This window comes from Methylomagnum ishizawai, assembly GCF_900155475.1.
GTDB lineage: Bacteria > Pseudomonadota > Gammaproteobacteria > Methylococcales > Methylococcaceae > Methylomagnum > Methylomagnum ishizawai_A.
Map to the genome: position 1 here is coordinate 3213724 of NZ_FXAM01000001.1, position 54695 is coordinate 3268418.

Annotated in this window: 63 protein-coding genes (2 of these 63 only partly in view); 15 read left to right on the forward strand and 48 right to left on the reverse strand. The window is 65.3% G+C overall.

Features of this window, described 5'->3' with window-relative positions; genetic code table 11:
• On the forward strand, positions 1 to 3677 hold the 3' portion of the coding sequence (locus B9N93_RS26725) for a calcium-binding protein (protein WP_085214736.1). It extends 997 nt beyond the left edge of the window; only the last 3677 of its 4674 coding nucleotides appear in the window; its start codon lies beyond the left edge, outside the window; its stop codon occupies positions 3675 to 3677.
• A gap of 90 nt (positions 3678 to 3767) precedes the next feature.
• Here the strand turns inward: B9N93_RS26725 and B9N93_RS25545 are convergent, their stop codons facing one another.
• The 13 genes from B9N93_RS25545 to B9N93_RS14300 are packed head-to-tail and all read right to left on the reverse strand — an operon-like array spanning position 3768 to position 15825.
• Entirely contained in the window at positions 3768 to 4214 is a 447-nt protein-coding gene (locus tag B9N93_RS25545) for a ribosomal RNA small subunit methyltransferase A (protein ID WP_176225261.1), read from the reverse strand.
• Positions 4205 to 4612: a hypothetical protein gene (locus B9N93_RS25550; RefSeq protein ID WP_176225262.1), complete on the reverse strand. Its 408-nt coding sequence runs from the start codon at positions 4610 to 4612 to the stop codon at positions 4205 to 4207. Before B9N93_RS25550 ends, B9N93_RS25545 begins: the two co-directional genes overlap by 10 nt.
• On the reverse strand, positions 4609 to 6366 hold the full coding sequence (locus B9N93_RS14255) for a hypothetical protein (protein WP_085214740.1): 1758 nt from the start codon (positions 6364 to 6366) through the stop codon (positions 4609 to 4611). The genes B9N93_RS25550 and B9N93_RS14255 overlap by 4 nt, the downstream gene beginning before the upstream one ends.
• Entirely contained in the window at positions 6363 to 7118 is a 756-nt protein-coding gene (locus tag B9N93_RS14260; RefSeq protein ID WP_085214742.1) for a hypothetical protein, read from the reverse strand. Before B9N93_RS14260 ends, B9N93_RS14255 begins: the two co-directional genes overlap by 4 nt.
• An 18-nt stretch (positions 7119 to 7136) precedes the next feature.
• The gene (locus B9N93_RS14265; RefSeq protein ID WP_085214744.1) at positions 7137 to 8231 is read right to left on the reverse strand and encodes a hypothetical protein; all 1095 of its coding nucleotides are present in this window, start codon (positions 8229 to 8231) and stop codon (positions 7137 to 7139) included.
• On the reverse strand, positions 8232 to 9062 hold the full coding sequence (locus B9N93_RS14270; protein ID WP_085214746.1) for a hypothetical protein: 831 nt from the start codon (positions 9060 to 9062) through the stop codon (positions 8232 to 8234).
• Positions 9063 to 10193 carry a baseplate J/gp47 family protein gene (locus B9N93_RS14275; protein ID WP_085214749.1) on the reverse strand — a complete coding sequence of 377 codons (1131 nt, stop codon included), beginning with the start codon at positions 10191 to 10193 and terminating at the stop codon, positions 9063 to 9065.
• A gap of 4 nt (positions 10194 to 10197) precedes the next feature.
• A complete protein-coding gene (locus B9N93_RS14280) occupies positions 10198 to 10566 on the reverse strand; it encodes a GPW/gp25 family protein (RefSeq protein ID WP_085214751.1) in 369 nt (122 codons plus the stop codon).
• Complete coding sequence (locus B9N93_RS14285) at positions 10563 to 11123, reverse strand: phage baseplate assembly protein V (protein ID WP_085214753.1); 561 nt, start codon at positions 11121 to 11123, stop codon at positions 10563 to 10565. Before B9N93_RS14285 ends, B9N93_RS14280 begins: the two co-directional genes overlap by 4 nt.
• Entirely contained in the window at positions 11116 to 11292 is a 177-nt protein-coding gene (locus tag B9N93_RS25555; RefSeq protein ID WP_176225263.1) for a hypothetical protein, read from the reverse strand. Before B9N93_RS25555 ends, B9N93_RS14285 begins: the two co-directional genes overlap by 8 nt.
• The gene (locus tag B9N93_RS14290; protein ID WP_085214755.1) at positions 11289 to 12410 is read right to left on the reverse strand and encodes a phage late control D family protein; all 1122 of its coding nucleotides are present in this window, start codon (positions 12408 to 12410) and stop codon (positions 11289 to 11291) included. Before B9N93_RS14290 ends, B9N93_RS25555 begins: the two co-directional genes overlap by 4 nt.
• Complete coding sequence (locus B9N93_RS14295; RefSeq protein WP_085214757.1) at positions 12407 to 13366, reverse strand: hypothetical protein; 960 nt, start codon at positions 13364 to 13366, stop codon at positions 12407 to 12409. Before B9N93_RS14295 ends, B9N93_RS14290 begins: the two co-directional genes overlap by 4 nt.
• On the reverse strand, positions 13363 to 15825 hold the full coding sequence (locus B9N93_RS14300; RefSeq protein WP_085214759.1) for a hypothetical protein: 2463 nt from the start codon (positions 15823 to 15825) through the stop codon (positions 13363 to 13365). Before B9N93_RS14300 ends, B9N93_RS14295 begins: the two co-directional genes overlap by 4 nt.
• Before the next feature lie 108 nt (positions 15826 to 15933).
• Here B9N93_RS14300 and B9N93_RS14305 point away from each other — a divergent pair, with 108 nt between their 5' ends.
• Positions 15934 to 16224 (forward strand): CCDC90 family protein, encoded by a 291-nt coding sequence (locus B9N93_RS14305; RefSeq protein ID WP_085214761.1) that lies wholly within the window; start codon positions 15934 to 15936, stop codon positions 16222 to 16224.
• A gap of 30 nt (positions 16225 to 16254) precedes the next feature.
• On the opposite strand, the gene B9N93_RS14310 is transcribed toward B9N93_RS14305, so the two are convergent.
• From B9N93_RS14310 to B9N93_RS14450, 31 genes are all read right to left on the reverse strand, one after another.
• Positions 16255 to 16512: a hypothetical protein gene (locus B9N93_RS14310; RefSeq protein ID WP_085214763.1), complete on the reverse strand. Its 258-nt coding sequence runs from the start codon at positions 16510 to 16512 to the stop codon at positions 16255 to 16257.
• Positions 16513 to 16522: 10 nt separating this feature from the next.
• Positions 16523 to 17011 (reverse strand): phage virion morphogenesis protein, encoded by a 489-nt coding sequence (locus B9N93_RS14315; RefSeq protein ID WP_085214765.1) that lies wholly within the window; start codon positions 17009 to 17011, stop codon positions 16523 to 16525.
• Positions 17008 to 17166 (reverse strand): hypothetical protein, encoded by a 159-nt coding sequence (locus B9N93_RS25560; protein ID WP_176225264.1) that lies wholly within the window; start codon positions 17164 to 17166, stop codon positions 17008 to 17010. The genes B9N93_RS14315 and B9N93_RS25560 overlap by 4 nt, the downstream gene beginning before the upstream one ends.
• A gap of 8 nt (positions 17167 to 17174) precedes the next feature.
• Positions 17175 to 17564 (reverse strand): hypothetical protein, encoded by a 390-nt coding sequence (locus tag B9N93_RS14320; RefSeq protein ID WP_085214767.1) that lies wholly within the window; start codon positions 17562 to 17564, stop codon positions 17175 to 17177.
• A 3-nt stretch (positions 17565 to 17567) separates the two neighbouring features.
• Positions 17568 to 18002 (reverse strand): hypothetical protein, encoded by a 435-nt coding sequence (locus tag B9N93_RS14325; RefSeq protein WP_085214768.1) that lies wholly within the window; start codon positions 18000 to 18002, stop codon positions 17568 to 17570.
• A gap of 12 nt (positions 18003 to 18014) precedes the next feature.
• Positions 18015 to 20249, reverse strand: coding sequence for a hypothetical protein (locus B9N93_RS14330; RefSeq protein ID WP_085214770.1), 2235 nt, complete (start codon positions 20247 to 20249; stop codon positions 18015 to 18017).
• Positions 20250 to 20258: 9 nt separating this feature from the next.
• The gene (locus tag B9N93_RS14335; RefSeq protein ID WP_085214772.1) at positions 20259 to 21191 is read right to left on the reverse strand and encodes a hypothetical protein; all 933 of its coding nucleotides are present in this window, start codon (positions 21189 to 21191) and stop codon (positions 20259 to 20261) included.
• 5 nt (positions 21192 to 21196) lie between these two features.
• Positions 21197 to 21550: a hypothetical protein gene (locus B9N93_RS14340; RefSeq protein WP_085214774.1), complete on the reverse strand. Its 354-nt coding sequence runs from the start codon at positions 21548 to 21550 to the stop codon at positions 21197 to 21199.
• Positions 21551 to 21555: 5 nt separating this feature from the next.
• The gene (locus tag B9N93_RS14345) at positions 21556 to 22197 is read right to left on the reverse strand and encodes a hypothetical protein (protein ID WP_125468991.1); all 642 of its coding nucleotides are present in this window, start codon (positions 22195 to 22197) and stop codon (positions 21556 to 21558) included.
• Complete coding sequence (locus B9N93_RS14350; protein ID WP_085214778.1) at positions 22194 to 22622, reverse strand: hypothetical protein; 429 nt, start codon at positions 22620 to 22622, stop codon at positions 22194 to 22196. Before B9N93_RS14350 ends, B9N93_RS14345 begins: the two co-directional genes overlap by 4 nt.
• Position 22623: 1 nt before the next feature.
• The gene (locus tag B9N93_RS14355) at positions 22624 to 22971 is read right to left on the reverse strand and encodes a hypothetical protein (RefSeq protein WP_085214780.1); all 348 of its coding nucleotides are present in this window, start codon (positions 22969 to 22971) and stop codon (positions 22624 to 22626) included.
• A complete protein-coding gene (locus tag B9N93_RS14360; RefSeq protein ID WP_085214782.1) occupies positions 22968 to 23351 on the reverse strand; it encodes a DUF4054 domain-containing protein in 384 nt (127 codons plus the stop codon). The genes B9N93_RS14355 and B9N93_RS14360 overlap by 4 nt, the downstream gene beginning before the upstream one ends.
• Before the next feature lie 2 nt (positions 23352 to 23353).
• Complete coding sequence (locus tag B9N93_RS14365; protein ID WP_085214784.1) at positions 23354 to 23626, reverse strand: hypothetical protein; 273 nt, start codon at positions 23624 to 23626, stop codon at positions 23354 to 23356.
• Positions 23627 to 23628: 2 nt separating this feature from the next.
• Positions 23629 to 24666: a DUF2184 domain-containing protein gene (locus tag B9N93_RS14370; protein WP_085214786.1), complete on the reverse strand. Its 1038-nt coding sequence runs from the start codon at positions 24664 to 24666 to the stop codon at positions 23629 to 23631.
• Positions 24667 to 24684: 18 nt separating this feature from the next.
• Positions 24685 to 25737 carry a structural cement protein Gp24 gene (locus B9N93_RS14375; RefSeq protein ID WP_085214788.1) on the reverse strand — a complete coding sequence of 351 codons (1053 nt, stop codon included), beginning with the start codon at positions 25735 to 25737 and terminating at the stop codon, positions 24685 to 24687.
• Positions 25738 to 25749: 12 nt separating this feature from the next.
• Positions 25750 to 26979, reverse strand: coding sequence for a DUF2213 domain-containing protein (locus B9N93_RS14380; RefSeq protein WP_085214790.1), 1230 nt, complete (start codon positions 26977 to 26979; stop codon positions 25750 to 25752).
• Positions 26980 to 27073: 94 nt separating this feature from the next.
• Positions 27074 to 27271: a helix-turn-helix domain-containing protein gene (locus B9N93_RS26865; RefSeq protein WP_085214792.1), complete on the reverse strand. Its 198-nt coding sequence runs from the start codon at positions 27269 to 27271 to the stop codon at positions 27074 to 27076.
• Between the two features lie 11 nt (positions 27272 to 27282).
• Positions 27283 to 29061, reverse strand: a complete 1779-nt coding sequence (locus B9N93_RS14390) for a DUF1073 domain-containing protein (protein ID WP_085214794.1) — start codon at positions 29059 to 29061, stop codon at positions 27283 to 27285.
• 9 nt (positions 29062 to 29070) lie between these two features.
• Positions 29071 to 30546, reverse strand: a complete 1476-nt coding sequence (terL, locus tag B9N93_RS14395) for a phage terminase large subunit (RefSeq protein ID WP_176225265.1) — start codon at positions 30544 to 30546, stop codon at positions 29071 to 29073.
• On the reverse strand, positions 30543 to 31262 hold the full coding sequence (locus tag B9N93_RS25565; protein WP_176225266.1) for a hypothetical protein: 720 nt from the start codon (positions 31260 to 31262) through the stop codon (positions 30543 to 30545). The genes terL and B9N93_RS25565 overlap by 4 nt, the downstream gene beginning before the upstream one ends.
• A 2-nt stretch (positions 31263 to 31264) precedes the next feature.
• A complete protein-coding gene (locus tag B9N93_RS14400) occupies positions 31265 to 31462 on the reverse strand; it encodes a hypothetical protein (RefSeq protein WP_085214798.1) in 198 nt (65 codons plus the stop codon).
• 91 nt (positions 31463 to 31553) lie between these two features.
• On the reverse strand, positions 31554 to 32390 hold the full coding sequence (locus B9N93_RS14405; protein ID WP_085214801.1) for a BRO-N domain-containing protein: 837 nt from the start codon (positions 32388 to 32390) through the stop codon (positions 31554 to 31556).
• Between the two features lie 245 nt (positions 32391 to 32635).
• Positions 32636 to 32860 (reverse strand): hypothetical protein, encoded by a 225-nt coding sequence (locus tag B9N93_RS14410; RefSeq protein ID WP_085214803.1) that lies wholly within the window; start codon positions 32858 to 32860, stop codon positions 32636 to 32638.
• 94 nt (positions 32861 to 32954) lie between these two features.
• Positions 32955 to 36611 carry a CHAT domain-containing protein gene (locus B9N93_RS14415; protein ID WP_085216285.1) on the reverse strand — a complete coding sequence of 1219 codons (3657 nt, stop codon included), beginning with the start codon at positions 36609 to 36611 and terminating at the stop codon, positions 32955 to 32957.
• A 99-nt stretch (positions 36612 to 36710) separates the two neighbouring features.
• The gene (locus tag B9N93_RS25570) at positions 36711 to 36977 is read right to left on the reverse strand and encodes a helix-turn-helix domain-containing protein (protein WP_085214805.1); all 267 of its coding nucleotides are present in this window, start codon (positions 36975 to 36977) and stop codon (positions 36711 to 36713) included.
• A 70-nt stretch (positions 36978 to 37047) separates the two neighbouring features.
• Entirely contained in the window at positions 37048 to 37449 is a 402-nt protein-coding gene (locus B9N93_RS14425; protein WP_085214807.1) for a VRR-NUC domain-containing protein, read from the reverse strand.
• The gene (locus B9N93_RS14430) at positions 37449 to 38177 is read right to left on the reverse strand and encodes a peptidoglycan-binding protein (RefSeq protein ID WP_217807304.1); all 729 of its coding nucleotides are present in this window, start codon (positions 38175 to 38177) and stop codon (positions 37449 to 37451) included. Before B9N93_RS14430 ends, B9N93_RS14425 begins: the two co-directional genes overlap by 1 nt.
• 19 nt (positions 38178 to 38196) lie before the next feature.
• A complete protein-coding gene (locus B9N93_RS26995; RefSeq protein WP_085214812.1) occupies positions 38197 to 39378 on the reverse strand; it encodes a DNA cytosine methyltransferase in 1182 nt (393 codons plus the stop codon).
• Positions 39378 to 39827, reverse strand: a complete 450-nt coding sequence (locus tag B9N93_RS14440) for a recombination protein NinB (RefSeq protein WP_085214813.1) — start codon at positions 39825 to 39827, stop codon at positions 39378 to 39380. Before B9N93_RS14440 ends, B9N93_RS26995 begins: the two co-directional genes overlap by 1 nt.
• Before the next feature lie 2 nt (positions 39828 to 39829).
• Complete coding sequence (locus B9N93_RS14445) at positions 39830 to 41155, reverse strand: DnaB-like helicase C-terminal domain-containing protein (RefSeq protein WP_085214815.1); 1326 nt, start codon at positions 41153 to 41155, stop codon at positions 39830 to 39832.
• Between the two features lie 3 nt (positions 41156 to 41158).
• The gene (locus B9N93_RS14450; protein WP_085214817.1) at positions 41159 to 41503 is read right to left on the reverse strand and encodes a hypothetical protein; all 345 of its coding nucleotides are present in this window, start codon (positions 41501 to 41503) and stop codon (positions 41159 to 41161) included.
• A gap of 59 nt (positions 41504 to 41562) precedes the next feature.
• On the opposite strand from B9N93_RS14450, the gene B9N93_RS14455 reads away from it, so the two are divergent.
• Entirely contained in the window at positions 41563 to 43218 is a 1656-nt protein-coding gene (locus B9N93_RS14455; RefSeq protein ID WP_085214819.1) for an IS1634 family transposase, read from the forward strand.
• On the opposite strand, the gene B9N93_RS24785 is transcribed toward B9N93_RS14455, so the two are convergent.
• From B9N93_RS24785 to B9N93_RS14470, 4 genes are all read right to left on the reverse strand, one after another.
• Positions 43145 to 43645 (reverse strand): hypothetical protein, encoded by a 501-nt coding sequence (locus tag B9N93_RS24785; RefSeq protein ID WP_125468994.1) that lies wholly within the window; start codon positions 43643 to 43645, stop codon positions 43145 to 43147. The two genes, B9N93_RS14455 and B9N93_RS24785, sit on opposite strands and share 74 nt — an antisense overlap.
• Entirely contained in the window at positions 43642 to 43890 is a 249-nt protein-coding gene (locus B9N93_RS14460) for a hypothetical protein (RefSeq protein ID WP_085214821.1), read from the reverse strand. The genes B9N93_RS24785 and B9N93_RS14460 overlap by 4 nt, the downstream gene beginning before the upstream one ends.
• Positions 43891 to 44149: 259 nt before the next feature.
• Complete coding sequence (locus B9N93_RS14465; protein WP_085214823.1) at positions 44150 to 44332, reverse strand: hypothetical protein; 183 nt, start codon at positions 44330 to 44332, stop codon at positions 44150 to 44152.
• Between the two features lie 81 nt (positions 44333 to 44413).
• Positions 44414 to 44776 (reverse strand): transcriptional regulator, encoded by a 363-nt coding sequence (locus tag B9N93_RS14470; RefSeq protein WP_085214825.1) that lies wholly within the window; start codon positions 44774 to 44776, stop codon positions 44414 to 44416.
• Positions 44777 to 44861: 85 nt separating this feature from the next.
• On the opposite strand from B9N93_RS14470, the gene B9N93_RS14475 reads away from it, so the two are divergent.
• From B9N93_RS14475 to B9N93_RS14530, 12 genes are all read left to right on the forward strand, one after another.
• Positions 44862 to 45233 carry a helix-turn-helix domain-containing protein gene (locus tag B9N93_RS14475; protein ID WP_085214827.1) on the forward strand — a complete coding sequence of 124 codons (372 nt, stop codon included), beginning with the start codon at positions 44862 to 44864 and terminating at the stop codon, positions 45231 to 45233.
• 506 nt (positions 45234 to 45739) lie between these two features.
• The gene (locus B9N93_RS24790) at positions 45740 to 45994 is read left to right on the forward strand and encodes a hypothetical protein (RefSeq protein ID WP_125468995.1); all 255 of its coding nucleotides are present in this window, start codon (positions 45740 to 45742) and stop codon (positions 45992 to 45994) included.
• A gap of 627 nt (positions 45995 to 46621) precedes the next feature.
• Positions 46622 to 46900: a hypothetical protein gene (locus B9N93_RS24795; protein WP_125468996.1), complete on the forward strand. Its 279-nt coding sequence runs from the start codon at positions 46622 to 46624 to the stop codon at positions 46898 to 46900.
• A 396-nt stretch (positions 46901 to 47296) separates the two neighbouring features.
• Positions 47297 to 49006, forward strand: coding sequence for a hypothetical protein (locus tag B9N93_RS14485; protein ID WP_085214831.1), 1710 nt, complete (start codon positions 47297 to 47299; stop codon positions 49004 to 49006).
• Between the two features lie 83 nt (positions 49007 to 49089).
• Positions 49090 to 49506 (forward strand): hypothetical protein, encoded by a 417-nt coding sequence (locus B9N93_RS14490; protein ID WP_125468997.1) that lies wholly within the window; start codon positions 49090 to 49092, stop codon positions 49504 to 49506.
• A complete protein-coding gene (locus B9N93_RS14495) occupies positions 49503 to 49703 on the forward strand; it encodes a hypothetical protein (RefSeq protein WP_085214835.1) in 201 nt (66 codons plus the stop codon). Before B9N93_RS14490 ends, B9N93_RS14495 begins: the two co-directional genes overlap by 4 nt.
• 496 nt (positions 49704 to 50199) lie before the next feature.
• A complete protein-coding gene (locus tag B9N93_RS14505; protein ID WP_085214839.1) occupies positions 50200 to 50694 on the forward strand; it encodes a siphovirus Gp157 family protein in 495 nt (164 codons plus the stop codon).
• Positions 50695 to 50753: 59 nt separating this feature from the next.
• A complete protein-coding gene (locus B9N93_RS14510) occupies positions 50754 to 51722 on the forward strand; it encodes an ATP-binding protein (RefSeq protein ID WP_085214841.1) in 969 nt (322 codons plus the stop codon).
• Positions 51719 to 52171, forward strand: coding sequence for a zinc-finger-containing protein (locus B9N93_RS14515; RefSeq protein WP_085214843.1), 453 nt, complete (start codon positions 51719 to 51721; stop codon positions 52169 to 52171). Before B9N93_RS14510 ends, B9N93_RS14515 begins: the two co-directional genes overlap by 4 nt.
• A complete protein-coding gene (locus B9N93_RS14520) occupies positions 52168 to 52770 on the forward strand; it encodes a hypothetical protein (protein ID WP_085214845.1) in 603 nt (200 codons plus the stop codon). Before B9N93_RS14515 ends, B9N93_RS14520 begins: the two co-directional genes overlap by 4 nt.
• Positions 52771 to 53073: 303 nt before the next feature.
• Positions 53074 to 53739: a Rha family transcriptional regulator gene (locus tag B9N93_RS14525; RefSeq protein ID WP_125468998.1), complete on the forward strand. Its 666-nt coding sequence runs from the start codon at positions 53074 to 53076 to the stop codon at positions 53737 to 53739.
• Between the two features lie 48 nt (positions 53740 to 53787).
• Positions 53788 to 54695: the 5' portion of a hypothetical protein gene (locus B9N93_RS14530; RefSeq protein ID WP_085214850.1), read on the forward strand. The gene runs 376 nt beyond the window's last position; 908 of the gene's 1284 nt are visible here — the first part of the coding sequence; its start codon is at positions 53788 to 53790; the stop codon falls past the right edge of the window.

Below are 54695 nucleotides of genomic sequence, written 5' to 3' on the forward strand. Positions count from 1 at the left end.
ACCTGGAAGGCAACCGGGGTAACGATATCTTGAATGGCGGCAAGGGAGCCGACAAGCTATTCGGCGGCACGGGAAATGACACCCTCAATGGCGGCGACGGCAAAGACTATCTCGAAGGCGGTTCCGGCGACGATACCCACCTCCTGCAATCCACCGGCGGCATCGACACCCTCCTCGACCACAGCGGCACCAACCAAATCCAAATCGACGGCTCGCCGGTCTCCGGCGCGTTCAAGCCCGCCATCGATGGCGGGCAAATCTACTACAGCGCCGACAAGAACTACGAACTGCGGGAGATGCTGGACGGCGACTGGCGCTTGTCGGTGCGCGACGTCAACACCGGCGAATACAAAGGCGTGGCCGATATCGACGGCTGGCAAAACGGCGAATTCGGCCTGAGCCTGGGAACGGCGGACCCGGTGGTGCCCCCCCGCGTGTCGCTGAGCTTCCCCAACGGCACGGCCTACTACCGCATGGACGGCTCCGACGCCCCCAGAGGCGTGCAATTCGACGGGGGCACCAAGAGCGATTTCTTCTATGGCAGCAAATACGACGACATCATCACCACCGGCGGCGGCCTGAGCAACCAGGTCGCCAACGCCTATGACGGCAACGACAAGGTGCAGGGCGGCGACAGCCAGGACTATATCCGCACCGGCCTCCCTACCAGTTCCAACCCCACCGCCACCGACAACGACCAGGCCTACGGCGGCGCGAAATCCGACGTGTTGCTCGGCGGCTATGGCAGCGACCAACTGTGGGGCGACACTGGCGATGGCAACTGGCTGATCGCCGCAGCCGACAGCGGCGACCGTGGCGACTGGCTTGGCGGGGAAAACGGCGACGACTCCCTCTATGGTAGCCGCAACCGCGATGTCGAGTTCGGCGGGGCCGGGGAAGACCTCGTCAGGGGCGGGGCCGGCGACGACCTGTTGCTGGGGGATGCCCAATACACGCCTGCATTACCCTTTGTCACGCCCCTTCTGGGCCTATCCTACCGCTGGGACGCGACCAAGGCCGCCATGGTGGGCATATCCGGTACTGTAACGCCGGTGTCGGGCAACGTCTTCAATTGGACCTGGAGCGTCGCGGGCGACGACTACACCCTGACGACGCCAGCCGGGTTTATCTCCGAAACCCGGCTGGCCCCGAACGGCGGCGGAGACATCCTGGACGGCGGCCTTGGCAACGACTGGATGGCCGGACAGACCGGCGACGACTATTTGAACGGCGGCGACGGCGACGACATCCTTTATGGCGACGATGTGGACGGCCAGATATCCACGTCCGACCAGGGCGGCGACACCCTGCTGGGCGGGGCGGGCAACGACCGTTTGTTCGGCGGCGGCGGGGACGACACTCTGACCGGCGGCGCTGGCGACGACACGATCTACGGCGGCAGCGGCAAGGACACCATCTATTACAACAAGGGCGACGGCCACGACACGGTCTACGACCCCGACAAGGACACCGTGGTGATCTTCGGCCCCGGCACCAGCGCCAAGGACATAACCCTGAGGCTGGGTTCGCTGGCGCTCGACCTCGGCGGCGGCGACGAACTCCACATCGAAGGATTCGACCCCAACGACGTCTTCAACGGTTCCAGCGTCGGCCTGTTCGGCTTCGCCGACGGCACCCAGTTCACCCTGGGCGAACTCCTGGCCAAGGGCTTCGACCTCGCGGGCACAGGGACCGACGACCTGCTGACGGGAACCAACACGGTGGACCGCATCCAGGGATTGGCCGGCAACGACACGCTGGCGGGTGGCGACGGCAACGATAGCCTGGATGGCGGCACGGGCGACGACAACCTGAGCGGCGGCGGCGGCGACGATACCTACCTGTTCGTGGCGGGGTCCGGGAACGATACCCTCAACGAACGCGGCGGTGGCGGCAGCGGTGGTGGCACCGACCAGGTGATTTTCGCCGATGTAAAACTGGTCGGCCTGAATGGCATCACCCGCGTGGGCAGCAACTTGGTGATTGGCTATGGCACAAACGACCAGCTGACCGTACAAAACCAACTCTCATCCGATACCAGCTATCGGATCGAAACCTTCCAATTCGCGGGCGGCGGCGCACTGAGCCGGTTTTTCATTGGCAACAGCGCCAGTAACACCCTCACCGGCACCAGCGGCAACGATGCCCTCAACGGCTTGGGAGGCGCGGATACCCTGAGGGGTGCTGGAGGCGACGACCTCTATTTCATCGATAATGTCGGCGATGCCGTCAATGAAAACGCGGGCGAAGGCATCGACACCGTATTGAGCGCCATCGACTACACCCTACCCGCCAATGTCGAAAACCTCGCCCTCCTGGCCGGTGCGGTCACGGCCACGGGCAACAGTCTCGCCAACGCCCTCACCGGCAATAGTCTCGACAACAGCCTTGACGGCGGCACCGGCGCGGATACCCTCGCGGGCGGTATGGGCGACGATACTTACCTCGTGGACGACACGGGTGATGCCGTGGCCGAAAACCCCGGCGAAGGCATCGACACCGTGCTGGGTTCCATCGGCTACGCCCTGCCCGATGACGTGGAAAATCTCACACTCACCGGCGGCACCGATCTCACGGGCACCGGTAACAGTCTCGCCAATCAAATTATCGGCAACACCGGTAAGAATACCCTCGCGGGCGGTGTCGGCAACGATACCCTCGACGGTGGCAAAGGTGCGGATAGCCTCGCGGGTGGGCTGGACGACGATCTCTACTACGTGGACAACACCGGCGACCTCGTTACCGAGGCCATCGGCGCTGGGCTCGACACCGTCAAAAGCACAATTGGCTACATTCTCCCCGCCAACGTCGAGAATCTCACCCTCATCGGCGGGCTCGCCAATAGCGGGACCGGCAACAGTCTCGCCAATCTCCTCACCGGCAACAGCGCCAACAATACCCTGACCAGTAGCCAGGGTAACGACACCCTGGACGGCAAGGGCGGGGCCGACCTCCTCGTCGGCGGCGCTAATAGCGATAGCTACATCGTGGACAACAGCGGCGACGTGGTGTCGGAATTGTCCAATCAAGGCACCGATACCGTGACCAGCGGCGTTACCTACGCCCTCCCGGCCAACGTCGAAAAACTGGTCTTGTCCGGTACCGCTGCTATCGATGGTGGCGGCAACGACCTCGCTAACACCCTCACCGGCAACAGCGCCGCTAACATCCTCACGGGCGGCGCGGGCGACGACCGGCTGGACGGCGGGGCGGGCGCGGACAGCCTCGCGGGTGGAAGCGGGGCCGACAGCTTCGTGTTCGGCAATGCCAACGGCGGCGCGGATACGGTGTTGGACTTCCTCTCCGGCACCGACCATATCCTGTTCCTGGACAAGGCCAGCGGCCAGAGGATCGGCGACGGCGACCACGCCATCGATGGCGGTGCCGTGCTTGCGGGACCGGGTGGCTTTGCCAAGACGGCGGAGTTGGTGATTGTCACCCAGGATATCGCCGGGATCATCACCGTCGATTCGGCGGCGGCGGTGATAGGCTCGGGCGGAACTGCCTACAAGATTGGCGATATACGCCTGTTCGCCGTGGACAACGGCAGCGACAGCGCCTTGTTCCTGTTCAAGTCGGCAAGCGCGGATGCCCTGGTCAGTTCCACCGAACTAACCCTGGTCGGTACTTTGCAGGGTACAGCCTCCACCACGCTGGCGGATTACGCCTTCGCCTAGACCTAAGGCCTTCGCGCCATCCGGCCCGGATGAAAAAAGCCCGGAAGCTTCAAACCTTCCGGGCTTTTCCTTATCCACCGATAACCCGCCCTATCGCGATTTCTCCGCCCACCGCCGCGCCATCCGCGCATACTCCTCCAAGCCCAAAGTCTCCGCCCGCACATTGGGATCGATCCCCATGGCCTCGATTTCACGCTCCTCGAACAAGGTCTTGACCAAGTTCCGCAAGGTCTTGCGGCGCTGGGAAAACGCGGCGGCGACCACCTTGCCCAGCACCACGGGGTCCACCTCGACCGGCGGCGTCGCGTGGGGCACCAACCGCACGATGGCCGACACCACCTTGGGCCGGGGATGGAAGCTTTCCGGGTAGACCTCGAACAGCTTCTCGGCTCGGCAGTGATAACCGGCCATGATATTCAAGCCCGCGTAGACGCAATTTCCGCCGCATAAGAGCCTGCCCACCACCTCCGCAATCGCGGCGGGCCGGGAACCCAAAACACCGCCCCCGACCTCCCCAACCTCGACGTTCAGAACCAATTGATCTGCAACAGGCCGGTCAGGACGGTGGACAACCCGCTGGCGGTCGAGGTGATCGTCAAGAACGTCACGCCGGGGTATTGCCCGCCATTGGCGGGCCAGGGGCCGCTGGGCGCGGACACGGTGGGGTCGTCGAAGGCGAAGGGCGGCGGGAAGCTCCACAGGAACTCCAGCGTCCCGCCGGCGGGATCGTAGGAACCGCTGGCGTCGATGCCGACCACCGCCGAAGCTGCGGATATGGACACGTTGACCACCCAGCCGCCCTCCCCATCCGGGAACACGCTCGACCACGAGTCGGGGCTGAAATAATCGGCGAACTGGAACACCGGGACCGGCGCCCCTTCGCCACCGCCGCTCCCGTGCGGCGCAATCCCGGTGATGACGCGATGTCCCATCATGGCAAGACGGCCTCCGCCTTGATCGCGCCCCGGACCGAGGTCACGCCCGCATCGGGCGTGGCCGGGGCGAATATCCAAATCTCGTCGCCCGTCCAGCCGTCCACGTCGCCGTCCAGGAGAAGCGTGGCCGTGCCATCGGTGTGCAGGGTGGCCGTGCCCGCGACCAGCACCCCGCCGTCGCGGACCTGCTGGACGGCCAGCACGTAATCCCCCGCCGCCCCGTCCACCCGGAATATCGACCCGTCCAGGTCGAAGGGCAGCCACACGGGCCGGACCAGGATAATGGCGACCAGCCGCGCGGAGGCGGCGGGCGACCCCTCGAAGCAAAACGGCAGGTCGTAGCCCGCCAGCGCCGCGACCTGGGCGGCGGTGGCGAAGTCGTCGGCGTCGTGGGTCGCTGCGCTGCCCAGGCCGGTAATATCCCCCACGGCCAGGCCGAGCAGGGTTTTCAGCGCCGCCACATTGGCCAACCCGGCCAAGGTCCGCCCGAAGGCGGTGAGGTCGGTGGTGGCGAAGGAATCCACCCCATCGGCATAGACCAACCTATCCGCCGCCGTCACGAGGGCGGCCAGCGCGGTCAGGGTGGCGTCCAGCGGCTGCTTGTTCGCCACCACCGCCGTCAGCGCGGCGACGGCGCTTTCGTCGTTGGCAAGCTGCGTGGCGATTTCGTCGAGGGTGTCGAGCGCTCCCGGTGCCCCCGCCACCAGCGCGTCGATGGCGGCCTTCACGGCGGCCATGGTGGCGACTTGATTGGTGTTGGTGCCCAGGGCCGCCGTGGGCGCGGTCGGGATGCCGGTCAACGCGGGGGAGGCCAGGGGCGCTTTGGTCGCCACGATGGCGTCGGCATAGACGCGATCCCCATGGGGGTCGGTGGCCGTGATATGGGCCGTGATCGCCGCCGCCGGAGCGTCCCCCGCCGCCACGTCGCCCGATCCGGTGCCCACGTTACGGGTGGCGGCGGTGCCCAGGCCGGACACGTCCGCAGCGGCGATGTCCGACACCGAAGGTGCGCCGGATGTGAATTTGAGCCATCCCGTCCCGGACAACCCGGCGAGGGCCGTCAATAAGGTATTGAGCGGCTGGAACACCCCGGTACAGGCCGCGATGGCCCGCGCCGCCGTGAAATAGAGGTGGGTCGAACCCTCCGGCAGTTGGTCCGTGTTCGCCGCGCCGGTGCCGTCCGAACTGGTCAGCACCCACGCGCCGTCGCTCACGTCCCACGAATAGATGTGCAGTGCCCCGCCGACCCCGCTGTCCACCTGGGCATAGTCACCCGCCGCGCCCGTGGGGTGGGCCGCCTGCAGGGCGGACAACGCGGCGTACAGCCCCTTGAAACGGTCGTTATAAGCCGATGCGTCCAGCTTCAAATCCAGCGCCGCTTGCGTCGCCGTCGAAACCGGCTTGTCCAGGTCCGAGGTGTTGTCCACCTCGCCCAGACCCAGGTTGCCCCGCGCTTCCGCCGGGTCGGTGATTTCGTTCAGGTTGTGCGCTCCGAACATGTCGCCGCCGCCGCCGCCGGGGCCAGCCTCCCACGAGGTCAGATCGCTGGCGAGGCGATAGTAGGCCCGGTCCGCCTCGTGCCAGATCAACATACCGGCGCTACGGCGCGGGGCCGGAATCGCATCCCGCGCCGTGTCGTCGGCCACCGCCCGGTAGCCGCCTTTGCCGTAAATATCGACGTGGCTGGGGAAGGTGTCCGCCGTATCGCCCGGCACGATGGGCGCGGCGACGTTGGTGCCCTGGATCGCCGTCATTGGACCACCACCTGCTGGCCGCCGGATTGGAGGAACTGGCTGCGGTACACGTCGAAGTTGGCGGTGTACCCGCTGGGGTTGGTGTAGCCCACCGTGGTCTTGACCCAGGCGGTGTTGAGCAAGCCGTTGACCAGGAAAACCGGGGTGCCGAAGCTCGACGGCCAGGCGAAATAGAGGTACTGGCCGGACGGCGAGAAACTCCGGCTCTGTGTCCGCCCCGCCGCGAATTCGGCCCCGGCCAGGGCGTCGATCAAGGCCGCGTCCGGCACGGCCTGGGCCGACACGCCCCAGCGCCGCCGGTGGCGGAACAGCACCGGGGTCGCGGCGCTGGCGGTATGGGTGCCGTCGTCCACGGCCAGGGTGAACGTGGTGTCCGCCGTGAGGTGCAGCCCGGACAGGGCCAGCGTCCGCAGGGCCGGGTCGATGGTACCGGGGCCGGGCGCGGCGATGGATTGGCCGATGATCGCCTTGTTGACGGTCCAGTCCAGCGTGACGGCGGCGACCGTCGAGCCGATCTCGACCGTGCCGACGCTGTTCGTGATGGATGCCTGGGGGGCCACATACAACAGGGTGTCGAGCGCCTGCTGGACATTGGCGATAGCCGGATAGCCGTCATTGCCATAGGTCACATGGTCGGCGGCGATTGTGACCGGCCTGAAAATGCTGTCGATGAGATCGGCAAAATCCTGTCCCGATGGGATATCCCCATCCTGGAACCTGGATTTCAAGTAATCCGTGGTTTGTACCGTCATGGCGGGTTGGCCTCGAATTCAAGCGGGAGGGTAGGCGGCGAAGCGGAAGGTGAAATAGGAATACCTGTCGGCATCGTGGTTTATGCCGATGGGTTCGCTATCGCCGGTGATATTGGCCTTGATCGAAACCTTGTCGCCGGCGCTCAATAACAGGTCGGTGGCGATGGGCGTGCTCAGGTTGACGCCCTTGCCCTGGACTTCCACGCCACGGGAATCGACGGTGCCGTTGACATAGACCTCCAGCCAGCAGGTGGACGAGGTGTTCGGGTTTTGCCAAATGACGTTCGCCGATATGGCGTAAACCCCATCGACCGGCGCGACGAACGCTTTGTCCGCGCCCGACCAATAGCGTGCGCCATATTGGGTGTTCCCGAATGTCACGAGCAACGGGACGCCATTCGACACATTTTGAATATCGGTATCCAGCTTTCCGACTTTCCCCGCTATCGCGAACCCGCCGGAATCCTTCAGGCCGCTGATATAGGGCGCGTCGGGATGCCTGGAAATATCCCCGGCGGCGATGGCCGTCTGGCCGTAGACCAGGGTGACGACCCACAGCGGCACGTTCCCGGCGTCCGGGGTCGGCGTCGCCTGGGAACCCGCCGTCGCGGCGGTGCCGGCCTTGAGGGACACCACGCACACGCCTTGCCGGGCGGTGGCGCTGGCGCTGCCAGAATTGTTCGGGCCGGACAAAGGGGAGCCTGGATCGGCGGCGTTGTAATAGGGCAGGACGACCGCGTTGGTATCCGCGTCCACATACCGCGCCTGCACCAGATAATTCCGGGCCTGTCCCGAAGAACCGGGTGCGCTGAACGCGGTCAGGCTGGTATTCCCCATCACCAGCCCCTGCTTGACGATCTGGTTCGTGGTGTCCGCCACCAGCCGCCCCATGTCGGTGTCGTCCACGTTGCCGACCGCGTAGATTTCACCCTGGCCGACCAGGACGGACAAGCCGGGGGTCAAGGTGGGCGTGCAATCCAAGCCATGGACCCAGGTGCCCGGACCCAACACGGCCTCGGCCAACTTGCCCAGGCCGATCATGGCATAACGCCCCGCTTTCAAAAAATCGGTATCGAGGGGGATCGCCCCGTAATGCGCGAACGGTCTATCCATCTAGGTCTCCACATGCACAAGAGAACCGTCGCCCCACGTCCAGGCCATGCCATGGCCGCAGGGGCCGGAAAACAGGAAATCCTCGCCGGGCGGGCCTGGGCCGGTCGCGGACCAGCCGGGCATCGTGGCGAAGGCCGAAAAATCACGCGATGGCGGCGCGGGCACCGCGACATCGACCGCGTGCCGCATCCATATCAAGGTGCCCCGCGCCTTATTACGCTGCACCGCCGCCCCCAACGTTTGGGGCGACAGGTAGCCGGGCATATCCTCCAACGCCGAATAACGGAGCGCCCCAGCGCCCCAACCGCCGTGATACCCGGCCCACCCGCCCACACCGGGAATGCCCCGCAGGTCCGGCAGCGTGTAGTCGATGAACGCCCGATAGGGCAGGTCCAAGCTGCCCCACGCCCCGGCCACGCCGTAACCCATCGCCGCGCCATAGCCGCCGGTATCGCCGGTATTCCACGGCTCGAATATCCGGGGTTCCGCCCCGGTCAGTTCCCGCACCACGCGGGCGATGGCGGCGCGGGTCACGCGCTCGGGGAACATGGCCGCCTTGATCCGGCTACGGAAGGCGTCGTCCGTCTCGCCCCGCAGCCGGGGCAGGCCAGCCCCGAAGAAGTCGATGCTGGCGAGGTCGAGGAAGAAATCGGCGGCGGTGCCCAGCCGGGTTTGGGCGCGGGCGTAGGCGACGAGTGCATAGGCCGACGCCAGCCCCCCGGCGATACCGGCCAGCACGCCGTCAAGAATCGGGGTTCCGCCGTTCCCGAACCAGGGCGGCAGGACCGCCTGGAGGCGTTGCAGGAGGTCCGTCTTGTCGCCGGTCGCCATCTAGCCCACCACCACCGTACCGGCGCGGATCACCTGTTCGTCGCCGGCCTCCAAGTCCCGCATCTGGCCGTTCACCAGGATCGTGCGGACATTGGTTACGCCCCCCGGCGCGGCGTCGTAGGCGATCTGCACGAGCTTCGTCCAGCGCAGTGCCTGCCCGAGATTCAATCCGCCCAGGTAGGCCAGCACCGCATCGCGCACGGCGGCTTGCACCTCGCCCGGATCGAAGGCGGCATCAACCTCGACAATCAGCGACACATCGGCGCCCAGCACCTCCGGCGGGAACGCGGCGTACTGGATCGACAGGGCGCGGACGCCCGCCATCGCCGCCCGCACCGCGTCCAGCAACCCGTCGGGCGGGTCGCCGCTGCCATCGTCCACCACGGCGTAGAGGTAGCCGGGCCGGGGCGAGCCGTCGAGGTTTTGGTTTTCCACCAGTTTCCACTTCAACCCGCTTTGAACCTGCCCAATGGCGTAGTCCAGCGCGGTCCCGGTGGCCTTGGACAGCGAGTTGAACCACAGCACGAAGCGGGCGCGGAACGCCTCGTCGCCCTCGATATCCGCGCCGCCTACAAACTGGGTCGCGTTGGTCGCGGTGTCGATATAGGGGATGCCCTGGCCGACGATGACGGACACCCGTCCCGCCGCCGCGTTGCCCGCCGCCCCGGCGGCCAGGGCTTGCACGGGCACGGCCACGCTTGGGGCGTTCGCCTCCACCACATAGGCGCCGTCGGTGGCCGACCATGCCGGATGGGCGGTATCGGCGACGACGGCGTAGGTTTGCGAGCCGTCGGCGGTCTGCGCCAGGGTGGCGGGATAGATGACGGCCCGCCGCCCCGTGGTGAAGCGGGCGAAGGTCACGGACCCCGTGGCATAGGTGGCCGCGATCTTGGCGAATCCGAAGTCCGCCGCCCAGGATTCGGCGTCGGGGCCGGTCGAGGTGGCGAACCGGGTCAGGGCCAGGACTTGCAGGACGAGTCCCTGTAGCCACAGGACGACGAGGGAAGCGGCCTCGCCCACGGCCCGCAGGATGGAGCCGACCGCGAAATCGATCAACGCGGAGGCCCGGCCCTGCACATTGGCGGCGAATTCGGAAACCAGGGTATCGAAGGTTTTGGTGTCGAGGGCCATGGCTTCACCGGGTCACGTCGAAGGCAAGCACCACCGGCACCTGTTCCGGGGCGTCCAGATAGCGGAGGGTGACGGCCACCCCATCCTGGATGGGCTGGATCGCGACCTGGGGCGCGGGGTCTTGGCCCACGGCAGCCTCAAGTTCCATCTGTTCCAGGATCAGGGCGCGGATTTCCGGGACATCCGGCACCGCACCGATATACCGGGGCAGGCCCGCCCCATAGTCCGGGTGGGTGATGTAGGTGCCCGGCACGGTCATGAGCCGCCGCAGGATGCGCTGCCGCCCCCGGTCCACGCCGGTCACGGGCTGCAAGTCGCCCGTCACCGATGTGCCGGTGTCCTGGCCGAACCAATGGTCGATGTCCGCGGTCATTTGGGCGCTCCCGTGTCGCCGCTTCCGGTTTGCACGCCGCCATGGGTGTGGCCGCGCAAACTGATGCCGTCCGCCACCACGTCCACGCTGGCGGTGATCGTGCCGGTGTGCCGCCAGTCGCCTTGGCTCTGGATCGTGGTCCCGACGATCTCCACCACGCCGCCGGCCAGCAACCGCAGCCGCGCCCCGCCCTTCGCCACCAGCCAGATTTCCCCGGACGGGCAGCCGGTGGGCGCACCGTCGATGTCCGGGGTGGGCCGGTCGGCGTCCGAATAGATGCGGCCCGCCGCGTAGGGCTGTTCGGGATCGTCCTCCAGGAACCCCACCTCCACCTGGTCCCCCAGCGAAGGCCCGGCCAGGATACCCCAGCCGTTGCCGATGGCCGGGGAGGCCAGGGGCATCCAGCCGGTTTCGGTGGCCGGGTCTTCCGGGTCCAGCAACACGCGCACCGCGTAGGCGTCCGGGTCGTAGGCCGACACCACCCCGAAGCGGGGCGCGGGCTTCCCGCCGCCCACCAGCGCCGCCTGGGTCCGCATGGCGTTCAGGAGGTCACGCATCGGATTTTCCCATCTGCCGGGCCAGCGTCGCCAAGGCGCTGATAGCCGAACCCGCGACAATCCCCGCCTCGTTCCTGGCTTCCGGCACAAAGGCCAGGACACCCAGCGACAGGACGCCCAACACGCCAAGCAGCAACACGATGACGGTATTCTGCTCGATGTTTTTCATATCAATACCTCGGAATTCGGATCGTGGTTCTTCGCGGCCACCTCCATCGAATACCCGCCATCGTCCGGGGCCAACCGCCGGGTGATGGTGTCCGGGTAATAGAGGGTGTCGAACCGGGTCCCGGTGCCGCGCACCTCGATCAGGGTGCGGATGTTCAGCGCGTGGGTACCGGGCGCGGAAAACGCCAGCTTCAGCTCGTGGGCGCTGATTTCCGCCAACTTCTGCTGGGCATAGGCCAGCGCGTCTTCCTTGGAAAGGCCGGGCTTGGAGAACGAATAAACCTGGGCATCGCCTTCCGGCTGGGCCTCCTGGGCAAGCGCCGTGCTGGGGCGCTTCGTGGCCCTGGCTTGTACCGTGAAGGCCCGTTTCCGCTTGGCGTTCCACGACCGCACCTTGACGATCACGTCTTTGGCGAGGGTCAGGCTCTTGGAAAATCGCAATTTCTCGACATTACTAACTGGATAACCCCTAACATCCGATGTTGTAACCCATTCAATTAGAAAATTTGAGGCTCCCGATTCCGGCTTGTCCTCGAAATGCAATGCCTTCCCCTGGATATACACAACTTTTCCGGTACGTTCAGCCAGATAGGTCAGCAAATCCCACTCGGTGCGGGCGTTCGTCAAAGTAACGTGGTCGATCTCGTAATAGGCCCCGGCCTTCCCGGCGGTGGCCGTCACCACGGGCGTCAAGCCGTTCTTCCCGGCGATGATGCGGACGATCTCCGACGCGGGCAGGTTCTGCCATTTCCCGGTGGTCTTGGTGTCGATGAGCTTGCCGGTCAGGTCGCGCCCGGACAGCTCGACGACGCCTTCCGCCGGGTCGTAATCCAGGGTATCGACCCGCCCGTAGAAGATGGACGTGGCCGGTTCCAGGATGTCGGCGTTCGCGGTGGCCCCGTCGAACACCACCACCAGGAGTTCCACCAGGAGTTCGGTTTGCCCAATGAACCACGCGGCGGGTTTGCCGTCCGGCGCGTCGGTGGCGAACGACAGGGAGAACGTGTCGGCCTCGTAGAACGCATTGGCCTCGGTCTCGAATTCGATCCAGCCGTGGACGATCTCGCCGTTCAGCTTGACGATGCCACGGGGGATCAGGGCCAGGGCTTCGCCGTTCATTTCACCAGCACCCCGCCGGTCGCGCCCGGATTCTTGGGGAGGGTCAAGGTCTTGACGCCCTCGATCTTCGGATCGGTCATCCCGTTCGCCTTGGCGAGGGCCGACCAATCCGCCGCGTTGCCGGTTTCCTTCGCCGCCACCCGATAGAGGTTCCCGCCCGCCACGGTCACGGTCTTGCCCGCCGTCGCCGCGCCCCCGACATTGGTGGACATGCGGCCCATGGTGCTTTGCAATTGGTAGAGCTGAGGCAGGTGGGTGTACTTGGTGACGCCGCCGACCAGGCCGCCCACCTTCCGCGCTATCGGGTTGGTGGGCAGGATGCCGCCGAGCGTGGTGATGTTGACGACGGTGTTGGTGGTGGTGGTGGTGATGAGTTCCTGGACGCGCCCCACCACGGCCCCGATGGGTTGCATGACGCTGTTGATGGTGTCCTGGGCGGCGTTGGCGAAATCGGAGACCTTCTGCACCGCGCCGTCCAGTGTATCCAGGGCATCGGTCAAGATGCCGTCGTCCACCCGCTTCCCCAGCGCCTTGGTCTCGGCCACGTCCTTGCCCACGGCGTCCTGGGTGGTCTCCTGTGGCGGCAGCTTCGCGCCGGTCACGTTCAGCAGCGAAATCGAATAATCGATCAGTGCGACGGTATGGATGGTCCGGCGCAGCTCCTCGATGACCACCGGGGCGCGGAGGCCGTAGAAGCTCAGGACGTACCGCTTGCCGGACTTCCGCATGGCGTCCAGCGCCGCCATCCGGTTCCAGGCGTCCGGGCCGGTCAGGGTGCCGGACCATTCGATGTTGGCGTAGCTCTGGCCCATGGCGTTCACCACGCGGTTGCCGCCGATCAACTGATGGACGGCCAATATCTGCGTCCCGCCCGTGTGGATGGCGTCGGGCACCTCGAAGCGCCGGAACTCGAAGTCCCCCAGCTTGACCTTGAGGTTCCGGGTTTCGGCGCTCATCGGCCCGCGCTCCCGGCGACGGGTTGCAGGTTGCGCCGGCCATCGGGACGGGAAGCGGAGGATTGGGGCTTGTTGGCTTCCTTGGCCTGGTGCTTCGTGACCGTTTTCGCCATCTTCTTCCCGTCCACCTCAAGGGTGGTGTGGACTTCGACAACCCGGTGTCCACCCGGCGGGGTGGTCTGGAGCTTGGATGGCCGGTTTGGGCCATAGTCCCCTCCATCCACCGGAGGCAAATCCTCCCAGCGTCCACCGATCCTCTTGGGTTCCCAGGTGTTCGGCCCGGCCTTGCGCGGGTCGATTTCCGGGGGTTTCATGTAGTCGGCGATGGCGTTGCCTGCGGCGGCTGGTAGCCCGATTGCCGCGATCAGTCCCGGAAGTCTGCCGATCCCCGCTGCCAGCGCTCCCAGTCCAGCCGCCGCCGCAGGGCTGACTGCGGCGATTGCCGCGAGGTCCGGGGCCAGCCCGACGAACCCCGCCGCCGCCTTGGTCAATTTCCAAGCGCCGCCGATCATGGCCGCGCCGAACAGCACGCCCAGGGCTTCGGCCATGACCTTGGTGGCGGTCTGGTGTTCGTTCATGAGCTTGGTTCCGGTCTCCACCGCGCCGGAAAGGCTGTTCACCGCCGTCGTGTAATCCTGCAAGGATGGCAATCCCGCCGCAGTGGCGAAGTTTTTCCAGGATGCGGCCATGCGTTCTTCCGCGCCGACTTTGGTGCCAGCCGCGCCTTCGGCAGCCTGGGAAATTGTCATCGCCTTCTCGGTGACTTCCAGGCTCTTTTGGATAATCGGCAACAGCTTGTCGATGGCGTTGTAAAACTTCCCGCCCGTCCTGCCAAAGATCAGCGCGTTCTCGTTTTGCCGATCACGGTCGGAAATGATCCCAGCTTTCTTGTAATGCGGGATTACGAAATCGGTATAGAACTGAATTGGATTTTCATACATCAACCCCTTGTCAAGCATGGGATGAGCGCCGGGCTTATATTGCTTGAACATCCCTTTCTTATCGTACTCGACACCTTTTGGATCGAGGAACCCAATCCTGAGCATTTCCTGCCCGACGCCTTTTCCGGCCTGTTTTAGGCCGATACCAAGCTGGGTACGGTTATAAGCCGTCTGCATCCCCGTGGCGGCTTGGGATGGCCCCAATTCCTGCAAGATGGGTTCTAGCCCGTAATAGAGCGCCCTGTCGTTCAAGCCATAAGCGGAAATTCCAGCGTTACGCAAAAAAGTCAGATAATCGGACGCCCTCACCCTGTTGCCGGTCGAAGTGGAAGCCTGGAACATCATGTTCGCCTGCCTCTCGAAGGCTTCCTTCGACCCCATGCCACCCCGGAACTCGGCGACTTTCATCACGTCCATGAATTGCCGCTCGAAGGCTTGCCCTTGCGCGTCTCCCAATACCCCGCTGGCATAATGGAGCTTGGAAAGTAAGGGGAAAACCATTTCGGCATGATGTAACCCGGCGGAATCCCGGAACGCCTGCTGCGCGTCCCGTATCAACGCCAGACTTTGCGAGGCGGTTACACCGAATTGCTTATTTTCGTTGGCGAGCTTATTGGCAAGGCCCATGGCATCATTGGACATGCCGAGGCTTTTTAGGCGCAACTGTTCAAGCTGATATTCCCCCGCCGCTTCGGTCGCCCCATATAAGCCATGGGTGCCGAAAGCCCCTATGCCGGTCAATATCGCCCCGGCGTGCATGTCCTGCCACGAGTGCGCCCCATGGCCGAAGAACGGCCCACGGGGCGGTTGGGGCGGCATTCCGGGCGGGACGCCGCCGCCCGGCTCCCGGAACCCCCCGTCGAAGGGTTCGCGCCTATCCCACCGATCCCACGGATTGCCACCGCGCCTATTCCCCGGAATCCAATCGGGAGCGCCCAGCCAGGGGGGCATTCCGCCAGGAGGGAAGCCACGGCCCCCGCCGCCCGCGCCGGGCGGGGGAACCATGTCGCCATTGGACATGACCCTGCCGACCGCGCCCCCGGCCATCATGCCGACCGGCCAGCTTGGCATGGCGGGCGGCGATTGTTGCGGCGGGCGTGCGAAGGGAACCACCGGCAAGGGCGCATAGAACGGTTCCTCCATGGCTGGCATGGGTGTACCCCCTCCCGAGCGCCCGCGCCGCGAGCCGCCCCCCACCGCAGCAGCGGCCCCATCCCCGGAGTTCAATCCGCCGAAGTCATAATCGCGGGCGTTGAACTTGAGGCGGGAAATCCCCGTGAGGTTGGCGAGCAACCGGCCTGACCGTGTTTCGGCGGTGGACAGGTGCCGGGAAATCATCTGCACGGCCCCGGCGGTACGGTTGAGCGGATCGGCCAGCTTGGCGATCATGTCCATGTTCTTCTGGACGGCCTTGACCTTCTTGTCCAGCCTATCGACTTCCGCCGCCATCTTCAGCAGGGCGGGCAGGGTTTCGTCCTTGAGGACGAACGTGCTTTGGACGCGGAAGGCTTCGAACATTGGAGTGATACCGACGCAATATTGATGAACCCCCGCCGCAAGGACGCGGCCCTTGCCCCGCCCGCCCACAGGGCATACCCTCTACCCACATTTCCCGGAACCCCATCCATGGCGACCATTACCTTCGACACCCACAAATTCATCCAGACCTTGCAAGAAGCGGGCTTCGATCCGAAGCAGGCCGAGGCCGTGTCCAAGGCGTTCAGGGAGGCCACCGGGGAAGGCGAGTTCGCCACCAAGCGGGACGTGGAGTTGGTCCGGCAGGATGTCCGCGAACTCGAACTCAGGCTGGATGCCCGGTTCGAGAAGATGGACGGCAAGCTCACGCTCGTTCAATGGATGCTGGCCCTCGTCGTGGCGGCGGAGGTCGTGCCGCTGCTGGCGAGCCTGTTCCGTTGAGCGCAGCCGCAAGGACGCGGCCTCCCTCCGTCACTGGCCGCCCCCGACCTTCCAGCCGAACGCGCCCGCGAACCACGCCAGCGCCGCGCCCAATACCGCCGTGACCGCCCAGCCGAGGGCCGTGCGCCGGATATCCCGCCATGCTTCCGCCCGTTCCTTTTCGGCCTCGATCTTGGCCTGGATCCAGGCATGGTGGTCGGCATGGGTTTCCTGGTCGATCCGCGCCCGCTGGTCCAAGACCTCGCCCACCGCCTCGCGCACCAGGGTCTGCAAATACGCTTCGTTCATGCCAACCTCGCTATTTCCCCATCAGCGCCGCCACCAGCGCCTTCCCGGCCATGTCGTGGAGATGGTGTTCCATCTCGAACGCCGCCGCGCCCAGGAACGAGCGGGCCGGGATGCGCTCCGTGCCGAGTTCCTGCCAAACCGCGATGGGGCTATCCGAGCCCACCGCCGCCGCCCCGTTGCCGAAGATGGCCCGGTTGATCGAATTCCGCAGTTCCCCGGTGCGGAGCAGGGGGTTGTCCGGCGGGGCGTAGCCCAGTTCGATCTTGCCGGGGAAGTGGACGCCCCACGGGGAATCCCAACCTTCCAGGGTGGTTTCCGCCAGGGGTGCCCAGGCCGCGAACGGCCCCGCCGCCGGTTGGTATTCGCCGATCTTCCCCTTCGCGGTCTCCAGGATGAGCATGGAGCCGGTGTCCAGCGCCTTGCGCCGCGCCGCCGCGATGGCCTGGGGCCGGGCGCGGAGGAAGGCGGCGAAACCGGCGGGGCTGAAGGTCCGGGTCACTTCGGCTTCTCGTAGTTGTGGGTGTTCCAGTTGTATCTCAGGCCGGTTTCGAGTTCGGACAGGAGGATGGCCAGCCCGGCCCGCACATCCTCGCGGCGGAGGAAGGCGCGGACCTGGGCCGGATCGTCATCGCCGAACGCGCAATCCCACGGCACGCCGTTCCTCATGAGCCAAGCGGCTTCCCGGAGTCCAGCATCGCCCGCCACTTTTTTATGGCGGCGGTGAGCGCCTCCTCCTGGGATTGGCCCCAGGCTTCCTGCGCGGCCCGGTCGATGGCCCCGCAACCCTCGTCCCCCAGCACGTCGGCCAGGGCTTCCATGTCGATGAGGGTATGGCAGGGTTCCACCGGCTTGCCGTCGATGGCCGTCAAGAACAGGGCGAACTGGAACATCTGCACGCACATCGGATTCACCGACGCCTGCGCGCCCAGCGCCTCGAAGAATTTGAAGCTGCGGACCCGGCCCGGCTTGCGGAGGGCCAGCCTGCGGCCCAGGGCGTCGGTGACGGTGGTTTCGCCGGATTCCGGCTTGAGGGTGATTTTCGGTTCGGACATGGGTTAGCTCGTCGCCAATAGGCCAAAGAAGAATTGCAGGGTCTGCTCCACCGTGGCGTCCCCGCCCGCCGGGGATTGCGACAGCTTTTCCAGCCCCCCCAGGGTGTAGCTCTTGGTGGTGATCGACCCGTTCGGGTTGCGGATGCGCATGGTCGCGGTCCAATCCGCCTGGGCCACGCCCGCGAAATAATCGGCCTCCACCCGGCTCCATATTTGCTCCGAAGCGGGACCGGAGCGGTCGAATTTGAACGTCACCCGGTGCCCCTTGTGCGTGACCAGCGTCCGGGGAGCGCCGTCCACATAGACCTTCGGGGTGGAATCGGCCAACGGTTCCTCGGTGTATTCCACGGTCAGGCCGGGCGATGGGCTGAACGTGCCGTAGGTCGATTGGAGGGTCAGGGAGAAATCGCGGCCCGTGGTGCGTTGCATCGCGGTCATGGGGTGCCCTCCTTACGCTGCGTTCAGGACGACGGTGGACCCGCCCTCCAGGTTGACGATGAAATACCGGATGATGCCCAGGTACACGACCTTGAGGTTCACGGACTGGTAGCCCAGGCTGGCCTTGCTGGTATCCACGGCGACGCTGTACGCCTTGCCGCGCTTGCCGGGGTTGTTCACGTCGCCGATCATGCCCAGGTCCACCAGGCCGCCCAGGAAGAAATCGAAGGCGTCGTCCACCTCTTGCGCCTCCCGCGGCGTCTGTACCCGGCCCACGAAGCGCCCGCCGAAATTCTCGAAGCTGTGGGCCAGGAAATGGGTCAGGGCGGTATAGGCGTCCGAACGCTGCGCCGTGTTCACGTCGCAGTTGATGCCGAGCCGGGAGCCGTAGGCGTCGCCCACCGGGATGGGGTTGGTCACGACATCGATCCCCGCCTCCACCAGGTCGGAGAGTTCCGCCCCCGAATAGACGCGGTTCGCCGCCGTGCTTTCGGTGCCGACCACGCCGTTCAATGGTTTGTTGAGGATCGATTGCTCGGGGCCGAGCGCCGCCCGCAGCCCGGCGGCATAGGTCGCCGGGGAAACCAAGCGCCGCACCCCGTTGGCGGCGTCGTTGAAATAGCACCAGTCCCCATGCCAGACGTGCAGCCCGTAATCGACGACCCCCGCCGCCGCCTTGGCCGCGACGGCCCCGGCCACGTCCGCATACAGCCCCGCCGGCAGCGCCGCGTGGGCGTAGGAGCCGGTTTCCAGGGCGAAGGCCAGTTGTTCGGACCACGTGGCGGGGTCGTCGCAATCCACCAGGGCGAAGGTCAGCGCCCCGGCCCCGCGCAGCCCGTACATGCCGGTGCGGTTGGAACCGTCCACGCCCACCAAGCGCGAAGCGGCCACATCCGCCCAGTTTTGTGTGGTCACATCGCCCAGCGTGGCGGCCACGGTGGGCGAGCCGCCGGACAGGGAGGCGGTCACGGTGTTTGGATAGTTCTTGCCCCCCGCCGTGATGGCGATGGACCCCACGCCCCAGGATATCGAGAACATCGCCCCCGAACCATCGCCGGACGTCGACGCCTGGGTGGCGGGGGAACCGGGCGGGAATGCCGGATAATCGCCCGCCGTGGTGATCGCGGCGGTCAGGACGCCCAGGGCCACGGACAGCGCCGCGCCGGATAGTCCGGCCCCGGTCACGTGTTCGCTGTCGATGTTGGCGGGGTTGGCGGTGTAATCGCCCGCCGTGGTGATCGATACGATGTCGGTGATCGCGCCGTCGGAAACCGTCACGCTCGCCTGGAACCGGGTGCCGGTGCCCGTGGTGCCGGTGACGGTCTGCGTGCCATCGGTGCCGCCCGTGCCGCCGTCCACGATGGCCGCGGAAACCACCTTGGTGTGGGTCACGGTCAATACCGCCGCCACGGATGACGCGCCCCCCTGCCGCAGCGTGATGGTATCGCCGGGCGCGTAGCCATGCCCCGCCGATACCACCGACGAAACCGCCACCGCCTTCATGTGGACGGCCGCCACCAGGCCCGAGCCGCTACCGGCGTTTGATAGGGTGACGGTCGGGAACCCCGTATAGCGGCTCCCCGAGTCGGAGACCTCCACGGCGGTGATCATGCCATCCGCCAGCCCATCGGTGCCGCCGGCCAGGGTGTAGGCGGTCGAAACGGGATCGGCGGTGCCCGCGCCCGCCGCCGCCGTCAGCCATTCGGACGGCCCGCGGATGCCGCTTTGGCCCTGGTTGATGGCCTGGGCCATCGCCACCCATAGCGCGTTGCCGCTCCCCTCGATGTTGTCGAACACCTCGGGGGTATAGCCGGCGCGGTTGACCGTCACCCGCGTGGTGCCCGGCTTGCGCCCGGCGGCATGGGCGACGGTGATCCGGTTGCCCTCGGTGCCGCTGTATCTGGCCGTGTAGGCGATGCAATCGGTCGGCACGGCCACGGCGGCTTTAGTGTCGCCGCCATCGGTGACGCGCACCAGTTTGAAATTGTTCACGCCCTGCAAGGCGGCGATCTTCACCGCCGTGGCGAGGTCGTGTTTCCGATTGGCGATGGGGCCGACGAGCCGGTCGGCGCTACCGCTCCCGGCGGAAATCGGCGCGCCGACCGGCCCCCAGGAGGCCACGCCGACCAAGCCCAGGACGTTGGTCGGGACGCCCGTGATCCGGTCCGGCGGCGCGATGATGTTGACGAACACGTCCGGGACGTCGAGTCCCGCCGCGTTGAAATGGTTGTCTTGGACAAGGGGCATATCGGGCCTCTACACGTCGATCCTGATGGAAAAATCCGCGTCCGCCCCGATGTCCGGCGGCGCTTTGGAGCCGATGCCCACGCTGGCGATCTCGTGGGCGAAATCCTGTTGGGTGGTCGAATAGTCCACGGTGAACATCAAATCCTCCCGGTAGAGGCGGCGGAGTTGCTGGCCGTCGTCCAGGTGCCGCCCGGCGAACCGGCACCGCGCCGCCGTTTGGTCGGCCAGGGCCAGGAACGGCGTATCGGCGAAGGCCACGTCCAGGGCGTCGGCGATCCGGCCGCGCTGCGCCGGGGTCGAGGCCCACACGACGAGCGACACCCTCTCCTCCTGCTGCCTGAGCGCGGTCACGGTGGGCGATCCGGTGCCGACCCGGTAGGCGTCGTATCCGTGGCCCGGCGGCAAAACCACTTCCCGGCCCACCGCCACGGTGCCCGGTATACCGGGGCCGCCCGGAACGCCCGCGGCGATGGCCTGGGCCAATCCTTCGGCGACCGATTCCAGGCCGTCCCCGGCCCGGACGGCGTAGGCATAGGCCCGCTTTTCGACAATCGCGGTCACGGTCTGCGGCACGGTCACGGTGCCCCCGACCCGGAGCTTGTTGAGCGCGGTACCGGCCACGATCAAACTGGTGCCGATCACCGCCTGTCCGATGGGTAGCCCGCCCATCGCCGCCGGCTGCAAGGTCAGCGTGTGCGGGTTCAATCCGAGTTCGACGGCCTCGGGCCGGTAGCGCGTGGTGTTGCGGCTGCCGCCCGGCGGGTAGACCGAGACATGGGCCGCGCCCGCCGCGAGGTCGGCATCGAGCCGGTCCGGGAGCGGCCAGCCGGGGTAGACCGACACCGTTCGCCCCGTCACCGAAGGCTGGCCGGTGCCCGCCGGGTAGAGGGCGGCGACCGCCAGGGCGGCCATCGCGTTCAATACGTCGTAAAGGCCGGCCATACCTTTTACCCAACGATCTCCGAAGCGACCTGGATGGCGGTATACGGGTCGAGGCCAAGCGCGGCGCACGCCATCACCACGAAGGGATCGGTGCTGAGAAACACCGCGGCGGTCGCCCACCCATCCTGGATGTCCTGGTCCGCCGCCGCCACATAGGCGTCCACCGCGGTCCTCAAGCCACTCTGATTGAGATAACGGCGCAACTGCCAGGGCGAACAGGCCGCTACCGGCGCGGGGAGCGGCATGGGCGGCAATTCATCCCCTGGCAGGTAGCAATCCCAGGAATCATCCGCCTCCACATGGACGGCCAGGACCGGCTTGAGGGCGTCACGTTCGGCGGGTGTCTTGACGTTCTGCATGGCGGTCAGGGTCCGGGATGGTGGATGATCGTCAGTTCCTTGGTGGTCAGGGTTTCCCCCGCCGACCCGGAATTCTTGTTGAAGGTGATGCTGAGATAGTTGTTGTTCGCGGTGATGTCCGGGATCGTGGTATCGGTCGCGCCCACGGTGGACGTGCCGCCGCTGAACGAAGCGGTTGAGCCAATGGTTGTGACCCGGATCGACGTGGCCGAAACGATCTTGAGGCGCGGATTCTCGGCGGTGTGGGTGTTGGTGGACCCATACCCCAGCGAGAACACGCTGCCATCGACGCCTATATCCCCGGTGCCGCCGAACCGGATATTCCGGGCGAACGCATCGGCGGTCCCCGATTTCAGCGTGCGGATGACCAATGCCAGCACATCGCCCACCCGCAACAGACCCGCCGGGAACATGGCCTGGGCCACCAGCGTGGCCCCGGCGTAGGTGCCGACGAAATCGGTCGTGGCGTTGTAGATTTCCGTAGGTGCGACCAACCGCCAGGCCGAACCATCGGAGAACCACAGGGAGCCGTGGCCCACGCCGTAGTCGGTGACGCGGATCATCCGGCCCGCGTAGGACTGGGCCGATGGCCGGGCGGCCCACGCGAAGGCGGGTAGCGCCGCCATCCTGGAAGCCCACCCGTTCATGCCAGCACCTCGTAGGTGTCGGTGGCGGACCCGGTGACGCGGGTGAAGCGCAGCGCCGCCAGCCGCCCCAGGAAGACATCGGTGGCGATGGCCGAAATGGTGCCGGGGGGCCACGCCTGCCAATTCGCGGCACCGGGGTTGGTGGCCGCGTCCGGCGTGGTCGAGTATTCGGCCTTGCTGGTGTTGCCCGCGCCGGGAATCACCGTGACTGTGACCGGGCCGGGCGAACCGGACACATCGACCACGGCGGGCGTGGAGGTGACCGTGCCCGCCGTCGCGATATGGGCGGTGCCAGGACACAATGCCGCCACGCCCATGCCGATCAAGCCCTCCGCATCGGAATCCGACAACCAAACCGCATCGCCCTTGCGGTAATCCGACAACCCATAATGGCTATCTTTGAGGAAGAAGACTTGTTTCGCCATGTCACGCCTGCAACAAGGAAGCGGTCAGGTTATAACCCAGGCTATTCCAGTACGGCCCCATCACCTGATACCTCATCCCGAGTTCGTCCACCACGATGTCCCGCGCCTTGATGACGCCCTTCGCCACCGCCCGCTTCGGAATCAGGATTTTGAAATCCGGCACCTTGGCATCGCCCGGCAGCTTCGCCGGGTTGCCGGTCCCGGCCCGTATCTGTTGGATGCTGGCGGGAATGCCCCCGATGATCATGGTTTCCCCATCCGCCGCTTGTCCGCCATAAGGTGCCAAACCCGCCGGGGCCGGTTGGACCGGGCGCAGGATGGCCAGGGTCCGGGGATAGACGAAGCTCATACCGCCAAGGCCCCCGCGCCGACAATATCCCGCAGATACAGGTATTGCTGGCCGTATTCTGTGGAGACATAGGGGCTTTTCTCGACCTTGTACAGGATCAGTTTTTCCGAGAATTTGATCTCGGTATCCCCGGCCTTGTAGGAAACCGCATCCGGCGGCGGGTCGGTATCGTTGGTATTCCGCATCGCGTCGTGGCGCTTCTTCCGCATCAGCAGGGTATGGGCCACGAAATTCCCCAGCCCCTGGAGATACAGGTCGCCCCAGCGCTCCACATCGAAATGCGGGCCGGCCTCGTCGATGGCGGCCTGGATGCCCGGCCCGGCGATGCCGTCCAAGCCGTCGAACTCCGGGAAGCGGGCCAGGAATTCCGCCGGGGTCATGGTCAAGCCGCCTTCTTCGTGGGGGCCGGGCCTTCGGGCTTCACGATCCGCAGCAGCCCTTCGTCGAAGAAAGCCTTGTTCGCCGGATTGCCCTTCATGGCCTGTTCGATGAACGAATCGTCCGCCTCGGCCTGTCCCGGCACGCGCCGGGCGGTCTCGGCGGCGCCTTCCATGCGGGAGGCCGGGATGGTGACGGTCGCGACCGCGCCGTTATCCGCCGTCAGGTTCAAGTGGATATCGCGCTCGGTGGGGTTTTGCAGGAGTACCTTCGCCATGGTTACAGCCCGTCCATGTAATAGGAGGATTTGATATAGCGGTTTTCGACGCCCGAGTACTTGAACTCGCCCGGCACCTGCACCGACAGCCCGACGAACTGCGGGGCCAGGAAGCGCAGGGGCAACGGGATGTGCATCACGAGCCGCAACGGCGACCGGACGTAGGCCATCAAGCGCTTGGTGCCGCCCACCCCGGCGGTGTCCAGGCCATAGGCCGGGGCGATCTTGAGGGGCCTGCCGGTGCGCTGGGTGGTGAGGTTGTTCTCCTGCACGAACCGGAGGAGGGTCGTGTCGGAGTTCGTGGCGCGGGGGCGGAGCAACTGGCTGTAGGCCGATGGCGCGAGGGCCAGGGTGTCGGCATGGTCGTTGTTCGCGCTGTTGTTCCAGACGGCCAGCAAGGCGGTGTTGATGTCCGCCAGGATTTGGTCCGGCGTGGCGCTGGCCCAATTGCCGGTCGGCGCGGACGCCTGCGGCACGTAGGGGTTGTTGAACAGGCCGGTCAGGTTGCGCTGGGTATCGCCGAACAGGCCCACCGCGTTCAGCTTGCGGCGGTAGATGTCCATGGCCGCGTCCATCCGGGCCGAACTGATCGGGCGGCGCAGGTAGGCGGTCTGGCGCAATTCCTCCTGGGTGTAGTCGTAGCCGATGTTGTCGGCCACCACCGGGAAGGTCTTGTCGGCGTAGGCCACATCGACCAGGTTGACCGCGCCCTTGCCGGACCCGGAACGGGTGGCGCCCACGGCGTCCATGATCTCGTAGCGGATTTCCGTCGCGTACTCGCCCGCCTCGTAGCTCAGGGGCAGCAATTCCTCGTACTGCATCGGGGTGTACTGCTTGGCGAAGACCGTCGCCTCGGTGTGGGCCAACTGCGCCACCACGAAGCTGAGGGCTTCCGCGCTATCGCCCACCCGCATCAGGGGGGACGGGGTGTGCTGGCTGAACACCTGGGGCAGGACGCCGGGGGCGGCATCCAGGGCCATCCGGCGCTGTTCGGTGTAGGCGGCGATGGCCGCTTGTCTTTGCTGGGGGGTGGTTGGCATTGCCTGTACCTGCTGCGGTTAGCGGACGACCTTGACGATGCCGAGCGCGCCCTTGGCCGTGGTGGTTTCCCAGTAGGCGTTGGGGAACGCGATGCGGTCGCCGCCCACGGCGATGTCGAAGCCGTCGCCCACGACGAAATCGGTGCCGCCATCGGCCAGGGCGAACTTGACCTGGTTGGCGAACGATCCGGCCCCGCCGGACATCGCCACATCGCCCAGGACATTGCCGTCCGGGTCGAAAACGCGGAAGGTGCCGTTGTTGGCGGCGGCGGCGGTGAAGCGCACGGTGTAGACGCCGGGCCTCGCGCCGGCCAGCAGCGGGGTGGTGTTGTCGAGCGTCAGCGTGCCGGTGCCGGTGTTGCCCCCGCTCTTCGCCGCCGAACTGGACGGCATCGCCGCCGGTTCGATGGAGCCGATCAAGCCGCCCGCCACCACCACGTCGAAGCCGTCGCCCAGGGCGAAATCGGTGGAGCCGTCCGCCACGACGAACTTGATCTCGTTGTTGAAGGTGGACCCCACGGCCACGGTGCCTTTGCTCGCGCCGTCCGGGCCGGTGACGGTGAAGGTGCCGCCGTTGCTGGCGGTCGCCGTGCAGCGCACGGTATAGGTGCCGACTTGGTAGCCGGCGACGGTGGGCGTGCTGGCATCCATCGCGAGGGTGCCATTGCCGGTGTTGCCGCCGGGCTTCACGGAAGCCGTGGCCGCGCCATTGAGCAGCGCGGCGGCGCGGTCGCCCCGGTTCACGGCCTGGGCGGCGATGGCGTGGATCGGACCTTCCTGCAAGACGGGGACCGCCTTGTATTGGGCATAGCGCACGGTGTTCCCGCCGCCGTAGGTCGCGGGCATAGTGACATGCCGGACAGAAATGCCCAGCAGCCTGTCGGTCAAGGCGGACGGCGCTTTGCAGTTGCCATCGGCGGAACCGAAAGCCACGGCCACGCCGAAATCGACGGGCACGGCGGCGTCGTTGACGAAATCGCGGATGGCGTGGACCTCGCCCGCCACCACCATGCCGGGGTAGCCGATGGCGCGTTGCAGCCCGCCGGGCGAACTTAGATCGGGTTTGCTCATGGGAGGGCCTCCTCAGTGTCCGGTGGCGTAATCGGCCATGTTCTGGTGGAACAGCGTCCGGGCGTCGGCCACGGGCGGGCCGTCGCCGACCTTCACGCCCGCCAAGGCCTGGGTGAACCCATCGAGGCGGTTGTCATGGGCATGGGCGATGGGCAGCGCCTTGACGGCGTTGAACGCGGCGCGGACGGTATCGGCGTCGGCGGCCTCCAAGGCCTTCCCGGCCAGGATGGCGGCGATGACGCCTTGCGCGGTGGCGTTGCGGTCGCCCACGTCCTTGACCACGGCGCGGCGCACGTCCACGCAGGTCTTGCCATCGGTCGCCACGGTCGGCGCGAGGCGCTTGGCGTCGGCCAGCATTTCCGCCCAGCCGCGCACCATCGCGTCGCGCTGTGCGGGGGTCAGCACGTCCTTTTCGAGTTCCGCAACTTTGGCCGCATGGTCCGTCGCCAGTTTGCCCACCGCGTCCTGGTGCGCCTTGGTGGCGTCGGCCAGGGCTTGTTCGGCGTCGGCCTTGCCTTTCAGGGCGGAATCGGCGGCGGTCTTGGCCGCGTCGCGCTCCTTCAGCAGCTTTTCCACCGCGGCGGCGGCGGTGTCGTTGAGTTCGATGGGGATGCCATCGACCACGGTCTTGCGGATCGGGTCCGGCATGGGGTTGTCTCCGGGGTTGGGTTGGGAATCGGCGATGCGGCAGGCGGACCCGCAGCGGCCCGCGTCCACCAGGGCGACGTGGTTGCCCCGGATGCGGCGCTGGATGCCGTCGTAGGGTTCGCCGGACACCGGGTCGGTGCCGGGCGTCATGTCGGGGACGAAGGTGTAGCCGCAGGAAAGCTCGGTGGTGCCGTCCCGCACGGCCTCGACCGCCTGGGCGTCGCGCACCGTGACCGTGCCCACCTGGGTATCGCCCTCGCGGAGGCCGCCCCGGCAATCGCCCACGGCGGTCTTCCGCCAATTCGCCGCGTCCACCCCGTCCGGCGGGTGGCCCACGGTGACGGGCAGGTTCTTGAAGGTGGCGAGGCTTCCGGGGTCGAACACCTCTTCCGGCGGGCGGTGGAGCCGGACCCGGCGCAGGGGGTCCATGCCCCCGCCGTCCAAGCCCAACTCATAGGCGTAGTAGGTTTGGATGCCCGTCCGGGCCAGCACGCCGGGGGCCACGAGGTAACCCTCCGGGGTGGTTTCCCGGCGGGTCAGGGGCAATAGATCGAAGGCCAGGACGGTTTCCATGGCGGGCATGGTGCCCGCCATGTTGTTGCATTGGTATACCGGAAACGCAACCCATGGATAAGATGGGCATGGAAAATGCCCCGGCGGTACGGGGCTTGGCGGGATTGCGCCAGGGTTATCGCGTCCTGCGGCTGATCGTGGATTTGTGGCATCCGAGTTCCCTGGCTATCTCGGCGCAGGTTTTCCCTTCCGCCCGCGCCTCCTTGATCCGCGCGTTGGAAATGGGTTTCCTTTTCGGCACATATACCCGCGTCCCCCCATGGGTATCCGATAACTGCGCCAGTATCGCCCTGGTCTTCGAATCCTGCGCCATGATATATCCCCCTAATCATCCCGCTTATCCAGCCGCGCCATCATCCGATCCGCCCACGCCTTGCCCGCGTCCCCGCCCCACAGCGCATGGTCGATACGGTGGATGCTGGGATACCCGCCCTCGCTGGGCCGGAAGCCCTCGGCCCTGGTGTCGGCTTCGTGCCGGGCGAAGAAGCCGTGCATCCGGCGCACGGTCTCGGGCGAGAGGTTCCGCCGCCGGGCGATGTCGCGGGCGCGGGCGATGCCAATAGCCGTGCCGCCCCGCCCGTGCTTCCTGCGCCACGCAAGGCCGCGCTTGGCTTCTTCCGCCATGGCGCGGGTCGGGCGCAGCGCCAGGGCCGCGTCGCCGGTTTGTTGTCCTTCGGAGCCGGTATCGCCTTCCTCGTCCGGCTCTTCCTCCGCGTCCAGCAAGTCGTCGTCGGTCATGGCCCGGTAGGTGCCCCGGTCCTTGAGTTCGCGGGCCACGAGGTCCGGGGTGACGGCCCCCATGTCCACATAGGCCCGGTCCCGGTTCGCCCGCTTTTCCTCCACCTCGGCCCGTTCCTTGTCGGTCAGTTCCCACAGGCTGTTGAACTCGAACCCGGCGTCGTCCGGGATGGCCCCGAGTTCGTGCCGGTAGAGGATGGCGTCCAGCGTTTCCAGCCGGGGCCGGAGTTCGGCCTCCTGGTCCGACGCGATGCGCCCGTAATAGTTTTCGAGGTCGCTGTCCCCGGTGGCGTTCAGCCCGCCCGGCGAGCGCCCGAACAGCCGGGTGAGGGGGATGCCCGCGGCCCCGGCCACGTAGGCGTAGAACTCCTGCATGATCTTGTCGAGGTTGGCGAACGAGTTGGATTTCTTCTCGTAGGTTTCGGTCTCGTCCAGCATGAACAGGTGGTTGAAGCTCTTCATGGTGGCCGCCATGCGGAACCGCTTGTGCAGCAGCGCCTCCCCGTCCTTGCGGGACAGCTTCGCATCCAGGCTCGACAGCTTGAGGATGTCCACGTTGGCCTCGAACATCATGGTGGCGATGGCCGCGACCGTGGTGTCGCAGCCCTTGAGGGCGTCCAGGACGTGCTGCAACGCGCTGTCGTGCCACAGGGCGTTCTGCCGCCACGAGGACCAGGGCAGCCGCTCCCCGTCGAACCGGACGACGCGGCTGTGGTGGATTTCGTAGCCGGTGTCGGCCAGCAGGTAGGATTCCGGCATCCCGAAGTGCGGGGAGGCCGGGTCGGTCTCGATCTTGCCGGACGACGGGCAACGCCAGCGGTCCACCACCATCAGGTAGCGCAGCCCGCCCTTGGGGATGCGGTCGGTTTCCAGGGGTTCGGCCAGGGCGCGGGGCCGGGCCTGGGTGTCCGCCGTGCCGACGATGATGAGCGAGCCGCCATAGAGCCGCGCCCACCGCAGCGCCTCGTTGACCTTGTGGCGGATACCGAAGCGCTTTTCGGCCTGTTCCATGCGCCGGTTCTCGGTGCCCGCGCCATCGTCGAACGAATGCGCCCGCCACTCCCGCGTCATGTCGTCCGCCGGGGCGTTGACGATGCGCTTGGCGAGCCAGGACACCCGGTACATGTTCTCCAGGTCTTGCCGGGCCAGGAGGCGCGGGAAGGTCCATCCGGTATGGCTGGCCTTGTCCCGCCCGGTCCCCAGCCCGGCCAGGATGTTTTCCAGGCCGTCGCCCACGGGACGGCTGGTTCCTGGCGGCATGGGTCCGTCCTGTAGCGCGGCCTGCTGTACCGGCTCGGGGTAGAGGGCGTGGAAGGCGGCGGCCGGTACCAGCACGCCGCCGGAGGAGGGTCGGAAGGTTGCCATGGGGTCCTCTCAGTGGGATTCCTCGGCGAGGAGGTCGAAAAAGCCGCGGCCTTCGCTGGCGAGTTCGGCGTAGGCGTCGGAACAGGCGTCCACGATGTCGTCGTGGGCGCCCGAGGGGAAGCGTTCCATCTCGGCGAAGAATTCGTCGTTCCAGGGGGCGGCCAGCACCTGGACGTGGCCGTGCTGCCAGTGGGCGGCGAACGGCCTCGCCCGGACCTCCTTGGCCTTGCCGGGCGGACGGGCCGCGACCATGAACCCTTCCCCGGCCAGCATGGCCACGAAATCCTCGGCCTGCCCCTTGCCCGCCTGTCCGGGGTCTTTCGGCACGGTGACGCGGACGGTATGCCCGTCCGACCACGCGGTATCCAGCACCAGGCTTTTCACCCGGCCCGCCCGCTTCCGCACATGCTCCAGGCCGGCGATCAGGACTTTGCGGTCCCCGGCCCGGTAGCCCATCAAGATGCCCGCCGTCCATGACGGGTCGGGGTTCTCTTGGTTCGGCTCGGTCGCGGCCAAGTCCCAGGCCCGCACCCAGGTCCAGGCGTCCATGTCGCCGGGCAGGCCGTCCACCCTCTCCACCTCGGCCCGGTCGAAATAGCTGCCCGCCGTGGCCCGCACCTTCCAGTTCCCGTCCAGCAGCCGGCCGCGGCTGACCCGGTCCATCGCCATCAGCTTGGAACGGTAGGCCGGGTCTTTCTCCAGCAACACCCGGTTGTCGTCCAGCTTGGCCGGGATGAAGGTCACGCTGAACGGCGGGCCTTCGGCGGCGAGGTCCGGGTGGGCGGCCTCGGCCTCCTCGCGGCTGCCGTACCAGCGGACGGCGTCCCCGGCCCGGTAGAACCAGCGCACCACCCCCGAGCGTCCGTAGAGCGGGAACCCGGTGTCCGGGTCGATCCACCACGCGATGAACCCGGCCACCCAGCAATCCGGGTCGGGGTTGCAGGTCGCCCGCAGGTAGGGCTTCACGCCGCAGAGCGAGCGGTTGCGGTTGAGCATGTAGAAGAACATGGACTCGGTGAACAGTTCGAGCTGGTCGAACCCGATCATCGTGATTTCCGCGCCCAGGTAGTTGAACTTGTCGGCCTCCCGCTGCATGTGGGTGAACTTGATCGACGCGCCGCTGGGCCAGGACCACGACTTCGCGCCGTAGGACGGGAGGCCGCCCAGGTCGCGGTACATGGATTCCGACGCCTCCCACAGGCCGCCCGGCAGGTTGATCTCGGGGAAGGTGCGGCGGAACACCAGGGCGCGGAAGCCCTTCACGTCGCGGTGCCGCACCGGGTCGGCCAGCAGGGAGAAGGTCTTTCCGCCCCCGGCGGCCCCGCCGAAGATCACGATGTCGGCCCGGGATTCCAGGTATTGCCGTTGCGGCGGCGATATCCGCGCCAGCAGGTTCCGTTCCCGCGCGCCATCCCGGAGCCGCCGCCGGGCCTCGCGCACCGCGGCCTCCATCATCCGGTTCCGGGCGCGGGCCGGGGCGCTCATGGCAGGCCCCCTTCCAGCTTCGCCATGGCGAGCCGCACGGCCTCCTCGAACACGGCGTCGGGGTCCATGCCGGCGGCTTGCAGGTCGGCCTTCCAATCGCCGCCCTCGGCCTTGACCGCGATGGGCGTCCCCTCGCCGGTGATCGCCCGCTCTTCCCGGAGGGCTTGGAAATACAGGTTCCAATCCCCGCCTTCCCGCGCCTTCGCCTTGACCTCGGCCAGTTCGGCCAGCAGGGCGCTCCGGTCGGGCTTCTTCGGGGGCGGGTCGGGCACATGCCCCAGGGCGGCGCGCTCCACCCGCGTGGCCGTGTCCAGCAGCCTCGCGAGCTGGTAGGGGGTCAACGCCTCGGCGGCGGCTTCGCGGGCCTCCGGCGTCCGGTTCCAGGCCGCGAGCTTGGCGTTCACCACGGCGTGGATGGCCTGGGCGCTGTGGGCATGGCGGCGTTCCATGTCCCGGATGGCCCGTTCCCTTTCCTGGCGGGCGATCCGGTCCAGGTGGTCGGTGTAGGCGGCGGCGCGTTCCACCCAGCGGAAATCCACGCTCCATTGCTCGGCTCGCCGTACTTTTACCGCACTTGCGTCTTCGCCCACCGACCTTCGGATGCTCCTTTCCCCCATCGGCATGTCCCGGTACCGGCGGAACGCCGCGTAGGCCGTTTCCGACTCGCCCGGCTGGCGTTCCCAGGGTTGTTGCGGTATCGGGTCGATCCGGGCCATGGCTACGGTTTCACCCCGAGCTTGTTGGCGAGCAATATCTGGTTCTTCGTGACCCAGGCCCGCTTGTACTGGGTGTCCTTGAACAGCTTGGAGAAGCCGGTGATGTGCTTGAGCCGCACCAGTTCCCCGGCTTCTATGTCCGGGCGGACGGTGGAAGCCGCGTCGAATTGTGCTTGCGTGTATGCGGGGGTGGTGGCCATGCGCGTATTGTGCGCGTGAGGCCGGTTTCAATTGCATAGGCAATTGAAATCCCTGGGGAATTTTGGGCCGCGTCCTTGCGGCGGGGGTTCCTCAGTGGAACAATTTCTCCTGGACATCGGCGTAACTGGATCCATGGCCGCGCCGATCCCGCGTCACGAACTGGGCTATTTCATGCTCGTCCCAGCGGGACAGGCAGACATTCAGTTCGGTGGCTTCCTCCCCGGCGGCTTTCAGCAACATCGCCTTGGCTTCGGCCAGCACCTTCTCGGCGTTCTCGCCATGGCGGAGGATGCGCTTGATGACCATTCCCTCGGCTTCTGAAATCGCTTCGGACAATGTGCCGGTGATGGCGAAGATGCGGCGCAGTTCGGCGGCGAGGGGGGGAATATGGTTGACCTGGAAGCGGTTGGGCGACGGGTTGCCGGTGATGGCGCGGAGGGCATACCAGACGGCTTGGACGAAGGCGTGCTTGAAGTGGAAACGGTGCGTGATGAGCCAGACCAGCCGTTGCAGGTTTTGCTGGTCGGCGGAGGAGAAAAGCTCGGGCGCTTCGGCGGGCGCGGGCTGGGCCGCTTCGGGGTGGACATAGCGCCCGGTCTTGCGGATGGCCGGGAGGACCTCCGAAGTCACCCACTTCTTGAACTTCTTGGCCTCGGGCTTGCGGCTGGTGAGGATCAGGGAGTAGAGGCCGGATTCGTTGATGATGTTGGTTTGCTGGTCTCCGCCAAGGGTCTTCACAGTATGAAGCCCCTTTTCATCGTCATCTAAGCGGCTCAGGGCGCGAGTTGGATTTACGATTTCCAGAGCGGCGCAGACATCGACAGCGACGAACCAAGGTTCGTTGTCGATAACGAGAACCCTGACTTCAAAGGAAGATTGGAATTGGAACACGGTCGGCGCGGTTGCGCCTTGGGGCTGATTAGCCATGATGAACTCCTACGTTTTTTCTAGAAAGGTGGACACCTGGAGGCTAGAAACCGACGTAAGACGGCGGACGGTATTCACCCGCGAGGGTTTATTTCCGTCCCCTCCAGGCATCGCAACTCGGACGCCGGGCGGATTGATGGCGTAAAAATACCGCATGGTCTTACGGGTGCGGCTACCGCTTACGTGGAGGTTTCTAGGCTCCGGTAAGAAGCATAGCACCGGCCCGAGATGCGCGGCAAGGACGGTCAATTTTCGCGCTGAGGTGTTCCATAGAACTGCTTAATTTGCGCCAAGGTGAGATTGATGGTCATCACGGTCTGCTCGAAATACTGAGGATGCTTTTCTTGAAAATGGGCACCAATCTTGTCGGTTAGCGCATCTATTTCCGCTTGTAGGTCTGGCGGCGCTTCCGGGATTAGAGTTTTCAGGATGGTATAGAGTTGGCCCAGTTCTTTTGCTGAGAGTTCCATGCTAATGTCCCTCAAAAGCGAAGATGATAGCACTGACAGCTAAAAGCCCGGCTAGGCCAGGCTTTTTCATGCTTGGGGATGGCCCAAAGCGTGGTTATCCGGCCAGGGCTTGGTCGATGTCGGCGATGAATCGTTGGGTTTGGGTTTCATCAGCAGCAGCGCGGCCTTGGTAGCGCTGGAAGTCGCGCAGGGCGGCTTCGGCATAAGATCGGGCACGGAGTAGTAGGTCGTGGCGATGGATTGGGTCACGCTTGGCGGCTGACTCGTACATGAAGGCCATGTTGCGGCGCGTTTGCCCAGCACTGTAGTGTTCGTTAACTTGCACGTGAAATTGCACGGCTTGTTCAAGATGCTCACGGCATGCTTCCATCCGCCGGAGTTGCCCATAGAGTATGCCTAGAGAGTTATGTATTGGCCCAAGATTGTTTACGGAATCAGTGGGACAAAGTTGCAATGCCTCATGATAATATTGTTCCGCTACCTGGGCATGGCGTAGCGTAATTTCCTCTCTTTCACTCCGAAGGGATGTTTCTTTGAAACGCTCATGATGAATTGTGCCAATTTGATAGAGAGATGCAGAACGCCCTACCGCATCGCTGGGATTATGTAATTCCAAGCCGCGTTGGTAGGCAGTTTCAGCCATATCCCAGTTACGGATAGCGGAGATAACCCGGTAAGCATGACCTATGTTTAAATAGATAATGGCTTCTGCGGTGGTATCAGCTATTCGCTGGTAGTAGCAAATGGCTTCCTGATAAACCACCACACACTCGACATCATTCTGCTCCAATAAAATACAGCCAAGTGTAAATATGCTGGCTGCTAAGTTGCGAATTAAAGCCTTCTGGTAAGTATTCAGTGGGGTAGTTTCCGGCAACGACAGTACAGCGGCAGCTTCCTGTCTAGCACATTTAAGCTGCTTATTTTGCAAAGCAGCGGCGTAATCTAAATCGCGGTCGTAGTATCGAGCCAAATTGATGCGATAGGATAAAATCAAACCGTAAAATTCCTCCCGCCCTGCCAACGGCTCATCATCGTCTGAGCAATATTCCGGCACGACCTGCGCTACTAGGTGCGCCCATTCCGCCAGCCGTCCTTGGTATTCGTACAATACGTTTAAACCTTGCATTCCTGAGGTCACAATATGCCACCAACCTAAACGGCGAGCCAAATGGCGGGCGTGCAGCAGATTATTTTCCACCAAGCCTAGAAATTGGGTGGCTTGTTGTCGGTTTCCGTGATGAAACTCTTCATTATAGTAGCTACCAGCAAAGTTTGTTCCTTGCACCCAAGCTCGCAAAGCTGTTTCTGAATTAGAACGTCCTGGCGTTCCATCATAATACTGTTTGAATGCCTGCTTTAGGAACCAAGGAAAAGCTGGATGGATACCGTACCAAGAGCCGCTTATTGACGTTAATAAGCCCACCTCGCAAGCTCGGTTCAATATATTGATGATTTTATCCTGATCCTGGTTTTGCAACTCCGGTAATATGTATCTGCTTTGGCCCATGTCCATGTAAGAGAATATTTCAACCGGCACTACGCCCTGAAACAAACTCAACAAAGCAATCACCGGCATTTCCTCTTCGGTGAAAGCATTGCGAAACCCATAGGCCAGCGAAGCCCCCAACGAGTACCCACGCCCTTCCGCTTCGTCGGCATCCTCGATCTCCTGCTCGCCATCGCGCACGGCCTGAATAAACTTCGCAACCGGCTCCTGCCCGCGCAAGCCCAAACGGATCGCCTGCTTCGCCAAGACGCGCAAGGCCAACGGATTCCCAGTGCAGTAATCTAACAGTGGTCCCCAACCATCGATATCGGATGATTTCCAACCCCGCTCCCGTCCCAGTTCCGAAGCCAACGCAGCGGAATCGGCGCGGGACATGCGCGGCATCGAAACCCGATGGGAAATATCCCCCAGCCACGCCCGCTCGTCGCGGCGCGAGGTGAGCAGAAGCTTGACCTGGGTGGACTGATCCTGCCGGAGTTGCCTGAGGAAATCGGCCAGTTCCGCTTGTTCAGCGCCCGTCCAGGCCGATTCACTGCCCGCCGGGAACCCGGCCACCGGTTCCACGTTGTCCCAAATCCACAGCAGCGGATAACGGCGCAAGAGTTCCAGCGCCATGGGGCGGCGCTCGCCCGGTTTGACCGCGTGCCATTCTATGCCGTGGGCTTCCAAAACATCCTTGAAATGGTGAGCCAGTTGGTTGAGCGCGTCCTCAAGGTCAACGTGGATTTCAAACGAGGTCAGCAAGACCCGCGTCAGCCCGCCAGTCTGCGTGTACCAACGGGCGAATTCCACGGCAGCGCTGGTCTTGCCCTGCCCGGCGTAGGCGTGGAGCAACACCACCGGATGCTTGTCGAAGGCGCGGTCGAGCAGCAGCAGGGTCTCGTCCCGACCGATGAAGCCTTGTTCGGGATAGCGCAGGCGCAGCCGGTCGTCGCTCAGGATAGGGTCGGATTCGACCTGTCCGCCCAAGCCAGGCGCGGTGGTTTGCGGCAGCGTAAGGCGCATGGCCTCGTAAACCACCGGCACCAACCAATCCGCCAAGGGCCGCAACAGGCCGAAACCCGCCCAACGGTCGGGATTGTCGCGCAAATGCCGACGGGCCAAGGTCGCTGCCTCGCCGAAGCTTTGGCCCTGGGCCAGGGCGGCGTAGAGTTCGCCGATGTACTGCGCGGCGGTGACGACGAACACGCTATAGCGCATCCCTAACACGGCGGGGATGCCTTGATCGACCACGGCTTGCGCCAAGGAGCCGATGGCGCGGACTTCATCATGGACGGAATCGGCGTCCGCCGGGGCTTCGGCGGCGTCGTGCATCGCGCTTTGGCAGGCGTTCAGCACCAACACCGGAACGCCGTGGTCGTGCAACAATTTACCCAGTTCCTCGCCGGAAACGGGCTGGATTCCGTCATCGTCCTTGGGCTGTTCAAACAACAGATAGCCGCGCTTGCCGTCAATCTTGCCTTCGTATTTGAACGCGCCCAGCCGGTTGAGCCAGGCCGCATAGCGGGTTTGGCTCAGATCGGTATACGTGCCGTGGCCGTCGAAATGGACGATATGGAAGGGTTGGCCCGCCCGCTTGGCCTCGGCCAAGGTTTTTTGCAATTGTTCGTAAGTCGGGGGGCGTAATACGGCGATGTCGAAGTGCCGACGTTTCCCGGCCTGTTCCAAACCCTTCAACAAACGGTTGGCGACCGCCCGCAAAGCCACGTCTCTGGTGCCACCAGGACGGCAAGCCACGTACAACAGCCGGATGCGTCCCTCATGGGCCTGGGGCACTTTGACAAAACCGATATTCGGATTGGATTGCACGCGGACAAAGGCTTGCACCCGTACCGCCAGCGCGGAATTGGATTCCGGGTCGCGCATCAGTTCCCACGGAATCGCCGCAGCTTCGGCGATGCCGGTGTTGATTTCGATGCGGAGGTCGGCCAGTTCATTGCGGATGGCGAACCAAATCGCCTGAGTATTCCGGTTCGCGGCCAGCACCTTGTCGTAAAGCTCCCCGCCCCGGGCCCGCATCATGGCTTCGATCTGGTCGATATGCGCCGCTTCGACCGCTTCGGGATGCTGGGGATAATCCTCCATGTACCAGCGCAGGTCTTGCTGTTCCTGTGGGGTGAGTTGGAAGGTTATCGAGGCGCTGCCTTCGATGGGGGCTTCGCCTGGGCGTTCCAGGCGCAAGTCGATCAGGTATTGCCCATCGGCGGATGGGCGTTGACGGATGGCGAGTTTAGGAGACATGGTGGTGTCCGGGATGCTTGGGGATGTAAACATTCTATCGCCTTTTTTTCATTGACCGCTATGCGTCCCGCACTTTGGACCGGTCAGCACCGCGCCCCGCTACTGCGCCGACACCGCCCGGCGCACCGTGGCCTTGGATACCCCGAACCGCCGCGCCGCGTCCTGCCGGGAAACCCCGGCGGCGAGCAGGGCGCGGATGCGGTCGTGCAGGTCCGGCGGGCGCTTGCCCACCCACACGGCATCGTTGCCATATTCGGCCCGCACCCCCCGCTCCACCTCCCAGGACACCTCTGGCGGAATCTCCACGCCCCGCGCCCTGAGCCGCGCCAGCAGGTCCAGGATGATATCCGGCCCGCGTTCGCTCACTTTCCCACCCGGTCGATCATCGCGGCCAGCTTGGCCGTGGGTTTGGGTTTGGGTTTGGCTCGGGTCTGGGTCATGGTTTGCCTTCCAGGTAGTCGATGAGGGTTTGCCGCGCGGCCTCCCAGCCCCAGCGGGCCACGGCCTTGTAGCCATGGGCGTTGAGGGCGTCGAGCCAGTCGAGTTGTCCGGGTTCCAAGGCACCGGGCCTCGATCCCGCCTCCTGGGGTGCCTTGAGTTCGATCCACAGGCCATGGAACCCACCGCGCGGCACGGGGAGGCACAGGTCGGGCACGCCGGGCCGGACGCCTTCCGCCCTGAGCCTCGCGGCCACCGCCGGGTGGCGGTCCCCGCCGTTGGGGATGGCCAGGAGCAGGCGCAAGTCGGGATGGCGGGCCTTGTTGAGTTCGGCCCACTCGAACAGCGCGGCCTGTTCCCGGTGTTCGCGGTCGCGGGGCTTCCGCCGGGGGGCGGTCATCACACCCCCAGCGCCCGCCGGGTTTGTGGTCCGGCGATGCCATCCGCCACCAGCCCGTGCGATGCCTGGAAGACGACCAAGGCCGATTCGGTGGCGGGGCCGAAAACCCCATCCGCGCCGACCCGCACGCCCCGCGCCGCCAGTGCCTTTTGCAGGGCCAACACGCCGGGACCGGAATCCCCGCGTCGCAACGCCGGGGGCGCATCCAGCCCGAGCGCCGTCCGTGCCCGCTTGCGCCGCTCCCAGCGGTCCGCCGCGCCGTTCGTGCCGCCGTTGATCCGGCGCGTGATCCGGTCGAACTCGCCCAGGTCGGACAGTTCGTTCAGCCCCTTGGAGCGCCAGAACCACGCCGCCGACAGCGCCGCGAACTCGGGTTCTTCCAGGCGCTCGGGATTCGCCAACAGGTCGATGCCCAGCGCCGACCCGGCGGCGGCGTAATTGGCCCGGCCCGTGATCTGGATCAGGCCGCGCCCCTTGAAGCGCTGGCCGTCGCCCGGTTGGGTGTTGCCCAAGTCCTTGCGCCCCTCGTAGGCCGCGCCGCTGGCGATCTCCTCCACGTAGGCCAGCGAGCCGGACTCGTGCCCGACCTGGGCCAGGAAATCGGCTTGCCGGGCGGGCGTGTCGATGCCATAGCGGGCCATGGCCTGGACGAGGGGGCCGAGCCAGCGCCGGGCGGCGTGGCCGGAACAGCCGCACGCGGCGGCGAGTTGTGGGGCGGTGAGCGTCATGGTGTCCTCCATCGGGATGTCAAGGTTTCGAGGTGGCGTGGCCCTTGCGCCGGGCCATGGGGCGCGGTGCCTCGGCTGGGCGCCCCATCGCCTCCACCGCCTGGATGCGCTCGCCGATCCAGCGCATGACGGGCACGGCCATGGCGTTCCCCAGCGCCTTGTAGCGCGGGCCGTCGGCAGCGGGTTTGCCCCGGTAGGGGACGCGGGTGTAGTCGTCGGGGAAGCCCTGTAGGCGCTCGCACTCGCGGGGCGTGAGTCGGCGCACGCCGGTCCCGGCCAGGAGGTTCCGCTCGCCGCCCCGGCCGCCGCCGTCCGGCGCGAGCAGGGCCGGGTGGAGGTCGCCCATGATTTCCAGGCAACGGCCCGCCTTCCGGCCCCGCTCCTGGAAGGCCAGCACGTGGGAGGCCGGATCGGTGCCCGTGGTCAGCGCGTCCACCCGGTCCCCGGTATCCCAGGCTCCGCAATTCGGCGAGGTGCGGTAGGCCACCAACCCGCCGTCCAGGTCGAAGTCGGTGCCGAGTCCGCCGCCCCCCCTGGCACGGGCCGACAGGGTCGGGGCGATCATGCCGGGGGCGGTTCCGGCCCCGCGGCCGCGGCCAGCGCTTGCCTCAAGGGTTCCGGCAACGCCTTCCCCCGGTTCGCGGCGCGGCGGAGGATGCCCCGACAGGCCGTGGCGCTCAAAAAGTACCGCCGCGGCACGCCGCCAGTCTCCAAGACGGCCGACAACGAACACACGGCGGCGGCGCTGGGGAACTCCGAAGTATTGAGCGTCAAGAACCCGGTAGGCGAACCCATACCCGAGTTCCGCCAGCATCCCGAGGAAGGTGCCAAAATCCCGTCCTTGGCCGCTCGACAGGACGCCGGGGACGTTCTCCCACACCAGCCAGCGGGGGCGGTATTGGCGAGCAACCGCACCGTAGGCCAGCATGAGTTGACCACGCGGATCGTCCAGGCCCGCTCGGAGGCCGGCGACGGAGAAGGATTGGCAGGGGGTTCCCCCCACAAGGACATCTGGTCGGGCATCGGGCCACTCCTGGAATCGGGTCATGTCGCCCCGGTTGGGGATGGTTGGATAGTGGTGGGCCAGCACGGCGCACGGGAAGGGTTCGATCTCGGCATAGGCCAGCGCCTCCCAGCCCAGCGGGAGCCAAGCGGCCGACGCGGCCTCGATGCCGGAACACACGGAAAGGAACGTCGCCATCAGAAGGACACCTCCGTGTAGTCGCCGTCGTAGACATTCGGGGCGTCGAGCATGGGCGGGGGCGGAACCTCCCAGGAAAAGACCGCGCCCCGCTCGGCGGCGAAGGCGTGCATGAGTTCCATGAGGTCGCCCATTTCCCGCCGGGTCATCCTGCTCGTGTGCTGGCCGACGACGACGAAGCCGCCGTCGATGCCGGGCACCACCTTCTCGCGCTTGAGGGCGGCGGTGAACACGTCCTTCCAGTTTTCCGCCGTCAGCCATTCGCCATGCCAACACACCTGCCGGGAGATTTCGGTCAACATGGCCCACATCCGGGCGTTCTGTTCCAGGGTGCGGGCCGGGGGCTTGATTTCCACCGTCCAGCCGTCGGGGGCGGTTTTGACCGCCTCCAGGGCGCGGGAACGCGCCGGGTGGGGCGCGGCCCGCATGACGAACAAGGCGCGGCCCATGGCTACCACCCCCCGTAGACGACGTTGGAAGCCGTGGCGGGCGCGTCCGTGCCCGACCACCGCATGGTGTCCTGGTCGAACCGGGCGGACACGGTGGCGAGCGGCCCGTGGCGGTTCTTCTCGATGATGATCTCGGCCTCGTGGGGCGGGGCCGACTGCTCGTAGACGCCGCGCCGGAAGAGGAACAGGATTTGATCCGCCTCCGACTCGATCTCCCCGCAATCCCGCAAGTCGGCCATGGCGGGGCGCTTGCCGGGCCGGTCCTCGCACTTGCGGTTGACGGCGGCGAGGCACACCACCGGGATGTTCAGGTCGCGGGCGAGGTTCTTGAGGGCTTTCGTGTTGTCGCCGATGGCGTAGTTGATCGAATCGAACTCCCGGTCGTTGCGGAGCCGTTGCAGGTAGTCCACGAACAGGACCGACAGTCCGCCGCCCAGCATCCAGGCGCGGGCCTGGAGGGCGATGTCGGCCCCGGTGCATTGGGGCCGGTCGAACACCAGCAGCGGCAGCCCGGCGATTTGCCCGGTGGCCCCGGCGATGCGCCCGAAATCGGCCTGTCCCAGGTCGCCCCGGCGCAGGCGGTCGCCGGAGATGCCGGTCGCGTGGGACACCATGCGCAGGCCCAGTTCCTCGGCGCTCATCTCGGCGCTGACGATCCCGGCCCGGTGCCCGGCCTGGGCGAGGTGGATCGCCACCCCGAGCATGAACGCGGTCTTCCCCATGCCGGGCCTGCCGCCCACGATGGTCAGGTCGCCGGGGTGCAGCCCGCCGGTGCCCTGGTCGAGGTTGGATATCCCCGTGGGCAGGCCGCGGGGCTTGCCCGACCGGCGGCACTGGTCGATCTCCTCGACCCGGTCCACCACGCCGGCCATGATCTGCCCGGCGGTGTGGTTCCATTTCCGCACCGGGGCGTCCAGGTCGGCCAGCCGCAGCATGAGCCGCCCGCGGACCTTGTCGGGGGACTGGGTGGCGTCGCCCAGGGCTTCGTGGGCGGTCTCCAGCAGTTCCAGGGTCTTCGTCCGGCGCGATTCCTCCTTGAGCGCCGCCGCCCAGACGGGCAGCAGGGACTCGACGCCGACGCAGTCCTTGTACAAGCCCGCCACGGTCGCCAAGTTCAGCGCCAGTTCGCCGTGGAGCTTCCCCGAGGCCTCGACCACCGCGAAGATGTCGGAGCGCCCGGCGTGCGCCAGCACCTCCCCCAGGGCGTGGAACACGTTGCGGGCGATCCAATCCGAGAAGTCGGACAGTTCCAGGCCGGTTTCCAGGCGGGCCTTGGGGTATTGCAGGAACAGGCCGGCGATCTGCTGTTCGAGGTGTGTCCGGTCCATGGCTCACCACCGGTTCCGCGAGGAGGCCCGGAATTCTTCCTTGGGCGGTTGTGGCTGGCCCTTGTCGGCCTTCATCGGGAACAGGCCGGTCCAGCCGTTGCCGATGGACTGGTCGATGACCTTCACCGGGTCGTGGCCCTGCTGGCGCAGTTCGTCGAGTTTCTGGATGGCCTTGCTTTCGGCCAGGGGCGTGAGGGGGCTGCGGATTTCCTTCCGGTGCTGGCGGAATTCGGCCCATGCGGCTTGGGGTAGCCAGGCAGGGAGTTCGATGGGTTGATCGGGGGGGTTCCGTTTCTTGCCCGAAGGGGGTGGGGGGATATCTCTCTGCGTAGTCTCTGTAGCCGTCATTCCGCACCCATGATTCCGCACCCATGCCCTACACTTTGGCCTTTTCTGAGTGAGGGAGCATGACTTCGACGGTTTCGATCCCGGCGGCGGGTGAAGGAGGTGCCGCCGACTATGCCGTCCAGGACCTCGATCACCTGGGCTTGGTGGCGGGGATGGTCGATGAACTGGGGTTGGTGGAACTGATCGACCGCCTGGTTCCGCAGGACCATGGACAGCGCAAGCTGTCGGTGGGCGTGTTGGTGAAGGCGATGATCCTGAACGGCCTGGGGTTCGTGCAGAGGACGCTGTACCTGATGCCCCGGTTTTTCCAGGACAAGCCGGTGGAACGGCTGCTGGGGCCGGGCGTCCTCGCGGAGCACCTGAACGACGACGCGTTGGGCCGCGCCCTGGACGCCATCCACCGGTACGGCCCCACGGAACTGTTCGCCGCGCTGGCGGCGCAGGCGGTGAAGCGGCTGGGCTTGGCGTGCCGGACGGGGCACCTGGACGCGACCAGCCTGCACACCGACGGCCAGCCCAAGGGTGGGGAGGAGCCGGAAGTCGTCCGCGTCACCCAGGGGTACAGCCGCGACCACCGGCCGGATTTGAACCAGGTGGTGGCGCAGTTCATCTGCGAGAACGAAGCCGGGATTCCCTTGCTCATGAAGGCGCTCGGCGGGAACAGCAGCGACCAGGCCGACTTCCGCCAGACGGTGTCGGCCCATGTTGGGCAATTGCGGACCGACGTGGGGCTGGAATATCTGGTGGCCGACAGCGCGCTCTACACCGGGGAAACCCTGCGGGAATTGGACGGCTTCGGCTGGATCAGCCGGGTGCCGGAGACCGTCGGCCTGGCGCGCGAGTTGACCCTGGCGGTGGCGGGCGACCTGGCGCGGAGCCCGGAGGAACTGGCCTTCCGGAGCCTGTGCGTTACGCATGGCGGCATCCGGCAGCGTTGGCTGGTCGTGCATACCCAGGCCGCCCGCCACCGCGCGGGGAAGGCCTTGGGCAAACGGCACCTGGCCCAGGGCGAGGCCGAGTGGAAAGCCTTCGACCGGCTCCAAAGGACCCCCTTCGCCTGCGCGGCGGACGCCGAAGCCGCTTTGTGCGCCTTCCGCAAGCAGCACAAGCTCACCTCGGTCCACGACGCCCAGGTCCTCGCCCGTCCCCGCTACGCCAAGCAGGGGCGTCCCGCCCAGGGCCAGCCACCGGACGCCCACCAATACTTCGTCCAAGGGGGCCTGGCTTCCCGGATCGATCTCCACCGCCAGGCGCTGGACCGCAAAAGCTGCTTCATCGTCGCCACCAACGAACTGGACGGCCAGGCGCTCCCCGACGGCCGGGTCATCGACCTCTACAAAAAGGGCCAACAGAAGGTCGAGCGTGGATTCCGTTTTTTGAAGGACCCACTCTTTCTTGCCTCCACGCTGTTCCTGAAATCGCCCCGCCGCCTGATGGCTTTGCTCATGGTGATGACCCTGTGCTTGCTGATCTACGCCGCCATCGAATGGCGGATCCGCCAGACCCTGCAAATCAGCCAGCGATCCTTCCCCGACCAGAAGGGCCAGGCCACTCAGTGCCCCACCGCACGCTGGGTCTTCCAGTACTTTTCCGGCATCCGCCTGCTCAAAGTCATGGACTCCCAAACCCTCGTTCTTGGCCTCAACCTCCACCACAGGACAATCCTCGACCTGCTCGGCAACCGCTACGCCGAGCTATATGCCAATTCAGCGTGAAGGGGTGCGGAAAGACGGCTGTAGTAGTCTCTGTTTCCTTTAAATGTTGGCGACTTTTCTGCCTACCTGTTGGCAGGTTTCCCGCCTCAGTGTTGGCAGGTTTCCCGCCAACTTGTTGGCACAGCAACGCTTCCAGCCGGGCCACGTTTGCCCGGTAGTACATCCGGGCCGGAAGCCCCCGGAGTTCCTCTTGCAGCAAGTCCAGGCTTTTGAGCTTCGCCCTGGCCGTCTCTTGCTCGGTGCGGGACAGGCCGGTTTCCTCGGTCCATTCCTCGCGGCTCTTGAAAAACCATTCATCGGTTTCCTGGGTACGCTTCTGCCAGTACAGCGCCTGGGAAAGCATGAGGCTGGCGGTAATCGAGCCGGTTATGGTGACGAAGCACCGATGGAAGGCTATTGGCCGGTCCAGGTATTCGAGGATACTCATGGCCGCCCCCCGTCCATGGTTATCCCGACCACGGTCAAATCCCCCAATACCCGGATCGTCACCGGCCCGGCCAGGACGATTTCGCGGGCGGATGGCAGCAGCACCGCGCCCCATTTCCGGCAATCCGGGCAGACCCCATCGACGATGGCGGATTCCGGGTAATGGCTTTCGCACCAGTGGCACCGGGCTATGCCGGGCGGCGGGGTCGATTCCCCGCCCTTGATTTCCGTCGTTTTCGCCTTCATACTATTATCACCTTGAGTTTTAGCCCCGGCTGGATACCCTCCTACCGGGGCTTTTTTTTCGCCCCCGTCGGCAACGGGGGATCGGCGCAAGCCCTTGGTGTCGCCACATCCGCCGGGGTTTCCATCGGCCCGGATTCCTCCAGGCATCGCCGCCTCAATTCCCCGGCCTTCTCGTTCGGCGGAAGGTTTTTAATCCCTAAAAACTCTTGTTCATCTTCCGTGAGCGAGAAAACGAATTCAGGCATTGATAAACCCTTCGTTAAGCCGCTTCTTTCTGCGACGATGCGTCGGCGAGCAATCCGATCTTCTGGTACAGGTACAGCGCCAGCGGCAGTTTCGCCGCCTTCGCCTTCGCTTCCAGTTCCGCGTATTCCGATGCGGTGAAATTCACGCGGACCGAATAGTCACGGAGTTCGGATTTCGCTTTGTGTGGCCTCGCCATGGAGTTCCTGTATGGCCTGGGGTTGAAGAAACCGCCGGGCCGAGACCCGGCGCGGGTTGTTTCCCGGAGGGGAAACGGTGTTCATGCGGCCCGCTCGACGACTTCACCGCTTCCTGCGGTCGGGGCGGTCCTTCGGGTCGTGCTGCCGCCTGCCTCCCCGGTTTTTGGGCTGGCGGCGTTCCGGGGGGTTGTTCGTCGGTCCTCGGGCGGTGGATCGAATTCAGACGGCGGGGGCCACAGATCAGGACGCAGCTCGTGGCGAGTGACCGCGCCATCGGTGGCTATCTCGATCTGAATGGCTCGCTCGGCGGGTAGGCACTTTGTGAGGTACAGCCACCTATGAATGTGCTGCTGCTTGACCTTTCCACCAATACGCCGAGCTAGTTCCTTTTGGGAGCCAACAACGGCGATTGCCTTTTCGATGATTGTGTTTTTGGTGTTCATGGGCGTCAGCGTACAATAAAAATTGTACGACGGTCAACCATGGAAGTTGTTTGAACAAAAACAATCGCGGTTGTAGCCTTCGCGTATGAACCTTTCAGAACGAATCAAGATGGCCCGCGAATACGTAGGGCTAGATCAGAAGGGGCTTGCCGAGAAGGTGGGCATTTCCCAGCAAATGGTTTCGCGCTTAGAAACTGGCAAGGCGGACGGTTCGTCACACTTGATCAGGATTGCCCAGGTTTGCAGGGTCAACCCATTTTGGCTATATGACGAAAGCTACGAGATGGTGGATGAAAAATCTCTAACGGAAGAAGAGCAAAGACATTTACAACTATTTCGGGAAGCAAGTCCAAAGACGAGGCGGGCTGTTGAAAATGTTTATGAAATCGAAAAGCAAGATATAAGTCCGGGCCAAACTCGGACCAACAATAACGGCCCACAGGAACGGGCAGCCTAAATCCTGCCAAATTCGTCACTGTTTTTTCTGTGAAGTATTTACGTTGACAAATCGATAAAACCGCTTCACATGAGCAAAAGAACAGCCTGGTAGGATGGGCCGGTATTCCCGGCCCACCTTGATGTTCCGGGGGCGGTGGTGTGCTAATTGGATTAGACGACAAAAGGTGTCTAATCCCCGTTAGGCCATGGAATAGCGGGTTCTGGTTAAGCCGGAAGGTGTTTTCAAGGCTGGAATTTGAACTCCGGGAATCGGGATTCCGGCGTGGTTCCCGGTTTCGGGAAAAGCGAATCGCGGATTTCCGCAAGTTCGGTTTCAAGCCGGAGCTTTGGGAATGGCGGAACCGGAAAGCCCGCACTCCGTAGCGGGCCTAACAAGTCGCTCAAGGGGGACGCGGGGCAAAGGACATATCTCCGAATCGACTGCGGAGCGCCGCGCCCCTTAGCTTTTTCGTTAGGCCTCACAAAACTAATATCGTGGCACTCCCAAAATCACATCACCTCTCATTGAGCGAACTCACGGAAGTGCTGGCTGCACTCCCGCAAGATGAGGCGATCACCATTGAGCGTGTCCGTCCTCACAACAAGAGCGAGATTCGTAGCGCAGAGCAAATCAGCCCGGTGGAGCTCAAACGCCAATTGCTTCTCGCTCACGAGGAGGAGCATCTGCCAGGTGGAGATTGGGAGGTTGTTATCAGCGCACTGGGCAAAAGGCTCATCGCACACCACGATGGCGTGTTTTGGCTTGAGCCTCTGACCTGAGCAAACTGAATGAGTAGGAATTGAGTCACATGGCCACCAAGCATCACTCCACAAACATCCAGGCAATAGCTTGTTGTTTGCCCTTCCACTCCGCGCCCCAGCCTAACTGTCGGTTCAACGCGGACGCCAACACTGGCCATGCCTTCGGCATTTTCATGGCCAGTGTTGGTGCCCTGCGCGCTTCGCGCTCCGGCGCCGGTTAACCTGGGCGTTAGGCCATGGAATAACGAATTCTGGTGGAGCCGGAAAGTGTTTCCAAGGCTGGAACCGGGATTCCGGTTGGGTTCGCGGAATTCCGAACCGGCGAGGTTTCCGAGAATCGACAGGTTCGGTTTCAAACCGGAGTTTCTGGCATGGCGGAACGGGAAAGTCCGCGCTCCGTAGTGGGCCTAACAAGCCGCTCAAGGGGGACGCGGGGCCAAGGACGTATCTCAGAATTGGCTGTGGAGCGCCGCGCCCCTTAGCTTTCTAGTTAGGCGGTGGGCGTTGCTCTTTTGTATCGGCAACAGGGAGACGAAAACATAACCTTCCATTGTCGTCAGGTATTTCTACGCATAAGCCGATAGCAATGAGTTCATCTTTAGCTTGTGTAATTGCGTTCATATGTATTTCTCGTTGGGTATAAATATGGCCTATTTGTCTGCAAAAGAAATCAAGCAACTCAAGGGCACGTCTTTAGAATCGCGAGTTCTTTATATATTTGTTATGCGTTCAAGAATGTCAACCGATGGCACCTCTTCGTTTCAAGATGAAGATGAAATTGCTACAGAGCTTGCTCAATTCTTTGAAGAAGATAATCCCACAAAGGTTAACGTGGAGGCTATCTCAAGGAGGCTCAGTGAAATGCAAGCTGCCGGGATATTAAGCCCCACCGATGTGCGAAAAATCCGTAGCCTTTTGTTATGACCCGGCGGCAAACCCAATCCGCGCAGGGCGGAACCGGAAAGTCCGTTCTCCGTAGCCAGCCTAACAAGTCATTCAAGTGGGACGGGACGCGGACTCAAGGGCATTTCTCCGAATCAACCTCGGAGCGCCGCGCCCCTTAATTTTGTCGTTAGGCGGCTGCTTCTTAACATCAAGATCGCTCATTCCTAAATAGTTGTGTCGCCCCGCCAGGGACACCAGCCCGCCCCGAGCGGGCTTTTTCATGCCCCAAGCCCGGCCAGTCCGGGCTTTTTTGTGGGCACGGGAAAGTGAACAACTTTTATTGTTGACGATAAAACAACTTTAATTGTACAGTACCCCCAAGCCCCACCCAACCGGGGCACCCTCCCAAAGAACAACCCCACCCAGGAGCGCACCATGAGCATCAGCGTTTCCCGCGACGAAACCGGCGAAGGCAAAAAGCCCTACGTCATCACGCAGGACGGGAACCCCGTTCTGGACCGGGGCGGTCGCCCCCGCCGCTTCAGCAGCCTGCCGCTGGCCTGGAATGCCGCCAGCAGGATCAAGCCCAAGCCCAAGCCCAAGCCCGCCCCCCAGGAAGCGGCCCAGGCCCAAATCCCGGCGTCCACCCGCCCCTACGGCTGCATCGACCCCAATGACAGGCTGACCCATGCTGATTTGAAGCGCATCGGCGTCAAATACAACCCCGTTACCGGGCTGCCACCGGAGGAGGTGGAAGCCGCCTATGCGGCCAGGGCCGAAGCCCGCGCCCACGCCGAACAGCCCCAAGCCACCCCCCAGGACGGACCCGGAGCGGAACTGCGCAGACAGGCGGCGGAACTGCGGTGCAGCGCGGGCTACGCCGACGATTACCGCGCCTACCGCGCCGACCTGGACGCGGCGGAGAAATTGGAAGCCCGCGCCCGGCAATTGGAAATGCAGGCCGCGGCGACGGCCCCCACCGAACCCGACCCCGACACCGGAGCGCAGCCCATGACCCCCAACACCGCCCCCGCCCCCCTGGATACCGTCCCAACCGAACCGGCCCAGGCACCGGCACCCGCCGGCATGACCTTCGCGCAAAGCGAACAACTCGCCGCCCTCCAACTGGCCGCGCACATCGACGAAATCGAAACCTACGAAGGGTTCGAGCTATTCATCCGCGGCTACTTCACCCAGGGCACCTACAACCTGCTCAAGTACACCAACACCCTGCGGACCCTCTGGGACGCGCGGCATCCCCAGCGCCCGCAACCGGCCCCGCAAGCCCCGACCGCAGCCGCCCCCGAGGATTCCGGCGAGATGGCCGGTATCCGCAAGGCGCTGAACATCATCAAGCGCGGCGACCCGACGCCCGAAGCCCCGGTCGATGAAGCGAAGGCCGACCCGGCCCCGGCCCACAGCAAGGCCCGCTGGCACGAAGGTTTCGCCGATGGCGACGCCGGGCGCGGGCCGGTCCACGAGGTGGCCGACTACCGTTCCGGCTGGAACCACGGCGCGGTGTGCCGGGCGCAACGCGAAGCCGCCGAGGGCCGCGCAAGGCTTGGCTTGTCCGACCCGGATGCCGGGGGCGAACCGGAAGCGCCCGCCGACGGGGAAAAGGATGCGCCGGAAGATTCCAGCGCCGCGCCGGTAGGGGAACCGGCGCAGGATTCCGGCATGGAAGCCATCGAAACCGAAACCGGGGCGGGCGCTCCCGCCCCGGCCCTGCCGACCTACGGCGCGTTGCTGGCCGAGTACCACCTGCTGGCCCGCGCGGTCGCCCAGCTTTCCGACCGGCTCGCCGCCGCCGAATCCATCATTGAGGCATTGCGCGGCCAAGCCCCCGCCCGGCCCGCCGCGCCGCCCGCCCCCAAACCCGCCACCCCCCGCGCCACCGTGACCGACGAGGACTCCGCCCCCTACAAGCGCGGTTTCGCCGCCGCGCAGAAGGGCGGCAAGGCCGACGCCGAATGGTTCAAGGGCTACGGGCTGGGCACCGCCGACAAGGCCGAAGGCCGCGCCTCCCGCGAGGCCGAAATGGCCGGCCGCTCGATCCGTTCCGGCTACGTGGCCGGGTTCACCGGGGCCAACGAAACCACCAACGCCCGCTGGGTGGCCGGGTACGAGGCCGGCCTCCGGGGTTGACCCGAACGCTCCGGGCGACCGCCCGAAGTGCGCTCCCTTGGGCGGGGCGACCCCCCGCCCTTTTTTCCCCAGGAGGAACGACCATGGCAACCCCATTCATGCACCGGGCCGAATTGGCCCTGATGACCGAGTACACGATGCGCGGGCCGGATGGCTTGCCACGCGGCCAGCAAGCGCAATTCGAGGAAGCCCAGGCCCACTACCGGGCGGGCATGACCATCGCCGCGGCCCTGGCCCAACTGCCCCAGGACGAAGCCGACGAGTTCAAGGCCCGCCTCGACAAGGCCGTCGATGCGGTGGCCGACACCGACGAAGCGGACGCCGATTGGCCGTTCGTGCTGGGAAGCCTCAAGGCCACCCTCGACAACCTCAAGCTGCGGGCGGCGGGCCTCCTGGCCCAGGCCGACATCGACCGGGCCATGGAGGCGGTACGGGAGGAAATGGCGTTCGACCGGACGCTGGCGGAAGCGGCGGCAGGACACGGGAGGAAGGCGGCATGAGCGTTTCCGCGCGATTCAAGCTGTGGCTGTGCCGGCAACGCCTCAAGACCGCCGAGGCGGAATACGAGGGTGCCCGCCGCCAAGCCCTGCGCTGGGAACTCAAGGCCCACGAACTGGAAACCACCCTCTGGAACGCCAGACGGATCGTGGCCGGGGTGGAAACCGAAATCATGGCGGAGAGGAGGGCGGCGCGATGAACCGCACCTACCGCAGGCGGATCACCCGCCCCGAGCGGCCAATGGTCCGCAAAACCTTTTGGAGATAGCCGGCATACCGGCGATTAAACCCCATTCTTTGGAGAAGTCACGTGGATTTGCCAGTGAATTACAACGACCTTTCCCCGGCGGATCGAAAAACGGTCCGCCAGGAATATATACGGATACAAGGGGGGCTTTGCCACTTTTGCAAAGCGCCACTTGCCGGGCCGGCTTCAGGTGAAGTGATGGGACGCCACATCAAACAAGGGCTTTTCCCCAAGGACTTTTTCAAGTGGCCTATCCATCTTCATCATAACCATGATACCGGCATGACCATAGGTGCCGTACATTGCCATTGCAACGCGGTGCTTTGGCAGTATCACGGGGAATAACGCCCCCCATATCGTGGCAAGCCCAACAACACGGAACAACCCGCGCAAACCATCCAGGAATCCACCGGCAGGGACGCCGCCCCCATCATTTTCGAGGAACCCCCATGAAGCTCTACGAAATCGAAAGAAGCTACCTCCACGCCCTGGACATGTTCACCGACCCCGACAACGACATCCCCCCGAACGTGGTGGCCGACACCCTCGAAGCCATCGAGGGCGAATTCGACGTGAAAGCCGTCAACGTCATCGCCTACGCCCGCCAGTTGGAAGCCGAGGCCGAGGCCATCAAGGATGCCGTCGAAAGGATGGAGCGCCGCCGCAGGGCGCTGGAAACCCGTGCGGGCTGGCTCAAGCACTACGTGAAGACCGGCATGGAAACGCTGGGCAAGGCCAAGATTCCGTGCGCTTGGTTCGTGCTGGCGATCCAGAAGAACCCGGCCAGCGTCGAGGTGTTCGACGAGGCGGCGATCCCCGACGAATACAAAACCACCGTCACGGAAATCCGCATCGACAAATCGGCCCTCAAGAAAGCCCTGGGCGAAGGCTTGGCGGTGGCCGGGGCGGCGCTGAGGAACGGCACCCGGCTGGCGGTCCGCTAGGCCATACGAGTCCGGCAGGGACGCCGCTATCCACCCCTTTCAATCCAGGAGCGCAACCCATGGCACTCAAAGCCATCACCAAGGCGTCGGACACCATCGAGGTGTCCACCACCATCGTCGCCCTCTACGGCCAGCCCGGCACGGGCAAAACCAGCATCGGCGGCACCTCCGCCCACCCCCTGCTGCTCGACTTCGACCGCGGCTCCCACCGCTCCGCCTTCCGGCCCGATACCGTCAAGGTCGAGGCCTGGGCGGACGTGGCCCAGATCGCCAGGGACGACCTCGCCGGCTATTCCACCCTGGTGGTGGACACCGCCGGCCGCGCCCTCGACTTCCTGGCGGCGGCGATGCCCCCCACCGAGGGCAAGACCCAACTCAAGCGCCCGAGCGGCGGGCTGACCCTGCAAGGCTTCGGGCGGCTCAAGGACGACTTCGTGTCCTGGCTGCGCAAGGTCAACACCTTCGGCCTGGACGTCATCCTCATCTGCCACGACAAGGAGGAGAAGGACGGCGACCAGCGCATCGTCCGCCCCGACATCACCGGCGGCTCCTACCACGAGATCGTCAAGGTGGCCGACTTCGTGGGCTACGTCGCCAAGCTGGACGGGCGCAGCACCATCCTCGACTTCAATCCCACCGCCCAATGGATCGGCAAGAACAGCGCCGGCTTCCCGCCCTTGCCGGTGCCCGACTTCGCCACCGACCCCGAGTGGTTCGCCGGGATCATGGCCCGGATGAAGGCCGCGCTGGGCGGCATCGCCCAACGCCAGAAGGAGGCGGTGGACAAGCTGGCCGAATTCCGGGGCCAGATCGAGTTCGCCAAGACCGCCGGGGAACTGGACACCTGGAACGCCCTGATCGAGGAGGCCGCGTCCCTGGGCAAGCCGCTGTCCCTGCAAGCCTGGACCGCGCTCAAGAAAGCCGCCGAGGGGCAAGGGCTGGTGTACGACAGGGACGCCAAGGCGTTCCGGGCCAAGGCCGAGCCAGGGCAAAAAGAAGGCACCCCGGAAGCCAGGGAGGCGGCATGAGCGCCCCGGCGAAGAAAACCCCCTGGAACCCGAGCCGGAAAGCCATGGCGCGGGTTTCCAACCCCCTGCCGGCCCCGGAACAGTGCCCCTATTGCGGCGGACCTGTGCAGATAGTCAACAACGGGGAAATCTACGGGCGCGTGTACGGCGAATGGCCGTGGGCCTACCTCTGCCGCCCGTGCGACGCCTATGTGGGAATGCACCCGTTCACCCATATCCCGCTGGGCACCCTGGCGGACCGGGAGACCCGCGAGGCGCGGAAATCGGCGAAAGCGCCCTTCGAAGCCCTGCACCGGAGCCGCCTGATGGACCGGGACACCGCCTACCGGCTGCTGGCCGAGCGGCTGGGCATCCCCCAGGCCGAGTGCCATTTCGGATGGTTCGACCCGGACCTGTGCGCCAGGGCGAAGCAAGCGGCTGAATCCATCTTGCGGGAGTACCTGCCATGACCCCCACCGCCAAGACCAGCGTGTCCGCCCTGGAAGCGTTCCGCCGGTTCCAGCATGAATCGCTCTCCCAGGAGGAACTGGTGGCGCGGTTGACCACGCCCTACCGGGAGGATTCCGACAACGTGCCTATCCAGCGCGGCATCGATATCCACCGCTACATCGAAACCGGCAACCCCCGGACCATGCAACTGGCCTGGGACATGGAATCCGTGGACGCGGCCATCGGGGAATCCGACCTCGTCGGGGAACACGAGCTTTGGATTTCCGGCCCGCTCGGCGACACCCATGTCCACGCCAAGGCCGACCTCGTGAACGGCCTGGAAATCCGCGACTTCAAGGCCACCGGCCTCCCGTTCAAGGCCGATGACTACGCGGCGTCCTACCAATGGCGCTTGTATCTGGCCCTGACCGGCTGCGAGCGCTTCGTCTACCGGGTCTTCGAGGTCTCCGACGAGACGCCCCACCGGGTCGTCGAGTCCCACACCTTCCCCCTGTATCCCTATCCGGCCCTGTTCGACGACTGCCTCGCCCTGATCGGCGACTTCCGCCTATGGGCGCGGGGCGTCCCGGAAGTGGCCGGAAAGGTTTTCGCGGCATAGAGGGAAGGAACGATGTTGACACCGCGTCTTGACCGGGCCTATGTTATGACCCGCACCCCGGACGCATCCGGGGCCGGGAGTCGAAGCCCGCGAGTCATGATGGCGCACAGCCCCAATTCCAGCGTACCAGGGGACTTTTTATGTCCATGGTACGCCTACCGAGTGCTGACGGGCGGTGCGTGGGCACGCGCAAGCGTGGCCGGTGCCATCATGCCGGTTTTCGACCCCACGCATCGTCCGTCGCCTATCTCTCGTCGAAAAGAGACGCGACGGCTCCAAACCTTACATGATGGAGTCCGTCCCATGTCTACCCAAGACACCGCCCCAGTTGCGCCCATCGTCGCCCTGACCGATGGCGTTCCCACGACCACCACCCTCGCCATCGCCGAAGGCGCGAAGACCGAACACGCCAGCGTCATCAAGCTGGTTCGGACCTACCTTGCCGACCTGGAGGAATTTGGAAGGGTCGCGTTTGAAACGCGATCCCAAGCCAAATCCAATTCTGGATTTGAAATCGCGAATTCCGACAAAGGGTCCGATTTGAAATCCAACCCTTCCGGCGCTGGCCGTCCCACCGAATACGCCCGCCTGAACGAGCAGCAAACCACCCTGCTGTTCACCTACATGAAGAACACCCCCATCGTGCGCGGCTTCAAGCGGCGGTTGGTTCGGGAGTTCTACGACATGGCCCGGTCGCTGCGCGAGACCGCGCCCGTATCCCTCCCGTCCCCCGTCCTATCCCGCATCCTGCTGACCCTCGACGGCGGCAGGGTCGTCAAGTCCGAACCTGTCCCCGACGACGCGCAGGTTTGTTCCATCGCCTACTTCCGGGAATTGGCCGCGCTCAGGGGCTTCCGCCTGATAAGTCCCCGCAACTGGCTGGACGTGTGCGAGGTGCTGGGTATGGTCGGCGACGAACACATGCCCGCCCTGGCCCGGTATGCGACCGGGCGCATGGCCAATCCCTGAGCAACCCCCGCCGCAGGGACGCGGCCCCCATCCACTTCGGAGAACCCCATGTCCGACCTCATCAAAACCCTTTCCACCGGCTCGCCCCTCCAGGAGCCGTTCCACCAAGCCCTGGAAGCCGCCACCCCGGACCAACTCCGGGAAGCGCTCCAGGCCAAGGGCATCAAGGCGGCGAACCGCCGGGCCCTCCAATCAAGGATTTTTTCGCTGGAAATCCGCGAGGCCGAAGAAAAGGACGCCGATACCGAACGGGCCGGGCTTTTCCAGCCCTCGAACGCCACCGAGGGCGATTCCTTCATGGACGCCTTCTGCTTCCGGTGCGGCCAGTGGGGCGCGAAGGGATGCGACATCCAAGGCCGCACCATGGCCTATGGAACCGAAGACCCCGAGTATCCCCGCGAGTGGACCTACGACGCCGTGGGCGACCCGACCTGCACCGCGTTCGTCGCCGCCGGGGCCGTAGCCGGGCAGCCGGTGCGCATCTTCGCCCCGAAGGGCGACGCTTTCGACGCCTTCGTGGCCGATTGGTGCGGTTCATGTTCGCGATACCGGGGCGACAAGTGCCCGATCTACCGCGCCGCCGCCGCCTGCGAGGTGTCGGACCCCGAATACCCGAAGGAATGGCGCTACGACGGCAACAGGCCGGTTTGCACGGCCCATGAACCGGCCCAGGACGGCCAGGGAGCCGAACCCGCGCCGGGCACCAGCGAACCCAAGCCCCAACCGGAACCGGCCCCTGCCGCGCCCCAGGGCTTGCCCACGCCCGAGCAGCTTGTGCAGGAAACCCTGCACGCCATACGGAACAACATCCAGGTGCTGGCGAACCTCGGCTGGACCGATGGCGACATCGCCGCCGCCCTCGCCGACATGATGCCCGGCAAGCGCAAGGTCGAGGCGCTGCGCCGGATCGACAGCCTGCAAAGCGATGAGCGCTTCCCCGCCTCGGTCCTGCTGGG

Bases quoted from the DNA above. Each gene is read 5' to 3' on its own strand.
- B9N93_RS14350 (WP_085214778.1), bottom strand. From the start codon at position 22,622: ATGGCGAAACAAGTCTTCTTCCTCAAAGATAGCCATTATGGGTTGTCG.
- B9N93_RS14520 (WP_085214845.1), top strand. From the start codon at position 52,168: ATGACCCCCACCGCCAAGACCAGCGTGTCCGCCCTGGAAGCGTTCCGC.
- B9N93_RS14360 (WP_085214782.1), bottom strand. From the start codon at position 23,351: ATGACCCCGGCGGAATTCCTGGCCCGCTTCCCGGAGTTCGACGGCTTG.
- B9N93_RS14505 (WP_085214839.1), top strand. From the start codon at position 50,200: ATGAAGCTCTACGAAATCGAAAGAAGCTACCTCCACGCCCTGGACATG.
- B9N93_RS14525 (WP_125468998.1), top strand. From the start codon at position 53,074: ATGTCTACCCAAGACACCGCCCCAGTTGCGCCCATCGTCGCCCTGACC.
- B9N93_RS14285 (WP_085214753.1), bottom strand. From the start codon at position 11,123: ATGCGTGACCTCCTGAACGCCATGCGGACCCAGGCGGCGCTGGTGGGC.
- B9N93_RS14380 (WP_085214790.1), bottom strand. From the start codon at position 26,979: ATGGCGGGCACCATGCCCGCCATGGAAACCGTCCTGGCCTTCGATCTA.
- B9N93_RS14325 (WP_085214768.1), bottom strand. From the start codon at position 18,002: ATGACCGCGATGCAACGCACCACGGGCCGCGATTTCTCCCTGACCCTC.
- B9N93_RS14440 (WP_085214813.1), bottom strand. From the start codon at position 39,827: ATGGGCCGCGCCTTGTTCGTCATGCGGGCCGCGCCCCACCCGGCGCGT.
- B9N93_RS14455 (WP_085214819.1), top strand. From the start codon at position 41,563: ATGACTTCGACGGTTTCGATCCCGGCGGCGGGTGAAGGAGGTGCCGCC.
- B9N93_RS14485 (WP_085214831.1), top strand. From the start codon at position 47,297: ATGAGCATCAGCGTTTCCCGCGACGAAACCGGCGAAGGCAAAAAGCCC.
- B9N93_RS14330 (WP_085214770.1), bottom strand. From the start codon at position 20,249: ATGCCCCTTGTCCAAGACAACCATTTCAACGCGGCGGGACTCGACGTC.
- B9N93_RS14490 (WP_125468997.1), top strand. From the start codon at position 49,090: ATGGCAACCCCATTCATGCACCGGGCCGAATTGGCCCTGATGACCGAG.
- B9N93_RS14430 (WP_217807304.1), bottom strand. From the start codon at position 38,177: ATGACGCTCACCGCCCCACAACTCGCCGCCGCGTGCGGCTGTTCCGGC.
- B9N93_RS24795 (WP_125468996.1), top strand. From the start codon at position 46,622: ATGGCCTATTTGTCTGCAAAAGAAATCAAGCAACTCAAGGGCACGTCT.
- B9N93_RS14475 (WP_085214827.1), top strand. From the start codon at position 44,862: ATGAACCTTTCAGAACGAATCAAGATGGCCCGCGAATACGTAGGGCTA.
- B9N93_RS14495 (WP_085214835.1), top strand. From the start codon at position 49,503: ATGAGCGTTTCCGCGCGATTCAAGCTGTGGCTGTGCCGGCAACGCCTC.
- B9N93_RS14450 (WP_085214817.1), bottom strand. From the start codon at position 41,503: ATGACGGCTACAGAGACTACGCAGAGAGATATCCCCCCACCCCCTTCG.
- B9N93_RS14260 (WP_085214742.1), bottom strand. From the start codon at position 7,118: ATGACGGTACAAACCACGGATTACTTGAAATCCAGGTTCCAGGATGGG.
- B9N93_RS14370 (WP_085214786.1), bottom strand. From the start codon at position 24,666: ATGCCAACCACCCCCCAGCAAAGACAAGCGGCCATCGCCGCCTACACC.
- terL (WP_176225265.1), bottom strand. From the start codon at position 30,546: ATGAGCGCCCCGGCCCGCGCCCGGAACCGGATGATGGAGGCCGCGGTG.
- B9N93_RS14510 (WP_085214841.1), top strand. From the start codon at position 50,754: ATGGCACTCAAAGCCATCACCAAGGCGTCGGACACCATCGAGGTGTCC.
- B9N93_RS26865 (WP_085214792.1), bottom strand. From the start codon at position 27,271: ATGGCGCAGGATTCGAAGACCAGGGCGATACTGGCGCAGTTATCGGAT.
- B9N93_RS14335 (WP_085214772.1), bottom strand. From the start codon at position 21,191: ATGGCCGGCCTTTACGACGTATTGAACGCGATGGCCGCCCTGGCGGTC.
- B9N93_RS14470 (WP_085214825.1), bottom strand. From the start codon at position 44,776: ATGAACACCAAAAACACAATCATCGAAAAGGCAATCGCCGTTGTTGGC.
- B9N93_RS14410 (WP_085214803.1), bottom strand. From the start codon at position 32,860: ATGGAACTCTCAGCAAAAGAACTGGGCCAACTCTATACCATCCTGAAA.
- B9N93_RS14290 (WP_085214755.1), bottom strand. From the start codon at position 12,410: ATGAACGGCGAAGCCCTGGCCCTGATCCCCCGTGGCATCGTCAAGCTG.
- B9N93_RS25565 (WP_176225266.1), bottom strand. From the start codon at position 31,262: ATGGCCCGGATCGACCCGATACCGCAACAACCCTGGGAACGCCAGCCG.
- B9N93_RS14515 (WP_085214843.1), top strand. From the start codon at position 51,719: ATGAGCGCCCCGGCGAAGAAAACCCCCTGGAACCCGAGCCGGAAAGCC.
- B9N93_RS14460 (WP_085214821.1), bottom strand. From the start codon at position 43,890: ATGAAGGCGAAAACGACGGAAATCAAGGGCGGGGAATCGACCCCGCCG.
- B9N93_RS14270 (WP_085214746.1), bottom strand. From the start codon at position 9,062: ATGGCGACCGGCGACAAGACGGACCTCCTGCAACGCCTCCAGGCGGTC.
- B9N93_RS14255 (WP_085214740.1), bottom strand. From the start codon at position 6,366: ATGACGGCGATCCAGGGCACCAACGTCGCCGCGCCCATCGTGCCGGGC.
- B9N93_RS14340 (WP_085214774.1), bottom strand. From the start codon at position 21,550: ATGCAGAACGTCAAGACACCCGCCGAACGTGACGCCCTCAAGCCGGTC.
- B9N93_RS14445 (WP_085214815.1), bottom strand. From the start codon at position 41,155: ATGGACCGGACACACCTCGAACAGCAGATCGCCGGCCTGTTCCTGCAA.
- B9N93_RS14465 (WP_085214823.1), bottom strand. From the start codon at position 44,332: ATGGCGAGGCCACACAAAGCGAAATCCGAACTCCGTGACTATTCGGTC.
- B9N93_RS14390 (WP_085214794.1), bottom strand. From the start codon at position 29,061: ATGGCAACCTTCCGACCCTCCTCCGGCGGCGTGCTGGTACCGGCCGCC.
- B9N93_RS14415 (WP_085216285.1), bottom strand. From the start codon at position 36,611: ATGTCTCCTAAACTCGCCATCCGTCAACGCCCATCCGCCGATGGGCAA.
- B9N93_RS24785 (WP_125468994.1), bottom strand. From the start codon at position 43,645: ATGAGTATCCTCGAATACCTGGACCGGCCAATAGCCTTCCATCGGTGC.
- B9N93_RS14425 (WP_085214807.1), bottom strand. From the start codon at position 37,449: ATGACCGCCCCCCGGCGGAAGCCCCGCGACCGCGAACACCGGGAACAG.
- B9N93_RS26995 (WP_085214812.1), bottom strand. From the start codon at position 39,378: ATGGCGACGTTCCTTTCCGTGTGTTCCGGCATCGAGGCCGCGTCGGCC.
- B9N93_RS14280 (WP_085214751.1), bottom strand. From the start codon at position 10,566: ATGACCGCGGACATCGACCATTGGTTCGGCCAGGACACCGGCACATCG.
- B9N93_RS14295 (WP_085214757.1), bottom strand. From the start codon at position 13,366: ATGAGCGCCGAAACCCGGAACCTCAAGGTCAAGCTGGGGGACTTCGAG.
- B9N93_RS14300 (WP_085214759.1), bottom strand. From the start codon at position 15,825: ATGTTCGAAGCCTTCCGCGTCCAAAGCACGTTCGTCCTCAAGGACGAA.
- B9N93_RS14400 (WP_085214798.1), bottom strand. From the start codon at position 31,462: ATGGCCACCACCCCCGCATACACGCAAGCACAATTCGACGCGGCTTCC.
- B9N93_RS14275 (WP_085214749.1), bottom strand. From the start codon at position 10,193: ATGGCCCTCGACACCAAAACCTTCGATACCCTGGTTTCCGAATTCGCC.
- B9N93_RS14345 (WP_125468991.1), bottom strand. From the start codon at position 22,197: ATGAACGGGTGGGCTTCCAGGATGGCGGCGCTACCCGCCTTCGCGTGG.
- B9N93_RS14405 (WP_085214801.1), bottom strand. From the start codon at position 32,390: ATGGCTAATCAGCCCCAAGGCGCAACCGCGCCGACCGTGTTCCAATTC.
- B9N93_RS14310 (WP_085214763.1), bottom strand. From the start codon at position 16,512: ATGAACGAAGCGTATTTGCAGACCCTGGTGCGCGAGGCGGTGGGCGAG.
- B9N93_RS25555 (WP_176225263.1), bottom strand. From the start codon at position 11,292: ATGAAAAACATCGAGCAGAATACCGTCATCGTGTTGCTGCTTGGCGTG.
- B9N93_RS14355 (WP_085214780.1), bottom strand. From the start codon at position 22,971: ATGAGCTTCGTCTATCCCCGGACCCTGGCCATCCTGCGCCCGGTCCAA.
- B9N93_RS14365 (WP_085214784.1), bottom strand. From the start codon at position 23,626: ATGGCGAAGGTACTCCTGCAAAACCCCACCGAGCGCGATATCCACTTG.
- B9N93_RS14305 (WP_085214761.1), top strand. From the start codon at position 15,934: ATGGCGACCATTACCTTCGACACCCACAAATTCATCCAGACCTTGCAA.
- B9N93_RS25550 (WP_176225262.1), bottom strand. From the start codon at position 4,612: ATGATGGGACATCGCGTCATCACCGGGATTGCGCCGCACGGGAGCGGC.
- B9N93_RS14375 (WP_085214788.1), bottom strand. From the start codon at position 25,737: ATGAGCAAACCCGATCTAAGTTCGCCCGGCGGGCTGCAACGCGCCATC.
- B9N93_RS14320 (WP_085214767.1), bottom strand. From the start codon at position 17,564: ATGTCCGAACCGAAAATCACCCTCAAGCCGGAATCCGGCGAAACCACC.
- B9N93_RS14265 (WP_085214744.1), bottom strand. From the start codon at position 8,231: ATGGATAGACCGTTCGCGCATTACGGGGCGATCCCCCTCGATACCGAT.